This window comes from Serratia nevei (assembly GCF_024160145.1).
Classification (GTDB): Bacteria; Pseudomonadota; Gammaproteobacteria; order Enterobacterales; family Enterobacteriaceae; genus Serratia; species Serratia nevei_A.
Genome location: NZ_JAMYWQ010000020.1, coordinates 1 through 55,228 on the forward strand (window position 1 = coordinate 1; position 55,228 = coordinate 55,228).

The window sequence follows — 55,228 nt, forward strand, 5'->3', positions numbered from 1 at the left end:
GGTGTGGTGAAATTGATAATGCCAAGAGCCTGGGAAAGTTCCATTTTAAGGGTCCATGACGATGCCATGGACCCTTTGTACAGCAACCACAGGATCGGTCAATTGATCCTTAAACGATCGGCATTAGTCATCGTGACCGGCTTTTTTTATGCCATCACCCGATGAATCTGCAAATACTGCAGCAGCATGATGGTCTTGCCGTCTTTAATGCGGCCGTCGGCGATCATCGCCACCGCTTCGCTGAACGGCAGTTCGATCACTTCGATATCTTCATCTTCAATACCGCCGCCGGCCGCATGGCGCTCATCGTCATGGTATTCGGCAATAAAGAAGTGCACGATCTCGGTCACGCCGCCCGGCGACATGTAGGCCTCGAAGATTTTCTTGATCTCGCCCACCTGAAAACCGGTCTCCTCCACCGCTTCGCGGCGCGCGCACTGCTCCGGCGAATCAGCGTCCAGCAGGCCGGCGCAGGCCTCCAGCAGCATACCGCTCTCATTGCCGTTGACGTAGGTTGGCATGCGGAACTGATTGGTCAGCACCACCGTGCCCTTGGCACGGTTGTACAGCAAAATGGTGGCACCGTTGCCGCGATCGTAGACCTCACGCATCTGCTGCACCGAACCGCCGTTTTGGCGTTTCAGATCGAACGTGTACTTATTCAGCACATACCAGTTGTCCGACAGCAGCTCTTTCTTCACATTCTCAATTTTCGACGACATGACCCTTTTCCCATGAGTTGTAACCTGAAAATCATACCGCGATTGCGCCGCGCCGCGCAGACGATTTGCAACAAAAATCACACCGCACCCCGCCGGACAAGCCGGAACTTAACATTGCTTAAAATAATGGAAAATAAGTCGCGCTCAGGCGCATGACATTGCATAAAACCCAGTGCGATTCGCCCCCCAAAGACAAATCGCCGGAGGAAACCAGCCCGTCGCTGAACATCGGCGGGCATTTTGCTATTCGTTTGATTACACAACGACAATTGTTCCCGTTTTGTTGACAACTTGATACAAATCGCGGTGCATTTTAGTTGCAAAAGTTATAGTTTTGCTTTCGAATGAAAATGGCGAGGCGCATCGCCTAAGAGAAAAGGATCCGTGATTGCTTGTTAAACGTTCCGTAACCGGCAGCCTGGCCCGAGCGCTGTTCGGCATCGTGATACTGTCGGTGCTCGCTACCGGGTTGGCATTGACCACCGTTGCCGGCAGTCAGAGCGACGCCGAAGCGATCAACATCGCCGGCTCACTGCGCATGCAAAGCTACCGATTAGCCTTCGATCTCGACCAGCAGAGCGCAGAGCTGGAGTTGCACCTGCAGCAGTATCGGCAATCGTTGCAGGCACCGGCGCTGCAAAAGCTGGCGCGCTTTTACGTACCGGCCGAGGTACGCGACCACTATCTGACGCTGCAACAAACGTGGCAAACGATGGAGCGGCAGATCCGTGACGGCCAAGCGGCCGCCTACCGGGCGGAGGTTGCCGGTTACGTCAACCGCGTCGATCATTTCGTTTCCGCCCTGCAGCGCTACTCCGAGCTGAAATTGACCCTGGTGGCCGCTGTCAGCGTGCTGGGCTACGCCGCCATCATCGGCCTGGTGCTGTTCTGCATCCGCTTTATGCGCCGCCAGGTGGTGACGCCGCTGCAGCATTTGGTCGACGCCAGCCAGCGCGTGCAACAGCGCGACTTTCGCCCCGCGCCGCTGGATGTAACATTGCCTAACGAGCTCGGCGTGCTGTCGCAAACTTTCAGCGCCATGTCGGACGAACTGGCCCGGCTCTATCAATCGCTGGAGCGGAAAGTGCGGGAAAAGACCCAGCGCCTGCAGCAGGCCAACGACACGCTGGAAGTGCTGTATCGCTGCTCGCAGGCGCTGAGCGTGCGCCAGATCGATCAGCAGGCGTTCGAAAACGTGCTGCGTATCGTACGCCAAAGCGAACGGCTGCGCTGCATCCGGCTGAACGTGGCGGACGACCATGGCCAGTGGCAACTCGCTGAAGGAGAGCCTGCGCCGATGCAAGGCTGGAGCGCGCTGCCGATCGGCCAGGGCGATAAACCACTGGGCGAGTTGCGCTGGCAGCCCGAGGCGCACCCACCGCATCCGCATCTGATGCAAAGCCTGGCCAACATGCTGGGCCGCGGCGTCTACTTCAACCGGGCGCAAAAGCAGCACCAATACCTGCTGTTGATGGAAGAGCGTGCGACCATTGCCCGCGAACTGCACGATTCGCTGGCGCAGGCGCTGTCGTTCATGCGCATTCAGCTTACGCTGCTCAGGCGCACCGGCGACGATCCGGCGGCGCAGACGATTATCGATGATTTCGACCGCACGCTGGCCGACGCCTATCGCCAGCTGAGAGAGTTGCTGGCCACCTTCCGCCTCAATATTCAGGAGGCGGATCTGGGCGCCGCGCTGGAGCAGCTGTTGCAGCCATTAAAGGCGCTAACCGCCGCGCGGATTCAGTTACACTGTCGGCTTGCCTCGCAGGCGCTCAACGCCCAACAGCAGGTGCATGCGCTGCAGATCGTGCGCGAGGCGGTACTCAATGCCGTCAAGCACGCCGGGGCGAGCGAGATCGCGGTCTGTTGCGAGGTTAACGCCGCAGGCGACAACGTATTCAACATTACCGACGACGGTTGCGGCATCGCCTCTCTGGAGGAACCGGAAGGGCATTACGGCTTAACCATCATGAGCGAACGCGCGGCGCGATTGGGAGGAACGCTGCACATCCGGCGCAGAAGCGGCGGCGGTACGGCGGTCTGCCTGACATTCCCGCCCTGATCTCGCGGCTGTTCACCCTGCGTTACGGTTAGCGCCGGGCGAAAGGCCGCCCTGGTAGGCTTACAAGGCAGATTACCGCTATTTTTGAAGAGACAGTCCCACTGTGAAGCACGCCCTCGCTGGGCGCGTTTGAGTGGCTTTACTTGCTACAGGGAGCATATTTCATGGTGATGAAGCAATACCGAGTCATGATCGTTGACGATCATCCGTTGATGCGGCGCGGCATCAAACAACTGCTGGGACTGGATGCGCGATTTGACGTGGTGGCGGAAGCCGGCAACGGCGGCGAGGCGGTTGCGCTGGCGCTGCAGCACACCCCGGACGTGATTTTATTGGACCTGAACATGAAGGGCATGTCCGGGCTGGATACGCTGCTTGCCCTGCGCGACGAAGGCGTGGATGCACGCATCATCGTGCTGACCGTCTCCGACGCGCGCAGCGATCTGTATGCGCTGATCGACGCCGGCGCCGACGGCTATCTGCTCAAGGACAGCGAACCTGAGCAGCTGCTGGAACACATCAGCGCCGCCGCCGAAGGGCAGAACGTGATCAGCGACGCGATGGCCGACTACCTGTTGGCGCGCAGCGAACAGCGCGATCCCTTCGCCGCCTTGACCGAACGCGAACTGGACGTCTTGCAAGAGGTGGCGCGCGGCCTGTCCAACAAACAGGTGGCGGCGCAGCTGCATATCTCGGAAGAAACCGTGAAGGTGCACATCCGCAACATACTGCGCAAGCTGGACGTGCGTTCCCGCGTGGCGGCGACGGTAATGTACCTGGAGCACAAAAGCCAATAATCGCCAAGCCCCGGCCGGTGCGCCGGGGCAGATTACTCGATGGCGCTGAGCAGCACCTGATGATGCTGGTGCACCCAGCTCTTGTTGAACGGCCCCCAGCTTTCCAACTGATAGAAACCGTCGTTGTTGCGCACGCCCTGTTGTACGAACTGCAGTTCGACGCCCATGCCGGGCAACGCTTTCAGCACATCCTGCAACGTGCGGCGCGGCCAGCCGGTCAACGCCATCAACCGCGGCACATTGGGCCGTTCGCTGTGGCTGATCAGCCAACACAAATAAAGCCGACGGGCAAATACCGGGTTAATTCCCATGCCAAGCTCCTGCTGTAAGAGTCCAGTTTACTTTCCGGTTCCCCGCGGCGAAGAGACACGCAAGGCCTTTGATAGTAATAAACATGTTTTAATAACGCGCGCTTGCCGATACGGGCGGCCAGCGCCCTGCTGCGCTACCGTTATTTACACTATCTCCTTTTTTTCTCCACGCTTTCATCGACTATCCCGAGTAAAGTGCAGTAGCGCCGGGATCCTTCCCTGCCGCTGAAATGCATAATTCTGATGCGTTTTAAAGATAGAACAAGTCATAACGAGGTTCGCGCTGCATGGCCAATTTTTTTATTGATCGCCCGATTTTCGCCTGGGTGCTGGCAATCATTCTTTGCCTGACCGGGACGTTGGCGATTTTTTCGCTACCGGTAGAACAATACCCGAATTTGGCGCCGCCGAACGTGCGCATCAGCGCAACTTACCCGGGCGCTTCGGCGCAGACGCTGGAAAATACCGTCACCCAAATCATTGAGCAAAACATGACCGGCCTCGACAACATGATGTATATGTCGTCGCAGAGCACCAATACCGGCCAGGCGACGGTGACGCTGACGTTCGAAGCCGGCACCGATCCCAACGAAGCGATGCAGCAGGTGCAAAACCAGCTGCAGGCGGCGATCAAACGCCTGCCGCAGGCGGTGCAGAATCAGGGGGTCACGGTGTCGAAATCCGGCGACACCACGCTGATGATGGTGGCGTTCGTCTCCACCGACAACAGCATGGACAAGCAGGACATCGCCGACTACATCGTCTCCAACCTGCAGGATCCGCTCAGCCGCATCAACGGCGTCGGCAGCATGGACGTGTACGGTTCGCAATACGCCATGCGCATCTGGCTCGATCCCAACAAGCTCAACAGCTATCAGCTCACGACCCAGGACGTGGTCAAGGCCATTCAGTCGCAGAACGCCCAGGTGGCAGTCGGCCAGTTGGGCGGCACGCCGTCGGTCGATAAGCAGGCGTTGAACGCCACCATCAACGCCCAATCGCAGCTCCAGACGCCGGAACAGTTCCGCCAGATCACCCTGCGGGTCAATCAGGACGGCTCACTGGTGACGCTGGGCAACGTCGCCACCGTCGAACTGGGCGGCGAGAACTACAACTACCTCAGCCGCTACAACGGCATGCAGGCCGCGGGCATGAACATCAAGCTGGCCTCCGGCGCCAACGAACTGCAGACCGACCAGTTGGTAAAGGACAAGATCGCCGAGCTTTCGCAATATTTCCCGCACGGGCTGGAGGCCAAAGTAGCCTATGAAACCACCCCGTTCGTCAAAGCCTCGATCAAGGACGTGGTGAAAACGCTGCTGGAAGCCATCCTGCTGGTGTTCCTGGTGATGTACCTGTTCCTGCAAAACTTCCGCGCCACGCTGATCCCCACCATCGCTGTGCCGGTGGTGCTGATGGGCACCTTCGCCATTCTTTCCGCCTGCGGCTTCAGCATCAACACCCTCACCATGTTCGCCATGGTGCTGGCGATCGGCCTGCTGGTGGACGACGCCATCGTGGTGGTGGAAAACGTCGAACGCGTGATGAGCGAGGAAGGCTTGCCCCCCAGGGAAGCCACGCGCAAATCCATGGGGCAGATCCAGAGCGCGCTGGTCGGCATCGCTCTGGTGCTGTCGGCGGTGTTCGTGCCGATGGCGTTCTTCGGCGGCACCACCGGTGCCATCTATCGCCAATTCTCCATCACCATCGTCTCCGCCATGGTGCTGTCGGTGCTGGTGGCGATGATCCTGACCCCGGCCCTGTGCGCCACGCTGCTCAAACCGATCGCCAAGGGGCACCATCACGGCAAGCGCGGCTTCTTCGGCTGGTTCAACCGCATGTTCAACCGCAATGCCGAACGCTATCAGCGCGGCGTGGGGCGCATCCTGCACGCCAGCGGCCGCTATATGGCGATTTACCTGCTGTTGCTCGGCGGCATGGCGCTGCTGTTTATCAAGCTGCCGACCTCGTTCCTGCCGCAGGAAGACCGCGGCATCTTCACCGTGCAGGTGCAACTGCCGGCGGGCTCGACCCTGCAACAAACCTCTAAGGTGGTGGAGAAGGTCGAGCAATATTTCATGACTGAGGAAAAACAGGACGTGGTCTCGGTGTTCGCCATCATCGGCTCCGGCCCGGGCGGCAACGGCCAAAACGTGGCGCGCCTGTTCGTGCGATTGAAAGACTGGGATCTGCGCACCACGGGCGCCAACAGCTCGTTCGACATCATCGATCGCGCCACCCTGGCGTTCAACAAGATTAACGAAGCGCAGGTGATCGCCAGCAGCCCACCGGCAATCACCGGCCTCGGCAACTCGTCCGGCTTCGATATGGAACTGGAAGACCACGCCGGGCTCGGCCACGCCAAGCTGATGGCGGCGCGCGACCAGCTGCTGCAGCTGGCCGGGCAAAACCCGCTGCTGTCGCGCGTGCGCCACAACGGCCTGGACGACAGCCCGCAGCTGCAAATCGATATCGATCAGCGCAAGGCCCAGGCGCTGGGCGTGTCGATCGACGACATCAACAATACCCTCTCCACCGCCTGGGGCTCGACCTACGTCAACGACTTCGTCGACCGCGGCCGGGTGAAAAAAGTCTACGTGCAGGCTGCGGCGCCGTTCCGCATGTTGCCGGATGACATCAACAAATGGTACGTGCGCAACAGCGCGGGCGGCATGGTGCCATTCTCGGCCTTCGCCAGCTCGCACTGGGAGTACGGCTCGCCGCGGCTGGAACGCTATAACGGCAGCGCGGCGCTGGAGATCGTCGGCGAGGCGGCCAACGGCGTCAGCACCGGCACCGCCATGGCGGAAATGGAGAAACTGGTCAGCCAACTGCCGACCGGCTTTGGCCTGGAATGGACGGCGATGTCCTATCAGGAACGGCTGTCCGGCTCGCAGGCGCCGGCGCTGTACGCCATCTCGTTGCTGGTGGTGTTCCTGTGCCTGGCGGCGCTGTACGAAAGCTGGTCGATTCCGTTCTCGGTGATGCTGGTGGTGCCGCTGGGGGTGATCGGCGCGGTCGCCGCTACCTGGCTGCGCGGCCTGGAGAACGACGTCTATTTCCAGGTCGGCCTGTTGACCATCATTGGGCTGTCGGCGAAAAACGCCATTCTGATCGTCGAGTTCGCCAATGAGCTGAACCATAAAGGGCAGGATCTGATGTCCGCCACGCTCGATGCGTCACGCATGCGTCTGCGGCCGATCCTGATGACCTCGCTGGCGTTCATCTTCGGCGTGCTGCCGATGGCCACCAGCAGCGGTGCCGGTTCCGGCAGCCAACATGCGGTCGGCACCGGGGTCATGGGCGGCATGATCTCCGCCACCCTGCTGGCCATTTTCTTCGTGCCGCTGTTCTTCGTGCTGGTACGCCGCCGTTTCCCGGGTAAAGCGCATCCGGCAGGCAAGACGAAGGCCGCCGGGGAGTGATTGGCGGGCTATAAAAAAAGCAGCGTCGGGTGAACCGATGCTGCTTTTTTCGAACGATACTCTCGTTCCCAAGGTGTTTCAGTGACGTTCCAATGACTCAGCCTTGCCATCTGCTTCAACGCTGTGTCAGTTGCCCAACATCTCATCAATGAAGTCTTTCCAGTTTCCTAATTCACGATCAACCATAATACTTTACAACCTCAATTATTTGACGAAGCGGATTCTACGCCTGTTTTTTGACCATGTGAAGGGAAACGGGAACGATGCCAGGCCCGGAAACCGGGGTTAGCGCACATTTTCGTATTTATCCGATCAATATTCAGTGCAGCTATTCCCTTGTGATATCAATTTCTCCACGATAGCGTGTAAAAGGTATAAAAATACGCCAAGAGTGCCTAATGCGCGCCTTCTTGACTCGCCACAATGGAAACTGCAACCGCTATCAGCGCACCATTCGGCACGGTGCCGCCGATCTCAGTCTTATCGGTTAGAGGAAAACGATGGACATCATCACCGACTGGAACCGCCGCGCCATCGACTGGCAGCGGCTGTGCGAATTGCTGGAGGCGGCCGGACTGGGCAAGCGCGATCCGCACACCCTGCGGCGCGTTTACCAACACAGCCAGTTTTGCTATTGGGGATTTATCGGCGACGAGCTGATCGCCACCGCGCACGCCATCAGCGATCTGACCTCGGTCGCCTACCTGGCCGACGTGGCGATCGATCCGCGCTTTCAGGGACAGGGATTGGGGCGCCGGTTGATGGATCGGGTGATGCAAGACCTGGCGCCGCTCGGCAAGATTTTCATCTATTCCGTCCCGGAAAAGCAGGCCTTTTATAAAAAGTACGGCTTTCACGATTTGACCACCGGCATGGTGTATGCGGACGGCGCCTCCCTGCAGCGCCTGCAACAGGGAGGCTATGTGCGTTAAACGCGCTTCACAGGGTTTTGCTCATAAAGATGCGGCTAGTCCCCGGCGGCAAGCAAGGCACTTCACCCATGCGTTGCCAGCCATGCCGTTGATAAAAGTCCGGCGCCTGAAAGCTGATGGTGTACAACACGGCGGAAAGGCAACCGCGCCGGCGGCCTTCCTGTTCGAAACGGCGCAACAGTTCGCTGCCGAGACCCGCGCCGCGCAGCGCTTCCGGCAGATAAAAGAGATCGAGGAACAGCAGCCCCAGCGACGAGCGCCCGGTAATGCCCCCAACCACTTCCCCGCTGTCGGGATCTTTTACCACCACCGCCAGCGGCTGACGATCGCCGTAGCCGATATGTTCATCATTAAAACGGTCCAACCCATCGGCAATACAGGACGTTATTTCCGGTGTTACCCTATCGTAAATTTCGATATGGCATGCTTTCACGCTGGCACTCCACCTTAATCAACCACATTTATGTTATCGCCACAGTTTAAAACATCGTATTTTCTTTTTTTAGATTATTTTACGCTAATCTCAGCGCGAATCCACGCCCAGTTTATTAGTCTGACAAAAATAAATCTGCCAACCTTAAGAAAAACCAAGAAATATCTTAATCGTTAACCCATCAGGCTGCTATTCGCCAATAAATTATCAAAAAAACGATCAAAATTATTTTTTTGATAGCCCGCTCTTATGAAAATTCCTTTTAATAACCGACTTATTAATAGAGGATTTCTATTCTATTAATCTTTTCCCGCTTAAAATTTCGGCTTAAAAAAATTTTAACCCTTATAAATCATAGAATTATTAGATTAATTTAAAATTTCGCCCCACGACAACGCGCATTGGCCCGCGCCAAAGAACACGTTCAACGCGAAATCATTTTGATTGTTTCTTTTTTTATGCTTTAAGATATCCACCTTCACCGGGAAATAGAAGTTAAAGGACTACTATAAAATGGAAATTGATATTTTCAGCGAGTGCGCTTATACCGCCGCCGGCATTCGACACCTCATTAACCAGATCTGGGCGAAAAACCACGCACCGGCCGGTTTTAGCCGCAAAAGGATCTGCTTTATCGATGTCACCATCGTTAATTTTGAAGCGCGTTACCGCGATGAATATGCTAACCCCAATACCTACAAAATAATCATCATCACCGACTGCCTGCATGAAATGGTGATTATCGACAGTAAGACCATTATATTATCAAACCTTATCTCATTAAGCCGCTTCAGCCACTTGATCGGCGACTTATATCAGCGTTACAGCCACTATGCCGAGCCGCCGCAACTCTCCCGGCGCGAGTCACTTTTCCTCTCGGAGTGGTCAACGGGAAAATCCCTGTCCGATATCAGCAGCGCCATGAACATCAGGAGCAAGACCGCCACTCATTACAAGTCGCGGATAATGAAAAAACTTGGCGCCAGCCGAATAAAACCGCTATTGCACATTACCCGCGTACGGTGTTTAGCCGATCGTTTAAACATAAGAATAAATAAAGAGTAGTCCTCTCACTCTCAGATCCGCATGTGCGGGTTGGGCACTTGCGCCGACGCCTTTTCTCTCGCGCCGTCGGCGAAGGCAGCCGGTCAACCATGTGGTCAACCTCTCCCCCTGACGCCCAATCGCCCCTCGCACGCATCGTTGTCTGGATCTCGCCGCCGCTTTACTGGCATTATCTCTGCTATCGCCGGGCGGCGAGAGGGCCAAACATTGCGCCCGCCGCTCAGTATCGACTCGACGAGACAGGTAGCTTTACGCCATGGCAAACAAACCGCAACAGACAACGCTGACGATGTACGGCATCAAAAACTGCGACACCATCAAAAAAGCCCGCCGCTGGCTGGAAGATCAGGGCGTGGCCTACCATTTTCACGACTACCGCGCCGACGGTCTGAACGAGCAGCAGTTGCGCGGTTTCGTCGCGCAACTGGGTTGGGAGCCGCTGCTCAATACCCGCGGCACCACCTGGCGCAAGCTGGACGAAGCGCAACGCAACGCCTGCGATAACGCCGACGCCGCCATCGCGCTGATGCTGGCGCAGCCGGCGATCATCAAACGCCCGCTGCTGGACGACGGCAACGGCCACGCCCTGCTCGGTTTCAACGCCGACGCTTACCAGCGATTTATCGCCGAGGTCGCCGTATGACTTGCCCGGTTATCGAACTGGCCCAGCAGCTGATTAAACGCCCTTCCCTCAGCCCAAATGACGAAGGCTGCCAGCAGCTGATGATCGATCGCCTGCAGGCGATCGGTTTCACCGTCGAGGCGATGGACTTCGAAGACACCCAAAACTTCTGGGCCTGGCGCGGCGAAGGGCAAACCCTGGCGTTTGCCGGGCATACCGACGTGGTGCCGACCGGCGATGAAAAGCGTTGGGATAACCCGCCGTTTGAACCGGCGATCCGCGACGGCATGCTGTATGGCCGAGGGGCGGCGGACATGAAAGGCTCGCTGGCCGCGATGGTGGTGGCGGCGGAACGCTTTGTCGCCGCCAACCCGAATCACCGGGGCCGCCTGGCTTTTCTGATCACCTCCGATGAAGAGGCCAGCGCCACCCACGGCACGGTGAAGGTGGTCGAAACGCTGATGGCACGCAACGAGCGGCTGGATTACTGCCTGGTCGGCGAACCCTCCAGCACCGAACGCGTCGGTGACGTGGTGAAAAATGGCCGCCGCGGCTCGATCACCGCCAACCTGCACATCCACGGCGTACAGGGGCACGTCGCCTATCCGCATCTGGCCGACAACCCGGTGCATCGCGCCATGCCGGCGCTGAATGAACTGGTGGCGATCGAATGGGATCGCGGCAACGAGTTCTTCCCGCCGACCAGCATGCAGATCGCTAACGTGCAGGCCGGCACCGGCAGCAACAACGTGATCCCGGGCGATCTTTATGTGCAGTTCAACTTCCGTTTCAGCACCGAGCTGACCGATGCGCTGATCAAACAGCGCGTGGAAGAGCTGCTGGAACGCCACCAGCTGAATTACAGCATCGAGTGGCGCCTGTCCGGCCAGCCGTTCCTCACTTCGCGCGGCGCGCTGGTGGATGCGGTGGTTAACGCCGTCGAACACTATTCTGAAGTGACGCCGCAGTTGCTGACCACCGGCGGCACCTCCGACGGCCGCTTCATCGCGCAGATGGGCGCGCAGGTGGTGGAACTGGGGCCGGTCAACGCCACCATCCACAAGGTCAACGAATGTGTCAGCGCTGCGGATCTGCAGCTGCTGAGCCGCATGTATCAACGCATCATGGAGCAATTGGTCGCATGATCACCGCAGAAATGCTCACCGGCCGCTCAACCGCACACCTGGCGCCGCTGAGTGGCAATCATCGGCTGCAACCGCAGGCGGTCAACGCTTTCCTGGCGATGCAGCAGGCAGCGCAAGAGGCGGGATTCGATCTCCAGCCCGCCAGCACCTTCCGCGATTTTGACCGGCAACTGGCGATCTGGAATGGCAAATTCTGCGGTCAGCGGCCAGTATTAGATAAGGACAGTCAGCCGATCGACGTTGCAGCGCTGTCTGCCGCCGAGCGCTGCGAAGCGATTCTGCGCTGGTCGGCCCTGCCGGGCGCCAGCCGCCACCACTGGGGCAGCGATCTGGACGTATACGATCCCTCGCTGCTGCCGGAAGGGCAAAAGCTGCAGCTGGAGCCGTGGGAATATGAGGAAGGTGGTTACTTTGCGCCGCTCAATCGGTGGCTAACGGCGCATATGGCCGAGTTCGGCTTCTATCGCCCCTTTACCGAGGACTGTGGCGGCGTGGCGGTAGAACCGTGGCATCTGAGCTATCGCCCGCTGGCGCAAGAGGCCGAACATTTGCTGACCCCGGCGCTGTTGCTGGCGGCCTGGCAAGACAGGGAGATCGCCGGTGCCGAATGGCTCGAACGCCATCTGCCATCGATTTTTTCGCGGTTTATACGCAGTGAAGGAAAGGAGTAGCTATGCAATGGTTAGCTGATTACTGGTGGATTATTCTGCTGGTGCTGGTGGGGATGGTTGTCAGCGGCATCAAGGAACTGCGCCGCGTCGACGTGAAAAGCTACCTGGCCAACAAGCCGGAGATCCCGCCGCACCGCGATAACAACGCCCAGTGGGATGACGAAGACGACTGGCCGAAAAAGAAATGATATCAGGGCGCTCATCGGCGCCCTGAATTTTTAGCGAAAGGCGATCAGCTCGCCGCGCTTGCCGGACAACGCCTCGTCCCAGTAGCGCTGCGGCACATAATAATGCAGCCTTTCCAGCGCGGCGTTCATCATGCCCTGGTTGATCGCATGCCCGACGTTTTCCTCCACGTCCAGCGTGAAATCGGCGCCGCCGGCCCGTAACGCTTCCGCCGCCGCGTGAGCGTGCTGCACCGCGATCACCGCGTCCTCTTCACCGTGGATCAAATGCACCACGCTGTCGCCGAAAGCCTGCTCAGGCAGCTCGGCGAAACGTCCGCTGAACGCGACCACGCGCCCGGCCAGCCGGGTTTCCGCTTTTAGCGCCTCAAGCGCCATGATCGCCCCCTGCGAGAACCCCACCAGCGCCGTGCCGGCATAGCCCACGCCGCTCAGTTGCTGCCAATGGCGCACCACCGCCACAAACTGCGGCATTACGTCTGCAATGCGGGCCGCGCGGTTCTCTTCGGTCACGTCCTGCACCGAAAACCACTGGCGCCCGGCGCCGTTGCCAAAAGCTTCGGGGCCACCGATGCTCACCACCTGCGCCTGAGGAAAGTCTTTGGCAAAGTAGCTGCCGATCTCCCCCATCGCCACCGGGTTGTCGCCGACACCGTGAAACAGCAAGATCAGCTGCGCCGCCGGGGTCGCCGGGCTTTGGACAACGAAATGCTCATGTTTCATCGATGACTCCTTGATAGTAATCAAACCTGGTGCGGCGACAGTCGCCGCCACACCGCTGACCGTGACTATACGCCGTTGAGAAATCGGGAAAATCGGGTTTTATTGAGCGAGTTATTCAATTTATTGCAACGACTGCGACCAGTCGCGCCAGTAGCGGCAGTGTGGCGCATTCAGCTGTTCCAGCGCCTGCGCGGTTTCGTGCCGCCAGTGGCGCAACAAGGCTTTTTGGCCGCTGACGCCCGCCTGCTGCGCGCAGGCCGCCGGGGATTGCCGCCGTTGCAGATGGCCGCGCAGCGCGGGCAGCGGCAGATTGCTGGCTAACAGCAACCGCTGCAATGCCCCCAGGCTGGCCTCCAGCGGCCGATGGGCGAAAGCGAACCCGGCCAGCTCGCGCCAGTCCTCTTCACCCAGCGGCGTGTCACCGTCGTCGCCCGGCATCGCCAGCGCGAGATCGATACGCTGCCGCAGCCAGGGCCAGTCGCGCGCCAGATGCTTGTGCGCCGCGTGCCGCAGCGCCTCTCCTTGCTCGCTCAGGGGCAAGATAGCCATCGCGGTATAGCAGCCGCTGCTGGCCTCCGGCTTGCTGCCGATACGCACCAGCTCGAAGCCGCAGGATTGCCAAAAGCGCCACAGCGGCTCGGTATAGCCGAAACTGACCGACAGAAAATCCAGCCCCTGCGCCTGGTGGCGTTGCCGCTCGACCAGTTGGCGCGCGATGCCCTGCCGCCGCAACGCCGGCAGCGTCGCGATGCGGGTAATGCGCCGCGAGCGCAACGTCGGCGCCCACCACTGGCCACCATGCGCCGCCAGCGACTGCGCCACCAGATTACCGCGCGGCCGGCGGCGACCGGCCCATACCTCGTGCGCCAACTCAGCGCTCAAGCCGCCTTCGTCCACCAACCACACCGCACCGACCACCTCCTGCCCGGCCTGCGCCAGCCCGAAATGCATGCCGGGCGCATCCATCAGCCTGCGCAAATCCAGCGGCGAGGTGCGGTAATGCGCGCTGCTCAGCAGGGCATAAAAACGCGCCAGCCGCTGCGGTTCAGCGCACAGCTCGCGCTGTTCCGCCTGGCCGTAATCGATCGCCTGGCCGTCCGCCGGCCAGGCGGGCAGCTCGTTGAACAGCAACGCATTGTCCGTTACCCGTTCCAACGCATCGCCCTGCGCCCAACGCACCGGCTGTTGCAGGCTCAACGCCTGATAGGACGGCAGCCCGGCGCAAAACTTCAGCAGAAAACCGCGGCCGGTGCCTTCGTATCCCTGCACCGTGGTGGTCAGCAGCACGCGCGGGAAATAGCCGATCAGCTGCTGCAACAGCGGCGCGGGGATCGCCGCCGCTTCATCCACCAGCAGCCAGCCCACGGCGCTGACGTCGCCCTCCCGGCACTGCGCCAGCAAGGCGTCGGGTGCCCAAAACGGCGCGCGCCCCTGCGCCCACTCCCCGGCCACCGCCGTGGCGGCGCGGCTCGGCCCGGTGATCCAGCAGGTCAGCGACGACTGCGCCACCAGCATGCCGGCCAGCGTCGATTTGCCGCGGCCGCGGGCGGCGGTCAGCACCCACACGCCGGATTCGGCCTGCAGCAGTGCCGTCAGGATCGCCTGTTGTTCTTCGGTCGGCCGGCCATCCGGCGGTTGCCAGCCCTGGCGCGCCGGCAGCGCGGCCAGTCTCAGGGGCGCATCCTGCCGCCAGATCGTCACTTCGCTATCGGCGGCCAGATGATGCTGCAAATGATGGATGAAATGCGGGGTGGTGATCGGCTGCGGGCAATCGCTCCAGCGCAGGCTGTCGCCGTCCGGCTGCTGAGGCCATTGCCGCCAGGGCGGCGTCAGCAGCAGCAGCCAACTGCCGGCGCGCAGTGCGCCGCACAGCGCCGCCAACGCCTCCACGTCCAGCGACTGACCGGCGTCGAACACCGCGTGCAGCCGCTCCTGCCCCAGCAATTGGCGCACCGCGCCGCTCGCCAACGCCGCCTGGCCGGGCGGCGGGTTTTCTCCCACCCACGGCCAGTCGCCCGGCAGCGTTGCCACCAGCCGCTGCGCCTGTTCGCGGCACCAGTCGGGCTCGCCGCTGAGCACCAGCAGGCGCCGGATGCCCTGCCGCCGCATGAGTTGTTGCGCTGCCTGTAACATAAGGCTGTATCTCAATCCGAAAAAATGCCGGAGTCAGACTCCGGCACTTGAGGCGTTAACGGGATGCGAAAGTGTTGCAGGTATTGGGATCGCCACTGTCGAAGCCCTGTTTAAACCAGGTGTAACGCTGCTGCGAGGTGCCGTGCGTGAAGCTGTCCGGCACGACGCGGCCCTGGCTCTGCTGCTGCAACCGATCGTCGCCAATCGCCTGCGCGGCGTTCAGCGCCGCCTGCAGGTCACCTTCTTCCAGCATCTGCTGTTTCTCGGCGTATTTACCCCACACGCCGGCAAAGCAGTCCGCCTGCAGCTCCATTTTCACCGACAGGCGATTCACTTCCGCCTGGCTGGCACCCTGCTGCATCTGGCGCACTTTCTGCTCGATGCCCAGCAGATTCTGCACGTGGTGGCCGACTTCGTGCGCCACCACATAGGCCTGAGCGAAATCGCCGCCGGCGCCCAGCTTGGTTTTCATGTCCTGATAGAAAGACAGATCGATATACACCGTTCTGTCTCCCGGGCAGTAGAACGGCCCCATCGCCGCCTGACCGGTGCCACAGCTGGTGCGCGTCACGCCGCGATACATCACCAGCTTCGGCGGTTGATAGGTTTTGCCCATGCGCTGGAAAATCTCTTTCCAGTTATCCTCGGTCGAGGCCAGCACCACCGAGGTGAACTTGGCCAGCTCATCGTCTTTCGGACTGATGCTGGCGCTCTGCTGTTGGCCCTGCGGTGCGACGTTGCCGCCGTTCAGCAGCGGCGACAGATCGATGCCGTAATAGCCGGCCACCAGCACCACCACCAGGATGACGATGCCGCCCTTGCCGCCCACCGGCACGCGGAAACCGCCGCCGCCGCCCAAACCTGAAGACTGCCCGCGACGATCCTCAACATTGTCACTTTCCCGACGCCCTTGCCAACGCATAAATATACTCCAGATATTTCCCCTGCTCGTTGAAGTTGCGCCGCGATCGTAAGCGCAAAGGCAGCTTCAAGCCTGAGTGGGATAGGTTTTAGTCATCTCGCACCCATCATTATAAATGGTCTGCCGCAGAGGAAATGTAGAAATTTTCTGGAAAAACGCAGAATAGCGGGACGATCCGGCCGGATCGCCCCGAATGGCGGTGCCAATGCTTAGTCGAGCTTCACGCCGATGCGGCGCGCCACTTCTTCATAGGCTTCGATCAGGCCGCCCAGGCTTTGACGGAAACGGTCTTTGTCCATCTTGTCCAGGGTATTCTTGTCCCACAGGCGGCTGCCGTCCGGCGAGAACTCATCGCCCAGCACCACTTCGCCGTTGAACAGGCCGAATTCCAGCTTGAAGTCGACCAGGATCAGGCCGGCATCGTCGAACAGCTGGGTCAGCACGTCGTTGGCACGGTAGCTCAGCTCGCGCATGCGCGCCAGATGTTCCTTGCTCACCCAGCCGAAGGTTTCGCAGTAGGATTCGTTGACCATCGGATCGTGCATGGCGTCGTTTTTGAGGAACAAATCGAACAGCGGCGGGTTCAGCACCAGACCTTCTTCGATGCCCAGACGCTTCACCAGCGAACCGGCGGCGCGGTTGCGGATCACGCACTCCACCGGCACCATGTCCAGTTTCTTCACCAGCACTTCGTTGTCGGACAGCAGACGCTCCATCTGGGTCGGGATGCCGGCTTCTTCCAGCTTGCTCATGATGAAATGGTTGAACTTGTTGTTCACCATGCCTTTGCGATCGAACTGCTCAATGCGCTGACCATCCAGTGCTGACGTATCGTTGCGGAATTCCAACACCAACAGATCGGGATTCTCGGTGGTGTAAACGGTTTTTGCCTTCCCGCGATACAGCTCAGCTAGCTTTTGCATCTTACTTACTCCAGTGATGTATCCCCGTTGTCTCCCGAGCGCAGCCCGAAATTAGGGGGTATAGAATTGACCTAATGAATTCTTTGGCGTGCCGGGCTCTATTGTGCCAAACCTGCGACGCAAACGATACCGTATCGACAAAACAAAAAGGGGCCGAGGCCCCTTTTTGATTATTTAACGCTGGTTTTACTGAAGGCAGACTGGAATGCCGCCACCAGTGCGTCGTTTTTCGACTGGGTCAGCGGTTTGCCTTTCGGATCGATAAATTGCAGGCTGGTACGGTTGTTGAGATCGCCGACCTGCAGTTTGTAATCGCCTTCCGCCAGTTCAGGATCCTTGACGCCCAACGCATCCCAATCGCTGCTGCTCAGGGACTTGTAGGTCACGGCGACGGTGCCCTGCGGACGGCTGCGGTCACCCACTTTCATCCCCAGTTTTTCGAGCGCCGCCGGCAGACGATCCCACACCACGGTGTACGGGCCGCGTACCACCAGCATCGGCAGGCCGGTATCATCGGCACCGCTCTGCACATCCAGCGCGCCAAAGCGGCTGGCCGTCTGGCTGCTTGCCAGGTTGTCCTGCTTGTCCAGGCCTTCGATCAGGGTGTTGATCATCATGCCATTGTAGCGCTGGATCTCAGACTGGTCGGTCACCTGCTCGGTCTTGCCTTGCTGCTGCAGGCCAACGCTTTTCACCACCAGCGCCTGCTGGTAGCCCTGTTGCTGCACGCTGATCTGATAACGGCCTTCGTACTGGTTGTCTTCGTCCAGACGGTTCCACTTCACCCAGTCGGTGGTCAGGGTCTGACCGGCGTCCTGGCGGGAAGCAATCGCGATGTTCTTCGCCTGCAGCAGGCTGACCACGCGCGACCACAGGTTCTGGTTCTGCGGGCTGTTTTCCAGCAGCAGCGTGCCGCTGTCGCCGGCGTATTGCGCGCGTGAGCCGCTCAGCAACGCCAACGGCTGCACCGGCGGACGAATGTCCAGTTGCTTGCCGACGTTGCCTTGCAGCGTCGTGGCGGGCACGTCATAGTTGCCGCTCTGCACCGGCAGGATCATGCCGGACGGCGCGTTCAGCGCCTTGAGCGGAGCCGCGTCGAGGTAGGCCTCGTCGCCGCTGACCTGGCGCTTGTAGCGCTGATCGCTGCTGCAGGCCGCCAGCATCATCACCAAGGAGATGCCCACTACTTTTGCTACCGTCGACTTTTGCAATGAATAAGCCATCAAATTTCCCTTAGAGTTACAGCAAACCGACGCTTTTCAGCGCGCGCTCCACCACCGGGCGGGCGGTTTCGCTCAGCGGCGTCATCGGCAGACGCAGCGTATCGGTCGCCATCAATCCCAACGCCTTACAGGCCCACTTCACCGGAATTGGGTTTGCTTCTACAAATAGATCCTGATGCAACGGCATCAAGCGCTGATTTAAGCGGCGCGCTTCGGCAAATTTGCCCTGCGCCGCCAGCGCGCAAAGTTCCGCCATCTCGCGCGCAGCCACGTTGGCCGTCACGGAAATCACTCCTTTGCCGCCCAGTTGCATGAAGTCCAGCCCGCTGGCGTCGTCGCCGCTCAGCAAAATGAAGTCTTCATCGTCAACCAGCACTTGGATCTGACTAACGCGACTTAAGTTCCCCGTCGCTTCTTTTACAGCAACAATATTCTTGATTTTCGCCAGCCGCGCGATGGTCGGCGGCAGCATGTCGCAGCCGGTGCGCGAAGGCACGTTGTACAGGATCTGCGGCAGTTCGGTACTCTCGGCGATCGCCTTGAAGTGCTGGTACAGCCCTTCCTGCGTCGGCTTATTGTAGTACGGCGTCACCGTCAGGCAGCCCACCACGCCGGTATTGGCGAAGCGGGTAGTGAGCGCGATGGCTTCGGCGGTGGCGTTGGCGCCGGTGCCGGCGATCACCGGGATGCGGCCGTCGGCCAGCTCCAGCGTCTGCAGCACCACGTCAACGTGCTCGTCATGGGCAAGCGTTGCGGACTCGCCGGTGGTCCCTACGGAAACGATCGCCGCGGTGCCACTGGCCACATGATAATCGATCAATTTTTTTAGGCTCGCGCGATCGACAGCACCTTTGTCGTCCATCGGCGTCACCAGTGCAACAATACTTCCCGTAAACATTGGCCGTCCCCTCCACAAACAAGTCACTCATGGTACTTTTGCTGCCTATCCAAAAGCAAGCGCACAACCGCGTTGTAAGCGCTTGGCAGGCGGTTTTTTTTATGTTTACCATGGTAACCCCATTGAGCACGACAGGAAGCGCCATTTTGCCTCAGTCAGACGAACACTATCTCGTGATTACCGCGCTCGGCGCCGACCGCCCCGGAATCGTCAATACCATCACCCGCCACGTCAGCAGTTGCGGATGCAATATCGAAGATAGCCGTCTGGCCATGCTGGGGGAGGAGTTCACGTTCATCATGCTGCTGTCCGGCAGCTGGAACGCCATCACCCTGATCGAATCCACCCTGCCGCAAAAAGGCGCGGAGCTGGAGCTGCTGATCGTGATGAAGCGCACAAACTCGCATGAAAGGCCGCCGATGCCGGCCACCGTGTGGGTGCAGGTGGACGTGAAGGACTCACCGCACATCATCGAACGTTTTACCGATCTGTTCGACACCAGCCAGATGAATATCGCCGAACTGGTCTCGCGCACGCAGCCGGCGGACGGCGACCTGCCACCGCAGCTGTATATCCAAATCACCGCCCACAGCTCCGGCGATCGTGGCGCCTCAAATATTGAGCAAGCCTTCCATCGCCTATGTACAGAATTGAACGCGCAAGGCAGTATTAGCGTGGTGAACTATCCACAGCATGACGAGAAAGATGGAGAGTAGTGATGAGCCCATTGAAAGCCGGTGACACAGCGCCGAAATTTAGTTTGCCTGACCAGGACGGTGAGGAAATTAATTTGGCCGACTTCCAGGGACAGCGAGTATTGGTTTATTTTTATCCGAAGGCGATGACGCCGGGCTGCACCGTGCAGGCCTGCGGCCTGCGGGACAACATGGACGAATTGAAAAAGGTCGGCGTCGAAGTGCTGGGCATCAGCACCGACAAACCGGAAAAGCTGTCGCGCTTCGCCGAAAAGGAGCTGCTCAACTTCACGCTGTTGTCTGATGAAGATCATCAGGTGTCGCAACAGTTTGGCGTGTGGGGCGAGAAAACCTTCATGGGCAAGACCTATGACGGCATTCACCGCATCAGCTTCCTGATCGACGCCAAAGGCAAGATTGAAAAAGTGTTTGATGATTTCAAAACCACCAATCACCACGATATCGTTCTGAGCTACCTGCAGCAGTAATTCTCACGAAGCGCAGCGGCCCGCTGCGCTTCGTTTCTTCCCGATCAGCCAGCCTGGTCTTCCACCTCTACCCGCAGTTCATCCGGCCAGGCGTGGATCACCGCTTTCACCAACGTCGCCAGCGGTATGGCGAAAAACACGCCCCAAAAGCCCCACATGCCGCCGAACACGATCACCGACAGGATAATCACCAGCGGGTGCAGATTGACCGCCTCGGAAAACAAAATGGGCACCAGCAGGTTGCCGTCCAGCCCCTGCACCACCAGATAGGCGACGATCAGCGTCCAGAAATCGGCGCCGACGCCCCACTGGAACAGCGCCACCACCACCACCGGTATGGTGACCAACACCGCGCCGATGTAGGGGATCAACACCGAGAAGCCCACCAGCACCGCCAGCAGCAGCGAGTAGCGCATGTCCAGCACGGCGAACACCAGGTAGGTCGCCACGCCGACAATCACCATCTCCAGCACCTTGCCGCGGATGTAGTTGGTGATCTGCTGATTCATCTCGTTCCAGACCTGCCCCGCCAGGCCGCGATTGCGCGGCAGCACGCGGCGCACCGCGTTCAGCAGCTGCTCTTTGTCCTTCAACAGGAAGAACATCATCATCGGCACCAGGATCAGGTAGATAGCCAGCGTCAGCAGCCCAACCAGCGACGCCAGCGAGAATTTCACCACCGACTCGCCCATGCCGGACAGCCGGCTGCGCAGGTTTTCCGCCATCATGTCGATAATGCCGGCGTCCACCAGCGCCGGATAACGCTTCGGCAACGTCGCGGCAAAGTTATAGAACTGGTTGAGCATGCCCGGCAGATCGCTCATCAGATTGATGCCCTGCTGCCAGGCGGTCGGCGCGACGACGAACACCAGCAGCATGGCAATGCCCGCGAACACCAGCAGCATGAGGCTCGCCGCCCAGGTGCGCGAACAGCCGATGCGCTGCAAGCGCGCGGTCGGCCACTCCAGCAGATACGCCAGCACGATGGCGACCAGCAGCGGGGTCAAAATGCCGTGCAAGAAATAGAGAATGAGGAAGCCGGCGACCAGGATCACCAGCAGCGCGACAGCCTGCGGATCGGTGAAACGGCGGCGGTACCACTGTAATAACATCTCCAGCATCAGAGCGGGCTCCTCGAGATTTGACGGGCGGGCATGGCGATTCCTGTGATGGGCCAGACTAAAGCATAGATAGAACGGGCGCACGCGGGGTGCACAGCACTCAGAGTACCCAAAGTTCGCCATACATCAACAGCGATTTGGCTGATTTTATCGCGCCGGGGGGCGATCGGCGCAAAAATCCGCAGGCGCCGTTGCCGGCTCGGCGATCGGCCCCGTTCAGGGCCGTAGAAGATTACAGCGAGGTGCAGATGGAGAATGGCGAGCAGATCGCCAGTGCGAACAGCAATACACAGCCGATCGCGATCGCCGCTGCCAGATCATTTTTCATCGTTCTGTCCCTTGATGCTTAACGTGATTATCGCCACGAACTCTGCCGGTTCTTTCGTTGACGGCCTTTTCCGATGCACACCATGAAAAACCCCCGCCTAAGCGGGGGAGAAAACATTCTGGTGCATCAAGTATTACAAGGAGGCCATGAGGGATTGCTAACCCTAAATGACTATTTCAAGCTAGGATTATTCCCATAGCATGGCAAGCGATCGTGACGAGGTTATCCGCACTTTGAGATAAACCTCATAAAAAAATCCCGCACGGCAGCGGGATGAAGGGATGATAACGTCATGAATTTTTTATGCTGACAATGAGGCGGTATTGTCGTCATTTGGCGACAATACCGCGCCGTCACGGCGGCCACAAGGGAAATCTGAGCGTCGTTAGGAAATCAGAATTTCCCCAATGCGCGCGATCGTGCGCCAGTGAGCATCAACGAAAAGAAATGGGATTTTCGTCAGACAGCGGCCGGACAAAAACCGGTAGCATGGTCGCCATAATCCCAAATGCCGTAGGGGGAAAAGATGAACAACAAGCCGTTTGAATTTGATGAAGCGATCTGCCTGGCGATTGGGCGCGGCGTCTGCGAAGTCGTCAAGATAGGGGACGAAATCAACGTCCTTTCTCTGCTGGAAGCGATCGAGGGCTTCATCGAGCGGCAGGCGCTCAGCGAGAACGAAGTGGCGGCGGCGGACGACGCGCTGGATCTGATTACCGGTTTGGTTCGCCGCCAGTGCTGAAGCCCGTTACGGCGTACAACCGATAAGCCGTTTCTCCGCCCTCACGCCGGGCATCATTTGCCGTAAACCGTCGATCAGTTCATCGCCCGCCGCGTGCAGCGCCGCCAACGGCATTGCCGGCAGGCTCTCCAGAATGAACCACATCCGTTCGGCCTCGGCGCTCAGCCGGGTTCTGACGCCCTGACGCCAGTTCCAGCGGCGGCAGGTCACGCCGCGATCGTCGCGCCACACCACTTCTCCCGCCTCCGGCGATTCATGGATCACCGCCCCGTCCTTGACGGTATCAAACAGTTCGCTGCCATCGGCGACAATCAGCCGCGGTTCGCCAGCATATGCCGCGATATTCTCGCCCCCCACCGGCACCGCATAACGAATGCTGACGGCGTTGTAGAGATCGACCACCGGATCGATGCCGGGCATCGCACCATCGCGCAACGCGCGCTTGCGTAAAGCCTCTGCGGAACAGGGCGTCCGCTTGGGTTTGGCGCTAAATTGCATAAAGACATCGCGCCAGGCCGAGAGATGCGCCTCTGCCCAGGGCACGTCTTCCTCGCCGAGGGCACGACAGGCTTGTGCCAATGCCAACTCCCCCCCCCCCCGGATTCGTTATGGGAGCCGCGGCCACGCTAATGCTTAACGCCCGGAAACCGGGCGCCAACGCAGCGACGGCCGGCTCGGCCCGCTTACTGGCGGGCGCCCGTGGCCAGAACATGATAGAACTGTGGCGGTGGGAAATGGCGCCGGGGGAAACTTATGTCTCGGCCGGCCATCCGGCGGGCACTTTTGAGCTGCTGCACGTTGAACGAGGCGTCCTGAGCATTACCGTCGAACAGACCGAACTCAAGATCACGCCGGGCTGTTCAGCCGTCGCCAGAACGGACGCCCCGCATCGTTACGCCAACGAGGATGAAGACACGCTGATTTTCACCATGACGGTCGCCGAACTGCACGCCTGAACGGCGGCCCAGACCTTAACGCTTGCACAGGAGAAGAGCCTTCATGACAATCCCTGCCCCACTGGAGTGGCGGCGTGCTGACTATCTCGTCAGCACCGAGCCCGCCCTGCTGGATCTTGACGCCATTCATGCGTTTCTGACCCGTTCGTCATGGGCGGAAGGCATTGATAAAGAGACCGTTCGCCAGTCCCTCGCCCACAGTCTGTGCTTTGGTTTGTATCACGGCACCAGACAAATCGGTTTCGCCCGGCTGGTCACCGATTACGCCACCTTCGGCTATCTGTGCGACGTTTACGTGCTGGAGGCGCATCAAAAAGGCGGGTTGGGCCTGTGGCTGGCGGAATGTTGCCAGGCCCATCCGCTGATGGCGACGCTGCGGCGAATCATGCTGGTTACCAGCACCGCCCCCTGGCTCTACGAAAAAGTGGGCTATACCGCCATCAATCATCCCGATTTTGTCTGGCAGATCGCCCGGCCGGACATCTACCGACGTTAATTTTTCAGCAAGGCCGCCCCAGTTCACACTCTTCCCCCGCGATATTGGCAATCGCGGCGGTTAGGGCCCATGCTGGCGACAAATTTTACCGTTTGCCCCTTTCAAGGAGAATCTATGCCCGTTTCAGCCCGTAACCAATTAGCCGGTACCGTATCCGCCGTCGCCAAAGGCGCCGTCAATGACGAAGTGGAGATCACCCTGCAGGGCGGTGAAAAACTGGTGGCCATCGTCACGGTACAGAGCCAGCAGTCGCTGGGGTTAACCGTCGGCAAAGAGGCCGTCGCGCTGATTAAAGCGCCGTGGGTGATCCTGGCGACGGAGGATTGCGGTTTGCGTTTTTCCGCCCGCAACCAGTTTGCCGGGGAAGTGATTGCGGTTGAGCACGGCGCGGTCAACAGCACCGTACACCTCAAAGCGGATGCCGGTTTTGTGCTGACGTCGGTGATCACCAATGAAAGCCTGCAGGAGATGGCGCTGAAGAATGGTTCGCGCGCCCTCGCCCTGATCAAGGCCTCATCGGTGCTGCTCGCCGTCAAAGCCTGATCCCGCCAGGCCCGCACAAGCGGGCCTTTCAAGGCGCTATTTCAGCGCCTGTTCGGCCAGCAGCCCGAGGGCGATGACGATCATCGCCGCGCCGGAGATGCGCCCCACCACCTTCGCAGCCTGCGGGCGCGTGCGCAGCACCGACTGCGAACCGAATCCCACCAGCAGATACACCAGGCCGCAGCTGATCAAATGCACAACGCCCAACGCCAGCATCTGCATCGGCACCGACCATGCCGCCCGGGCGTCGGTAAACTGCGGCAGCAACGCCAGAAACAGCAGAAACACCTTGGGATTCAAGCCGCTGACGCACACGCCCTTGCCGGCCCAGCGCAGCCAGGAATCGGAACGCTGGCCCTCGCCGGCGCCGGGCACCGGCGGGTGCAGCAGCATGTTGACACCGATCCACAATAGGTAAGCCGCCCCCAGCAAGGTGAGCGCCGTCAGCGCCAGCGGGTTGCCGACCAGCAGCGCGCCGACGCCCGCCACCACAATCGCAATCATCAGCAGGTGGCCAAGCAGCAAACCGGCGACGGCGGGCACCACCACCCGGCCGCGAATGCCCGCCGAGATCACATAGGCCCAATCCATACCCGGCGTGATCACCAACAAAATCGACACCACCCAAAAAGCGGCGAACAGAGCCAGCGTCATGCCGAAGCCCCTTCAGACGCAGCGCGCCACACCGAACAGAGAACCATTGCGTTTTCCTCGTGAAAGAAGAACGGCCCCCGCCTGCGTGGCGGCCGCCAAAACCATTCAACAGATGGCCAGAATATCCTCAAGGCGTTAAAATGTGCTTTCAATTACTTGCCTGAAACCGGCATAAGCGGGGAAATTTTTCCAAATGGATAAGATTGATCGCAAGATTCTTGCTGAACTGCAGGCCGACGGGCGTTTGTCGGTGACCGAGCTGGCCGAGCGGATCGGGTTGAGCGTCTCCCCCTGCCACCGCCGGGTACGCGCATTAGAAGAGTCCGGCGTGATCCGGGGTTACCGCGCCCAGCTCGATCCCGGCAGCCTGGGCTATAACTTTTCCGCCCTGGTGTTCGTCACCATGCGCGAAGGCGATCGCCGCGCCGTTGAAACCTTCGAAAACGCCATGACGGACATTCCACAGGTGGTGCAGGCGCAGCGGCTGTTCGGCGATCCCGACTACCTGTTGCACGTGATCGCCCGCGATCTGCCCGCTTTCCAACAGCTTTACGACGAGAAACTCTCCGCCCTGCCGGGCGTGCAGCGCCTGAGCTCCACCCTGGTGATGAAAACCGTGGTGCCGGAGCGCTCGTTCCTGCCGCTGGGCCAATGACGACGGGAGCGTTGCCGCTCCCGCTTGTACTTTTAAGGCACGATCACATAATCCGGATTGGCGACGGCGAACAGCGCCTCGCGATCCGCCGCCGGTGGGTAAATCCACTGCGTGTTGATCTCCTGCTTAATCTTTTTGCCTTCCTGACGGGTAAAGCGCACCTGGCGCTGCCAGCCTTCGGTATACAGCGCACCCCACGGCCCCAGATCCAGGCAGGTCACATACTTCGGCTGGCTGTACGGGTGCGTCGGCAACCCCGCCAGCTCCGCCGCCGCATTGTGGCCGGCGACGCGGCCAAGGCTCATCGCATGCTGGCAGGTCATCAGGTTGTGGTTGCCGAGATCGTCGGTCGCCGCCTTCACCGTATCACCGGTCACGAAAATCCCCGCCGCCGCCGGCGCGCGCAGGAAGGCGTCGCCGATCACCCGGCCGCTGCCGTCGCGCTCGCCGGGGATCTGCTCGGTCAGCGGATGCGCCCGCACACCCGCTGCCAGGATCACCGTGTTGGCGGCGATGCGCTCACCGCTCGACAGCATCACCCCTTCGGCGTCGATGGCCGAGACGCGCAGGCCGGCCCGCGCTTCCACGCCGCACTCCGCCAGCGCCTGGCGTATCACCGCCCCCGGTTCCTCTCCCATCCCAGCGCCCACTTCCGCCGCGGTATCGACGATCACCACGCGCACATTCTCGTCTTCGCCCAGCGCATCCCGCAGCCGCTGCGGCATCTCCGCCGCGCTCTCCAGGCCGGTCAGCCCTGCCCCCACCACCACGGCGGTGTTGCGCGCTGGCGTTGAGGGTTTGGCCGCCAGCGCCTTGATATGCGCATCCAAACGCTGCGCGCTTGCCAGCGTATCGACGTTGAAGCCGTATTCGGCAAAGCCCGGCACCGCAGGCACGGAAAGCCGGCTGCCGGTGGCCCACACCAGGCGATCGTAGGCCAACTCACGAGGTTCCCCCTCCGCCGGCACCACCGTGAGCGTCTTGCCGACGGCATTGATGCGCTCGACCGTCCCGGCCAGGTGCCGCACGCCGACGGCGGCGAGCTGCGCGGAAATGTCCGGGTTCATGTTTTCCAACACCGCTTCATACAGGCGCGGCCGGATGGTAACCGTTGGCGTCGGCGAAACCATGAGCACCTCGATATCGTCATGCTTGCCGGCGAGGGTAATGGCACGCATGGCGGACACGGCGGCCCAAAAACCGGCAAAACCGGAACCGGCAATCACTATTTTCTGCGTCATGGGATAACTCCTTCATACAGGGTTAATCGGGCGATAAGGCTGCCCGCAGTTTTTCGGATGAACGGTGCCGTTCCGCTCCCGTAACAGGGTGCAGAAGGCCCGCCCGCCCCTTCCGAAGAGGCGGGAGAAAGTGTGTTTGGCGTTAAGGAAAAGTGGGGCTTAGGTCTTGGCGCGCGCCGTTTTGCCGCTGCGTGCGGTGCGTTCCGTCATGCGCTCGTCGAGCCAGAGGTTGACCTCGCCGAAGAAGCCCTGCGGCGCTTTGCGGCCAAAGCGGGCCGCGACGGCGCCGAGGGTCTGCGCCGCCAGCGCGTCGCGCATCGCCTTCTCCGCCTGCAGCATCACCGCATGGATAGCGCATTTGCCGGAGACCGCCCAATCCGGCGGGGAGTCATCGAACACCGCGCAGCGCCCGCGCACCTCCTGGCAATCGAACAGCGGCTTGTGCCCTTCGATGGCGTCGATGATCGCCAAAAAGCTGATTTCGTCCGCCGGGCGCGCCAACCGGTAGCCGCCGCGTACCCCCTCGCTGGCGGCGACGATGCCCGCTTTTTCCAGCTTGGGGAAAATCTTGGCCAGGAAGCTGGGGGAGATGCCCTGCAGCTCGGCGAGTTCGCGGCTGCTGAGCGCGCGCTGGTTATCGCCGACCAGCCACAGCAGGCAGTGGATGCCATATTCAACGCTGGTTGTGATGTACGCCATATGTCTGTTTCCGACCGTCAATGAACCTTCAATAACGCAGACTATATGAGTCTGCGTTTATCTTGTCAACAAAACACGGATCAACTTTGTCCGTGTTTTGTTGGAAATGTGCACCGCAACCGATGCAGAAAGCGCCCTTCAAAATGAAAAATAAAACTTTTTTGCCCGATTCGCGCCCGGCTAACGTTTCCTTGTCGCCTGCGGCTGACTATGATGTGATGGGTGCCGCCGCCGCGGTTTGTGAGCCGCCGCACTTTCACGCGGATTGCGCCTTGGGAATAAAGAACTCTTGTCTGCTGCTGACGTCTTAGAAATGATTATTTAAGGGAAACGCCTGACTATGACCAACCGGTTAACCAAAACCGCGTTAGCGGTGCTGCTGCTCGGCACGCTGAACGCCACCGCCCTGGCGCCAGCACAGGCGGAAAGCCAGGACCAGTTGCCGGACATGGGCACCTCCGCCGGCGGCACCCTGAGCATCGGACAAGAGCTGGCGATGGGCGATTTCTACGTGCGCCAACTGCGCGCCAGCGCCCCGCTAATCAACGATCCGCTGCTGAGCCAGTACATCAACCAGCTGGGCAACCGGCTGGTGGCCAGCGCCTATTCGGTGCGCACGCCGTTCCATTTCTATCTGGTGCGCAACGACGAGATCAACGCCTTCGCCTTCTTCGGCGGCAATGTGGTACTGCACTCCGCGCTGCTGCGCGTCAGCGACAACGAAAGCCAGCTGGCTTCGGTGCTGGCGCACGAAATCTCGCACGTCACCCAGCGCCACCTGGCACGCGCAATGGAGGACCAACAGCGCAACGCCCCGCTGACCTGGGTGGGCGCGCTCGGCTCCATCCTGCTGGCGATGGCCAACCCGACCATGGGCATGGCGGCGCTGAGCGGCACCCTGGCCGGCACCCAGCAGGGCATGATCAGTTTTACCCAGTCGAACGAACAGGAAGCCGACCGTATCGGCATTCAGGTGCTGCAACGCGCCGGTTTCGATCCCGAAGCGATGCCCGACTTCCTGCAAAAACTGGCGGATCAATCGCGCTACGCTTCCAAACCGCCGGAAATGCTGCTGACGCACCCGTTGCCGGACAGCCGCCTCTCCGACGCGCGCAACCGCGCCAATCAGATGCCGAAGCACATCGTGCAGTCTTCGCAGGATTACCTGATGGCCAAGGTGCGCGCACTGGGCATGTACAGTTCGGAAGGCTATGGCCTGAACGAAGAGCTGCTCGGCTCGCTCAGCAAGGGCAACGTGCGCGAACAGGCGGCCGCCAAATACGGCCGCGCCATCTTGTTCTATGAAGCGAAAAAATACGACGACGCGCGCAACATCATTCAGCCGATGCTGGCGCAGGATACGAAAAACGTCTGGCTGATCGACCTGATGACCGATATCGATCTCGGCCAGAAACGCGCGCCGCAGGCCATCGCCCGTCTGCAGGCGGCCAACGCCGCCCAGAACAACAACCCGGTGCTGCAGCTCAACCTGGCCAACGCCTATGTCGAAGGCAACCAGCCGGCGCAGGCGTCGAAAATATTAAACCGCTACACCTTTGCCCATCCGGACGATCCGAACGGCTGGGATCTGCTGGCGCAGGCCAGCGCCGCCCAGGGGCTGCGCGATGAAGAGCTGTCGGCCCGCGCCGAGAGCCTGGCGCTGACCGGCCGGCTCGATCAGGCCATCGGCCTGCTCAGCAATGCCAGCTCGCTGCAAAAACTCGGCAGCCTGAAACAGGCGCGCTACGATGCGCGCATCGACCAGCTGCGCCAACTGCAACAGCGCTTCCGCCAATACCAGCGCAGCTGATTCAACAAGGAATGAACGCCATGAAAAACGTCACGATTTATCACAACCCGCGCTGCTCCAAAAGCCGTGAAACCCTGGCGCTGCTGGAGCAGCACGGGGTCGATCCCAGGGTGGTGCTGTACCTTGATACGCCCCCTTCGGTTGATGAGCTGAAAAAACTGTTGAAAGAATTAGGCTTCACCTCGGCGCGCGATCTGATGCGCAAAAAAGAAGATCTGTACAAGGAATTGAAGCTGGCGGACGACAGCCTGAGCGAAGAACAGCTGCTGGCGGCGATGTCGACCAACCCGAAACTGATCGAACGCCCGATCGTGGTGAAAGGCAGCAAGGCGCGTATCGGCCGGCCGCCGGAGCAGGTGCTGGAGATTTTGTAAATTCGAACCCGGGCGCGGACTGTCGCGCCCTTTCTTTTGCGGTAGCCGCTACAGCCCCAGGATCTCTTTGACGAACGGAATGGTCAGCTTGCGCTGGGCGGTGATTGAGGCGCGATCGAGCTGATCGAGGGTCATAAACAGCGTGCGCATCTCGCGATCCAGCCGTTTCAACAGGAAACGGCCTACGTCTTCCGGCAGCTCGAAGCCGCGCAGTTTGCCGCGCAGCTGCAGCGCCAGCAATTTCTCTTCGTCCGACAGCGGCTGCAGCTTGTAGATCTGCCCCCAGTCCAGGCGCGAAGCCAAATCCGGTAAACGCAGGTTCAGCTGACGCGGCGGACGATCCCCGGTGATGAACAAGCGGGTGCGGCCGGTTTCCAGGATGCGGTTGTAGAGGTTGAAGATCGCCATCTCCCACTCTTCGTCGCCGGCGATGCATTCAATATTGTCGATGCACACCAGCGCCAGCTGCTCCATGCCGTCCAGCACTTCAGGCACGAAGTAAGCGCGTTTGTCGAGCGGCACATAACCCACCGCTTCCCCCTTCTGCGAAAGCTCGGCGCAGGCCGCATGCAGCAAATGACTGCGCCCGCCGCCTTCGCGCGACCAAAAATAGATATAGCTGCCATGTTCCTGGCGGACGGCGGATTGGATCGCGGCTAATAGGGATGGGTTCTCGCCCGGATAAAAACTGGCGAAAGTTTCATCATCGGGAAGATAAAGTGGCAGTGAAAGCTGTGCCGGCGTATTCAGAGAAGCACCTCAACCAAAACTGGCAGAAAAACGCGGGCAGTTTAACACAGAAAACGGGCGCTGTTGAACCGGCAGGATCTTATGCGGCAATAGTGAGCAATGGCTAAGCGCCGTTTAATCGATTGCGGTTCCCCTCACACACAAGAATTATCCGATATATTGCCCTAACCTCCTGCCTGAGCAGGCGAAATTTGTCATTTAAGCCAAATCTGACCTAGTATAGGTAGGCTAAATGCAATCACCATCAACAAGGTTTCTGCAAGGATATAGACGATGAAAGTATGGAATAAAGTACTGTTGGCCTCCTTTATCGGGTTGTTGGTTGCCGGCTGTGATGACTCGTCCAAAGTTGACGCCAAGCTGGATAAAGCCAAAGACAGCGCCGAGCAGATGAAAGACGCCGCGCAGCAAAAAGCGGACGCTCTGACGGACAAAGCGAAAGCGACGGCGGATGAAATCAAAAAAGAGGCCGCCACGCAGGCAGACCAGCTGAAGGACAAGGCCTCGGCAATTAAAGATGAAGCTGCCAAACAGGCGGATGCCATCACCAACGACGCCAAGGCCCAGGCTGCCGCAATCAAAGATGACGCCGGCAAGCAGAGCCAGCAACTGGTGGATCAGGCCAAGGCCATCAAAAACGACGCCATCAACGGTGCCAACGATCTGACCGAGCAGGCCAAGGCGAAAACCGAAGCCCTCAAGAACAGCGCCGAGAACAAAGCGCAAGAGTTGAAACAAGAGACCGATGCGGCGGTGAACGGCAATACTCAGCCGGCCACCCAGCAGTAAGCCCTACCCAGCCACCAAGAGAGGAGCAGTAAATGGGAATTATTTCCTGGATTATCTTCGGCCTGATCGCCGGTATTTTGGCTAAGTGGATCATGCCCGGCAAAGACGGCGGCGGCTTTATCATGACCGTTGTGCTGGGGATCGTCGGCGCCGTGGTCGGCGGCTATATCAGCACCTTCTTCGGCTACGGCAAGGTTGACGGCTTCAACTTCGGCAGCTTCGTGGTGGCCGTTATCGGCGCCATCGTGGTGCTGTTCGTGTACCGCAAAATTCGCAGCTGAGGCGAATACCCTCAGTCAAAAGGGCAGCCCCTGGGCTGCCCTTTTCGTTACTTCTGCTCCGCCGATTCGTCCGGCGCATCAAGCACCTCTTCTTCCTTGCGGAACAGGCTGATGACCTTGAACAGCAGGCTCAGGCCAATACCGACGATGGTGGCCAGCGCCATGCCTTTCAGCTCCGCCGCGCCGATATGCACCTTGGCGCCGCTCACGCCGATGATCAGGATCACCGAGGTCAAAATCAGGTTTTGCGCCTTGTTGTAATCCACTTTGGATTCGATCAGCACGCGAATGCCCGAGGCACCGATCACACCGTACAGCAGCAGCGAAACGCCGCCCATCACCGGCACCGGCACCGCCTGGATCGCCGCCGCCAGCTTGCCGATGCAGGACAGCAAGATAGCCAGCACCGCCGCACCGCCGATCACCCAGGTACTGTAGACCTTGGTGATGGCCATCACGCCGATGTTCTCGCCGTAGGTGGTGTTCGGCGTAGAGCCGAAGAAGCCGGAGAACACCGTCGAGATGCCGTTGGCGAACATCGAGCGGTGCAGCCCCGGATCGCGGATCAGGTCTTTTTTCACAATGTTGGCAGTGACCACCAGGTGGCCGACGTGCTCGGCGATCACCACCAGCGCCGCCGGCAGAATGGTAAAGATGGCGAACCACTCAAAGCGCGGGGTGTAGAAGGTCGGCAGCGCGAACCAGTGTGCCTCGCGGATCGGGGTCAAATCCACCACGCCCATGAAGAACGACAGCGCGTAGCCCACCAGCACGCCGATCAGGATCGGGATAATTGCCAGGAAACCGCGGAACAGCACCGAACCGAGCACCGTGACCGCCAGCGTCACCAGCGAAATGGTGATGGTGGTGGAGTCAGCGCTGGTGCCCTCCGCCGGCAGCAGCCCCGCCATGTTGGCCGCCACGCCCGCCAACTCCAGGCCGATGACGGCGACGATCGCCCCCATCGCCGCCGGCGGGAACATCACGTCCAGCCAGCCGGTGCCGGCCTTTTTCACGATCAGCGCCACCAGGCAGAACAGCACGCCGCACATGATAAAACCGCCCAACGCCACTTCGTAACCGAGCGGTAACAGCAGCAGCACCGGCGAGATAAACGCGAAGCTGGAACCGAGGTAGGCCGGGATCTTGCCTTTACAGATGAACAGATACAGCAGCGTGCCGATGCCGTTGAACAGCAGCACGGTCGCCGGGTTGATCTTGAACAGGATAGGCACCAGCACGGTGGCGCCGAACATGGCGAACAGGTGCTGGAAGCTGAGCGGAATGGTCTGGAGCAGCGGCGGGCGCTCGCTGACGCCGATGGCGCGACGGGTCATGTGTGCTTTTCCTCGGTTTATTGGTTTTATAGGTTTTAGTCAAAAAAAAGCCGACTCGTTAAGTCGGCTCAAATGTTTACTTGGTACCAAATATCTTGTCGCCCGCATCACCCAGGCCAGGCACGATGTAGCCCTTGTCGTTCAGACACTGATCGATGGAGGCGGTGTACAGCTCAACGTCCGGGTGCGCTTTCTCCAGCGCGGCGATGCCTTCCGGCGCCGCCACCAGCACCAGCACCTTGATGCTGTGGCAGCCGGCTTTCTTCAGCAGATCGATAGTGGCGATCATCGAACCGCCGGTGGCCAGCATCGGGTCGACGACCAGCGCCATGCGCTCTTCGATGTTGGAAACCAGCTTCTGGAAGTACGGCACCGGCTCCAGGGTTTCTTCGTCGCGGTATACCCCCACCACGCTGATGCGCGCGCTCGGCACGTGCTCCAGCACCCCTTCCATCATGCCCAGGCCTGCGCGCAGGATAGGCACCACGGTAATCTTTTTCCCTTTGATCTGTTCCACTTCAACTGGCCCGCACCAGCCTTCGATGGTGACTTTTTCCGTCTCCAGATCGGCGGTCGCTTCATAGGTCAGTAAACTACCCACTTCTGAGGCCAGCTCACGGAAGCGTTTGGTGCTGATGTCATTTTCGCGCATCAGGCCAAGCTTGTGTTTTACCAGCGGGTGTTTCACCTCAACGATCTTCATCATTTTTCTCCTATTAAGGTGGTTGCGGCCAAAAAAATCGCGGGATTATACCTCCTTTTTTTCGTCGCGCCACCCACAATAGCCCGATCGGGATCAACAAAAGTTTGAATATCAGTATAGATGACGAAAAAGCGGAGCCGGTTCACAAGCCGCTCGCAAACGTTTGCCTGCGCTGTTAGAATTGCCGCGCCTTATTCCGGAATCAACATCGGAAGCACAGTTTTCAAACCGCAAACCGTCGTGGGGAATCGCGCAGTGACCGACAAAACCTCTCTCAGCTATAAAGACGCAGGTGTCGATATCGATGCAGGCAACGCATTGGTAGACCGCATCAAAGGTGTAGTTAAACAGACCCGTCGCCCGGAAGTGATGGGCGGTCTGGGCGGGTTTGGCGCCCTGTGTGCGTTGCCGCAGAAATACCGCGAGCCGGTGCTGGTTTCCGGTACCGACGGCGTGGGCACCAAGCTGCGTCTGGCGATGGATCTGAAACGCCACGACACCATCGGTATCGATCTGGTGGCGATGTGCGTTAACGATCTGGTGGTTCAGGGCGCCGAGCCGCTGTTCTTCCTCGACTACTACGCCACCGGCAAGCTGGACGTAGACACTGCGGCCAGCGTGATCACCGGCATCGCCGAAGGCTGCAAACAGTCCGGCTGTGCGCTGGTGGGCGGCGAAACCGCTGAAATGCCAGGCATGTACCACGGCGAAGACTACGACGTGGCCGGCTTCTGCGTCGGCGTGGTCGAAAAATCCGAGATCATCGACGGCAGCAAAGTGCAGCCCGGCGACGCGCTGATCGCCCTGGGCGCTTCCGGCCCGCACTCCAACGGCTACTCGCTGGTGCGCAAGATCCTGGAAGTGAGCAACACCGATCCGACCGCCACCCAGCTGGAAGGCAAGCCGCTGGCCGACCATCTGTTGGCGCCGACCAAAATTTACGTGAAGTCCGTGCTGGCGCTGATCGAGAAGGCGGACGTACACGCCATCGCTCACCTCACCGGCGGCGGCTTCTGGGAAAACATTCCGCGCGTGCTGCCGGAAGGCATGCAGGCAGTGATCGACGAAGCCAGCTGGCAGTGGCCGGCGGTGTTCACCTGGCTGCAGCAGGCCGGTAACGTCAGCCGTCATGAAATGTACCGCACCTTCAACTGCGGCGTAGGCATGGTCATCGCCCTGCCTGAAGCCGAAGTGGAAGCGGCCATCGCGCTGCTGAGCGCGGCAGGTGAAAAAGCGTGGAAAATCGGTAAACTGACCGCCTCTTCCGACGAACAACAAGTGGTCATCAACTGATGAAAAAGATCGTGGTGTTGGTCTCCGGCCAGGGGAGCAATCTCCAGGCGCTGATTGACGCCTGCCAGCAGGGCCGCATCGCCGCCGAGATCGTGGCGGTGTTCAGCAACAAGGCGCAGGCTTACGGCCTGCAGCGTGCAGAGGCGGCGGGCATCGCCGCCCAGGCGCTGGATGCCAAGGCTTACGCCGATCGCGCGGCGTTCGACGCCGCGTTGGCAGACGCCATCGACCAGTACCAGCCCGATCTGGTGGTGCTGGCCGGCTACATGCGCATCCTCAGCCCGCAGTTCGTACAGCGCTATGCCGGCCGCCTGCTGAACATCCACCCTTCCCTGCTGCCGAAATACCCGGGGCTGCATACCCACCGTCAGGCCATCGACAACGGCGACAGCGAACACGGCACCTCGGTGCATTTCGTGACCGAACAGCTCGACGGCGGCCCGGTGATTTTGCAGGCCAAGGTGCCGATTTTCCCCGGCGACGAAGAGGATGACGTGGTTGAACGGGTGCAAGCCCAGGAACACACCCTTTATCCGCTGGTGGTGAGCTGGTTCGTCGACGGCCGCCTGGCGATGCGCGATGGCGCCGCCTGGCTGGACGGCGAACGCCTGCCGGCACAGGGTCACGCCGCCGACTGAACCTTGCCTAAACGGCGCCCACGCGGCGCCGTTTTTTTTCGCCGCCCGCGGCGATGGTTCCAAAGGGCTCGCAGCGCCGTGGCCAAACTATCCGCTGTCAGGACCAATGCCGTCATGAGCGTGCTCCGCCATTTCGCATCAATACCCCCGCCAGAAACCGAACGCATCACGGACGCCAAGCCAAGAATGCCCCCTCGCAATAATATCCAACAGAAAGTAAAACCACCATAATGATTTCTCAAATTAACAATATTCGGTGAAATTTTTCAAAAATAATATATTTATCTCTTATACATAGTTTTGAATTCAATATATTAACGACAACCCCATGATTATTGTGACCTGCATTGCAATAATAGAAAATACCTCGCAAATTGTAATGATGTGTTGCCGTTCTATTAAAAACATGTAAGAGTATGTCTAACACGATGATTTAATGTTACACACATAGGATTCATTTCATATTTCGCAAGCACCGGTCATACATTGGCGCCTTCAATTTAAAATAATTCAATATGAAAGAATTGAATATCGACGCTTCTTGCCTCGATATAATTAGCGCGATATGAAAATTATTTTTCAGATAAATGTTTAGTGGGGAGCCCCCATTAATATGAATTCGTTTGAATCTATTTCAACGATATGCAGCAGCAGCTCGAATCATGTTATAGCTAACTCATCAACAACTGATTAATAAGGATATTTATGCTTAATCATACCTCTCTGACTCGCCAACCCCACCGTTTCGATATTGTTCTCGACTCGCCTTCCATGCCCTCTGACGGCATTGATTTATTAGTCGAAGAACTGCCTGAAACGCTGCACTTTGCCAGCGATTGCGCCTCTACCGGCAGCAGCGTCAGCACCGCCTCTACGGCGGGCTGCGGCTGCATTGCAACGGCGAGCTGCATCGGCACAATGGGCAGCGTTACCAGTAGCGGCAGCTAAATCATCACCCACAACCGGTACAAGATCCTGTGCCAGTTAGTTATCTGAAACTCTACTCACTGGCTTTAAACAATGAGCACGTACACTGACGCCACTTTAGAATTCGACAGCAGTCATAAGCCAACCCTGGATATGTCCTGGGATCGCCAACGGCCGCTATTAGACGTCGAGTCACTGAATAAATTTTATGGTGACACGCAAGTTCTTCATGATATCTCGCTGCAAATCAAGCCGGGAGAAATCATTGGATTGGTCGGGCCTAACGGTGCCGGCAAAACGACGCTCATGGAAACCTTGTACGGAGGACAGCCCTTTGAGAGCGGCTTGGTGCGGTTATTTGGCGAAGACGTTCGACAAGGGCTTAATCACGTCATCAAGCAACAGTTAGGCGTCGTTCCGCAATCCTTTAGTTTGCCTTCGCTGCTGCGCGTTGAAGAGATCATTTCGCTCTATCAGGTACTTTATACGGATGCGCTGTCGGTTAAGCAGTTATTGGACATTGTTGCGCTAAAAGCGCAGCGTAAAATGCGTTTCTCACGGCTTTCAGGGGGCCAAAAAAGACGTTTGGCGTTGGCGCTGGCCTTAGCCGGCAAACCCAAGCTTCTTTTGCTGGATGAACCCACCAGCGATCTTGACCCACAAAGCCGACGCTATATTTGGCGGCACATCATTGCGAATTCTCGTCAATCCGGAACAGGCGTATTGATTGCCACTCACCAAATGGATGAGGCGGAAAATTTATGCGACCGGGTGATGATCATTAACCACGGCCGATTGCTGGAGAATGCCAGCCCACAACAGCTTATTGAACGTTATTGTCCTGGGCATCATATCCGGTTCTCGGTGCCGTTGACGGCGGTTGACGAGTTCCTTGCGCTCTTCCCCGAGGCGACGCAGGAAAGCGATGAACACGATCAAACCTTCCGTCGCCTACATATTCCCACCCAAGAATTGGCGCAGGTGTTACCGCAAGTGATTGCGTTATCACAACGATTGGGTTGTGAACCGGAGCAAATGCAGGTAAGCAAAAACACCCTCGAGGATGTGTTCATTCATCTGACAGGCGAAGCATTAAGGGATTAACATGAGCCATAGCTGATGCGCCGCGCGATAAATGCGGCGTGAATAGCGCGATAAATGATGGCAGTTTGATTTTCAACATACAAAACAGAATTACAAAAAAGGGGCGTTATCGCCCCTTTCGCATACCTCTCTGATGGGTTACTTCAACGGCATGAAAATGTCGGACATGACTTCGACGTGATCGCCGGGAACCGGATACTCGACTTTCATCGCATCGTCCGTGTTATAGACGACAACAACAAACGGCGAGCTGTATGTGACCGTGACGCTAACCCATTCCCCTCCATTATCATCATTGCGTTTATACAGCCCGACCCAGCCAGCCGGTGGTGATGAAATGCTGTCCCAATTACTGCTCATGCTTCCCCCTTACGTGTTAGGTGCGTGTGTCTCTAAAATCGGATAATTGACCTTGGCGCTTGAGTTCCCTTGCCAACGCTGCCCAATGTATGTGCCAATATCGACAGTGCCGCCCTCAATGCGCGGCGCACCGCCAGTGACGCGCAGCGACATGAATGTCCTATTCTCAGTCTCAGCATCACCGCGCAAAATGACGGGGTTGTTGATGCCCAGAGTTGGGTGCTGGTTTACAACAACTGCCCCCAGGGCTGGCTTAGCTCCTGGGGTGACTTCAACACCGACCGCGATAATATTGTCCTGATGAATTTCCTTGATGGTGGCATCTGCACTGATGAGCAGTGCAGTACGCGTGTGTGTCGCATCGCCAGCAGAGGAGATATAGATTCCATCGATATAACACCGGCTCAGGATGCGCGCGACATAAAGCCCAGCGACATATGTGCTGTTGAAATTACCGATAGTGACTTTCCCGATGCGAATGCCAGGCATAGCGACATAGATTTCATCGTTTTTATTCACGTTCTCGAATGCTGATACATTGCCGATAGAGCAGTTTTTCTGCGTGCCGGATGCGACCAGCGTAAACTGGCCGTAGGGGCTTTTCTTCTGCAGCGTGACGTTGCCGATGTGGCAACCTTCGGATTTATCGTGCATCTGGACGCCATTGTGGTAATAGTCCGCTTTTACCTCGCCAATACGGTTGTTTTTGCCTGACATATAAACCACCCACGCGCCGCCTGCGGGTAAATGCGTACGGCTTTCATCAACGAATGAACCACTATCAACGCTGTGAACATAATTGTTCTCGCCGTTCATAATGATGCCGCCGCTGCCGTGCTTTTTGCAGCGAATATTACCGAATATGTTGCCGACAGCATTATCGCCATCTTGTGCGAACGCCAGCGGCGACCCCCCCGGAGTATTATCGCCATCTGGGTGCCCCAGCGGTAATACGCCAGACTCCTCGAATGATATATCGCCAAAAACCCCCTCGTAGGATTTACACAGCACTGAGTCACCGCCCGTAACGCCACCGACAATGGCTCCGCCACGGTTATTCTTTCCAAAAATCACCAGAGCATTATCACGACAGTCCGTCGTGTAATTATCGAAATACGTGCTATCTCCCAGCATCACGACAGAATCACAAAACCCCGTAAAATGGCAGCCGATGACGCTGCCATTGAACGTTCGAGCGAATGATGAACGCATCACATCACCGTATTTACTCATCCGGGTCGCCGCATTCCACGCGGTGATATTTTTAAACTCAGTGTTATAAATACCTAGTGGGTTATACAGTGACGGGTTTTCCGTATTACTCGCATCAGTCAAAAACGCATGGTCATTGTGGTCAAAATAAATCTTGCAGCCGTTCCCCTCGACGGTGACTTTCGCATCTGAATATTTACGGACAACGGATGAGGTCACGCGATATTTTTTCTGTGGGTGGCAGATGACGTGAACATTCATCGCCAGCGCGTTGCGCCAGGCGACGGTATCATCAGTAACGCCGTCGCCTTTTGCACCGTGGGCCTCCGGCGTTGTATGCATGACGAGTTGGGTTAGATGGTCGAGGTATGCGCCGACCGTGGTCTCATGAAAACCAGACAGATAAGCCCCGTTAGGGCCGCTTAGCGTCGTGAAAACCTCGTCTTTAATACGCACACCCATTTCATCGACATATTTCTTGCTGGCGATAACGATAGAATCATCAACAACCAGTTCGAGAATGGCCGCATTATCAATATCCAGAATAGCCTGGATAATGATTTGTTTGCCTGTTCCTGACGTCAGCAGCGATTTATAGGTGTCATCAATACTGCCTACGGCAATCAGCACGTTATTGCTGTTAAACACCCCCCATTCGCGAATATACCAGCCACCGACATTGGTCGGCACAATGCCCTCAATAACCACCTGTGCCGCGTTATGTTCATTGAGGAATATGTCGTTAATTGTTCCTCGCCATTGTTCACCGACTAATGCAGTCTGGTCTTCTGTCGGTTCATATTGCTGACCGCCACCGTCACCGACAGCCAACGTAAACTCTATTCCCACAACCGGCGTCCCAGTCGCAATTGCCTGGGCAAAATATTCCGCACCCGCTGTAGTTAAGATTGAGTGATGTTGAGTTTCCATAGCAATTATTCTCTGTTGCGCGGCTTAGGATAGGCAGTAATAAATTCACCGCTTATCGACCCGGTGTTATAAATCATATCTGTCTGCGTGCTGACTTCAGCTTCAATCTGAGCGATATTCGCCACCCGCCCAAATCGACCCAGGGCATCATCTGCAGAGCGAGACGAATCCAGCATCAGTGCGGCGTTTGTTTCCAATCCAGCCAGAGAGGTGCTGGTGTTTATCAGCGCCATTGCTGAAATAGGTTCGAACTCGAGTTTATAGAGCTCGAGCAACACCGGCACACCGTTCTCTGCCAGGTTTATGCCCTCATAACGTAATGCCAGCTGCTCTGGTTTTCTCGTATACAGCGCGGTGTTTGTATTTCCCGCGTAGGTATAAAAAACGGTAACGACGGGAATTCTAGGCGTTGTTAAAAAATCAATTGCACCGAAAACTTTATCAACGACATAGTCAACGCCGTCTTTCAGACCCTCAATCGTCATACGGCGAATGTTCGGATGTCGAACAGAATAACGCCCTCCTGCGACGACATTCGTTAATTGTTCCGTCTCTCGCCCCGACTCTGCTGAAATGATATTTCCCAGCAGTATGACGGCTAAATTTTCCGGGCTATGCTCATGCCAAATGGCGGAGACAGAGCCAGATTGTTCGATTATGTGGTACTGCGAAATTGCAAGTTGGCCACCGCAGGACTGCTTCCTGAATTTTCTGTCAACGACCAGCGAAACAGTGAGGCTGGAGACATCACCAACCCAACGCCAATTCAGCGATGAGCCATCATTGATGCGGCGTGCGAGATAAACTTTGCCCTGGCCATAATAGTACGTTTCATTCATTTGGCGGTACTCCGCTCGCCCGTTTTAGACGATATTTTGCCCTCGTTCAAAACGACGGGTTCGATAATCGGCGGGACGTAATATCCGCGAGGTAATGTCGCCTGGTAGCTGTAGAGCGATTCTATGCCGTCACGTTTACTGTGGAGTGTCAGAATATGCACAGCGCCACGGATAATAATGCCGCCATTGACATACGGTAACTCAATATCGGGCTGTGTCGTTTCATTCGCCCACACGATCTCTCCGGTCTCCTGATTGGTCAGTGTTACCACATACAGAACGCCAGGCTCAGGGCCGATACTGCTTTCAGTGCAATCAACCAGGCGGTCAGCCTGCAGAACGCGGTCGCGATGAGAGAACGTGAGAGTATAGCTCGATGATTTGCTGACATGCCCCGGATACGGTTCGCCATTGATGCGAATATTCCCCGGCAAATAGGGCCGAGCCTGACGCTGTTGCAGCGTGATGGATTCAATCGGCGCCTGGTCTGGGGGCAGCGTCTCGCTACTGGTTCGCGTAAGCAGTTTGACCTGCGCTGTTTCGCCGCCGAGATATTCGACGCCATCAGACTCCAGTGCATCGCGGTAAAACCAAATGCGGGCACCGGCCGCGTGCTCAATAGGTAAAGTATCGGCACAACCGCGACCAACGACAATCTGGCCAGTGGCTGAATCGACCTGGTCAACACGCACTATTTCGTCACCGATGAGAACGCCATCACCCGGAACCGGCATTAATAACGCTGAAATTGACAGATTAACGTCCAGTGCATCGACGCTGGCCAGTAAATTGCCAGCCGGAGTCCAGTCTCCCTGGCCGCGCGAGGTAAAATCTGCACCCGCAGCGCGACTCTGAATTTGATAGTTGATAGAGAGAGACGTTGGTGCGGTGGCCATAATGCCCACATAGCCCGATTCGGGCTTGATGTATGCCAGTACCGATTCTGACAACGTGTTGGCCAGTACCGCGTAGGGCAACTCAATCAGCTGCGTATCAGTGACCGGTTGTGCGCTCATATCAGGCGGTACCCATCCGCCAGGCTGCTCCCCGGAGCTGTACAATGTGGATGCCAGGCCGAACACATCCTGCACCACGGTGATTTTCAGAGTACCATCGTCGCCTTCGCTGATCTGGCCAACACGCAGCACCATATTCGCGATATTGCGGTCGGGCAGGCTCACACGGAATACGCCGCCTGGCTTCAAAATGCCGCCACGCCGGTCAAAATTGATTACCAGACGCGTTAAGCCCGACGTGCCCATTTCCAGGTTGCGCTGCGCCACGCGAGCACCCAGCTCATGGGTCGGAATTGCGCGGTACTCGACCGTGCTGCTGATAAGCCCCACGGCCTGAATCGACCCCAGATTTTGCGCCTTGACCTCGCCATCGCTGTTGGTAACCGGATCGTGATAGGTCACGACTACTTCATTCGGTGCCGTGTCTGCGCTGCTGCTGTCATCGTCCTGTACGCTGATGATGCCGTTGTCATACGTGAACAGCGGCAGGTCGTCGACCACATAATCGTCGCGCAACAGCTTCAGCGCCATCTTGCCGGTCTCGAGGTCGCCATATTGCACAGCACCGATGTGATCGAGCACCTGCTGTACAAACGTGTCCAGGCTGTCCTGGCGGTTATAACGGAAACAGAGGCCAAACTTCTCGTCGTAGAGACGGTCAGCAGCAATACGGTAACTGTCGAGGTCCAGATCATCGGCCAGCGACAAACCGCGTCCCCAATCCCGATTCGTTGCGCATTCGACCAAAATATGCGCCGGGTTCATCGCGTGAATACGGCGCAGATTCGCGATCTGCTCCGGGGAGAGCGTCGACTCGTCATCGAGCTGGCCAACTGTGTTCTCCAGCAGGATCAGCATTTTCTCCGGATACCAGGCAGCGTTGTTATCCCAACCAGCGGTCGTGCGCCGCACGCGAAACGACCACGGTTTCGGGCTGGCGCTGTAGCAACTGACCAACCCAGAAAAAAATGTCGTCACCACGCCGCGAAAGCCCGGCACCAACCCTGTCAACAGATTCAGCAGTGACGGGGGCGGTACCTGGTCCGGGCCGCCCATGAGCACATCGAGCGTGCCCTGGATGCCACCTTCGCCCCCCGTATCCTCCCCGCCAAACAGGTTAGGCTGGTCGATATAGATGGAGGTATTTCCCGAAAGTTGCCCCTCAGTGCCTGCGAAAACGGTCTTTTTATCGGCGCTGATTGCGACGATCTCGTTAACCGGGCCACGTCCCAACCCGGAGTGAATATCCCATGAGTATCGGTAGCCGACAGTGACTTTTTTTGACCCTTTACCGCCGCCACCCATTTATTGATCCTCCTCGTTTTTTTCCGCCAGGCGGACGATGTTGATTGCCAGCGCATCCCCGGTTGCCAGGAATTTTTCAGAGTCGATGCCACCTTCGCGGAGAAACGCCTCTAGATCCAGCTGGTAGCGAGCGAAGAAGGTCCTCAGGCCCCATGCGCAGCCGCCACCGGCGCGGATATGTTCCATCGTGATTTTCATAATGCGCTCCTATTTTTTGATGGCGTCATAGCGGTAGTTGCCGTAACCGAGCACGAACCAATCATCGGTCCAGCAGTCGCCGAAAAATACACACTGTGGCGTGCCTTCGGTCGGTTGCGGCAACTGCCAACTTTCTTCCGTCGCCGCTTCCGGCGTGTTGTTTTTCGGCCGAGGGGCCAGTGCCTGGTTAACCAGGTATGACGCGACGATGACCGCGACATATTTGGCGATGGCGAACCACACGATGACCTCCTAGAACAATTTGATGATTTGATACGGGGATTTACCCGGCATGTGCGGCATGCCCCCGTAGTTCAGGTGATTGCCGAATTTGCTGTCGCACTGGGCAATCGTGCGGTTGCAGCCCGGATACAGCGTCACCACCTGGCCAACGGCAAAACCGGCTGAGCCGCCGAACAGGTTCATCTGCTTGCCGTTTTGCGCCCGCAGGCCGCGCAGCTCAGTGACGCCATCCACGGCCCACTCGACATAGCCGCCGGAGAACCAATCGGACGCCGTGCCTTCGGGCAGATTGACCGTGATACTGACGCCATCCATCGCAATCACGACCAGCCCGCCGACACCGAACGCCAGCGGATCAACTTTGCAGTTGTGGTCATACAGCGCGTATGGGCAGGCGCGGCCGTAAGTCAGGCGTAGGCCGACGCGGGAAAACGTGCTGGCCAAGCTGGAGGTCATCAGTTTGGTGCGTTCGATAGCCTCACGCTTGGCCTCGGTCACCGTACCCACCCAGACCGTGCGAAACTCAGCTGCAGCATCTTCCGCATGTAGCCGATAAACGCGGATGCGTACCGGGCTGGAGGGCGGAACACCACGGAACAGCATGGCGACGGCGTTATTGGCAGGCACGGTGATATCCATGCCGTCGCCGTTCCCGGCGCTGAGTCCGCTGTCGCTGATGGCCACGGCCTGCCAGTCGACATTTGCGAAATGAATGTCGCGATCGGCGTTGGTGTAGCGGTAATGCACCGCACCGCCGCGAATAAACTCGTACAGGGTCAGCGGCTGGCCATTGGCAACCGAATATTCGTACTCACTCCAGCTCATCACGAACTCCTATAAATGAGGTGGCCACGCTGGCGAAACCGTCAGCGTCAGTGGTGTGCTGCCAGGCCACTGAATCGTTGTTTTGCCTGGCGAACGTCATAAACGACACGCTGGCGATTTGGCGCTGCGGGACGGTGACCGACTCGCCATCCAGTGCCAGCAGTTCTGCCTGGCCGCTGATGGCCACGCCAGTCAGTCGCCGGTACAGCGTGCGGCCATCGGCCAGCAAGATGCGCAGATCACGCCGCCCAGGTACGACGCCCATCTCGCTGAGCCCGCAGCGGATCACCGGCAGTGTGTTTCCGGCCAGCGCGCCCGCCGGGGTCAGATCGTCATTCTGGCTCGGCACCCACAACGCGCGCTGTCGGCCGCGCAGGTAGTACATCAGCTGGCGCAGCGCGAATTGCTCGCTGCGGCCCATCAGCGACCATGTGTGGCGCTGCAGATAGAATGGGCGGCGCGCAGTGTCCAACCTGGCCGGGATACCGCTGCCGTTATCCAGCTCGATCATCAGGCGCTGATATGCGCCGGTCAGGTTTTCGGACCAGTCTGCCTCCGGTTCCAGCACCGGATGGCCACGGTAAAGCGCAAGACGGGTTGCTGCCGAGAATGGGTTATGTTCGGCGATGCGAAAACGCACCTGGGCGCTGGCCAGGCCACCGGTGATGCGGGTGAACGCAGGAGGGGCAGTCAGCACTGCAGGGCGCACGGGGTACACCGCTGTACCTGCCTGCCAGCCCGCTGCCAGCGGCTGGGACAGGGTCAGCGAATCAGCACCGATCGCGCTGACGGTTACCAGCGCGGCAGGTGACGCGATAGCCTCGGCATTTTTCAGCAACACCGTTCCACCCACTGAAAAATCGCGGCCGCGCGTATCGACTAGCAGCTCAGAGGCTCCGGCGGTGACCGAAGCCTGCAACTCGGCCACATCCGGGAAGACCGGCATTGCCCAGGCACTGCCGCCAGCCTGCCACACTGCGTTCTCCAGCCACTGGCGGTCGACGTCACCCGCCAGGATGCCGAACTCAAACATACGGCGCGGCGACAACCGGCGAGAAATACGCTGCTCGGCACCGCTCGGCGACTGCAATACGTCGGTTTTCCACTCGAGCGTCTCGGTGATACCGCCGGTCCAGTCGGGCTCCATCAGCCAGGGAAATAATGCCGCCATTATTTCACCCCCAGCATTTGCTTGAGAGTTGGAACGTTGGCGCGCAGCACAGTCATGACGCTACGTTCACCCTCTACCGTCCCGATCCCCTTGGTGAAGGCATCGACGGCATCGAGTACCAGCGTCTGCTGCAGTGGTTGCAGCATGGCCGGTCCGGCAGATGGGCTCGCTAACGAGGTATCCGGTACCGAACTCGGTGCACTGGCGACGGGGGCGGGTAACCCGGCCAATCCGCCGGTCGCATGCCGGGCGCGTGGCAAATACCCCTCCAGCGCCGCCATGCCGTGGCGGTTAAAGAGATGCAGAAAATCCAGCGCACCGGGTTGTTGTACGACTGCAGCGCGGGTGACGAACTCGTAATCGGACAGCATCGCGGGGATTGAGTCGCTGGTTGTGGTACCAGGGCCGCGAATGTGGCCACCGTCTGCAGCAAACAAACTGCCCAGCACGCCGCCCATCCCGCCAGACGAACCGACCAGGCTTGAAGTGGCCATCTGCGCCAGCTGCTGCGCGGCGATTTGCGCCATGCTGTTGATGATTGTCAGCGCCAGGTTCTTCACTGCATCGCTCAGGCTCATGGTGCCTTTGGCCAACCCCATCAGCGAGCTCTCGATACCGCTCTGCAGGCCGTCACGAAATGCGATCGTCAGCTCATTACCTGCCTGGTTGAGCTTATCCAGCTGCAGTTCGAGCTGGCGGATCATGTCGCGGACTTTCTCACCGGCTTCGCCTGGCGCGTTAGCCATCTCTTTCAGTTGCGGCAGATAGCCCTTGACCTTGTCGCCGACCTCCTGATGCAGTTCGACCAGGCGCTGGCGCCCCTGGATTTCATTCAGCAGGCCGCCCTGGACTTGCGCCTGGATACTGGTTTCCTGCTGGGCCTGGTAGGCGAACAGATCATCCAGTTGCTTCTTCAGATCATCGACGCGGATTTTGGTCTCGGCCACCGGCAACAGCTGGTCCAGCAGGCTGAGTCCCTTCGTGTTGCCGCTGGCTTCAAACTCGCGGCGCATATCGGCGAATCGGGATTGGGTCTCCAGCAAGCTGGCCCCGGCCGTATCGCCGGTGTCGCGCATGTACTGCAGCTGAAGCTGCAGGTTCTGGTTTTTGAATTCCTGGGCGGTGATGGCCGCGTTCGCTGCCTCGGCCTGTTTGCGCTGTTCGGCAGTCAGATTGCGTGTCGCGATTTCCTGGGCGCGCGTAGCGGCAGCTCCCTCGACACGCTTGGAAGCCTGCTTCTCCAGCTGTTCGACAAAGCGCTGGTTTTCGTTAAAGGATTTTTTCGCTTCTGCAGCATCTGACTTGGCTGACTTATTGGCAGCCGCCTGAGCATCAATTTGCTTGGCGAGAGCGCGAGCCTTATCTTGCTCGGCCTTGCTGGCATCTTTCAGCGAACCATTGCTGATGTCGGCCTCAACGCGCGCCAGCTGGGTGAGCGCCTTTTTCTGGTTCAGCGTCTGCTGCAGCTGCTTGTTGTACTGCTCAGCTTTCTTACCGGACTGATCAAGAGCTTTAACGTCGGTATCCCACTGGCCACCGGAAAAATTTTTGCCATCGGTTGAGGTAACACCCAGGTCTTGCAATTTGTCTCGACCACCTACTGCCGCCCACATATGCGTATAGCGTTTTTTCAGCAAGTCCAGTGCATCAGCTTCTTTCTCTACAGCTGTGCGGTTGTTCGCCCAGGTCTTTTCAAGCTCTTTAGACGCGGCATTACTCTTGTCTTCAATTTGTTGACGCTTAGTCGCTTCTGCCGCAATTTTTTGTTGTGCTGCTGCTTCCGCCTCTAAAGCCGCGAGTCGGGCCTTTTTATCTCGCGCCCATTCGGAATACCCGCTTCCACGTAAAGCAATATCAATATCGTCACCAGAATTTGCCAGCTCAGCTTTGATAGCTTTAATTTCTTTGGCTCTAGCTACTGCTGGATCGTCAAGGTTGAGCGCTGTACTAGTGCCACTTTTGAGTTCTTGCCAGGCACTAGCTGCCGCATTTTTTACATCATCCCACCCACGAGCAACCCAATTCAGTTGCGTTTTAATCTCACCCAGGCGCTCAATCGCCGCTTTTTTGTATGCTTGAGATGCCAGCTCAATGGCGTCCTCTTTGCGCCCCTGGTCTTCCAGGGAGCGGATGCGCTGGTAGGTTTCGGAGTCCAACCAGTGATACTGCTCGCTGCTGTTGACCGCCCAGTCTGAGACGCTGTCGGTCATCTTGACGAACTGCGCAACCACCTGTTCGGCAGAGTCGCCGGTCAACTGCGCCATCGCCGAGGCGGCCCGCGAAACGGTGTCCAACGTCTCGCCGGTAAATTTGCCGCTGCTGACCAGGCCATTCAGGATGTCACGCACCTGGCTGTAGTTGCTACCGAGCTGGCCACCGGCCTGCGTCATCATCTCCAACTGACCTGCGGTCACCCCTGCGTAGTTACCGGTCAGCTGAATGCTGTGATTGAATTCGTCCTGGTCGCGTAGCACGCTGGCTACCACCACACCAGCCCCGGCCACAGCGGCGATTGTGCCGCCGATCGCCAACGTGGTCGCACTGAACAGCGGCGGCAACATGCCGGTGCGGTTCCCCAGAGACAGGAGATTATTACTGGCATCGCGCCAGTTCCCATTCACCAACTGATGAGCGAGAACTCGAAGCTCTCGGCCAGCTGCCCTGGAATTTAACGAGAGTTTTTCAGTGCCGTCGGAGATGAGATCTATCGCTTCACGCTGTGAGCCCAGCTTGCCCAGGTAATCGTTGAACGTACCGTCGTCAATGAGCCCGGCCTTGCGGGACTTGCGCAGTTGCGCTTCCTGGGCGTCGAGTTTGCCCAATGCTTTTGCCGTCGGATCAATGCTGCCGAGCAGGCTGTCGAGGTCTTTCTTCAACTTCTCGACTTCTTTACCATGCGCTTCCGCCGCCTTGGCTGCTGCTTCCTGAGCCTGAGCGGCTTTCTGCTCCTGCTGATACAGCGCATGGCCGCGCGCGCTTTGCGCGTTCTGCGCGGCGGTCACTTCCTCGGCGCTGCGGGCAGCACGTTGAGCCATGAGGACCGAGTTCTGCAGCTCGGTGTTGAGTGATTGCTGGGCTGAGGCATTGTTGCGGGTGGCGTCCGCCGCTGCGCCCTGGGCATCGGTAGTGGCCTGCCATTGTTGATTGCTCGCCTGTGCTGTCGTACCGGCCGTTTTAATGTCGCCGGTCAATGACTCCACTGCCTGCTTGGCTTCGTTGAGGTCAGCGGTGATGCGCAGGGCGAGGTTGAGAGATGAGTTTCCGGCAGCCATAACAGCACCCTATATAAAGAAGGAAATTGCCCCGATCACTTCAGGGCATTGATACGTGATGTCGCGCTCTGCCCGCCGACGAAACCGGCGTTGGCGTCCAGTATTCGGGCGATGCTGTCCTGCGCCTGCAAGGCCAGCGCCTCCCGGTAGTAGAGCGTCAGCTGGCGGGCGGTGTAGTATCCGAGCCTGTCTGGGTTATGGCCTGCCCGGATGAGCGTGGCGAAGATGCGGCCGAAAGTGACGGTTTCTCCCTGACTGCGCGCAGCGTGATTTGACGGACGGCAGCGCTCATAAAAAAACGCCGATTCACCGTCCACCACCAGTCCATCAGCGCAGTGCCGTCACTGCCCGGCAACGTAGCGACCCATTCGACCGGCTGGTCGATACAGCAGGCGATCAACTTCGGCAACGCGTCGGCATGCGTGGCCAGCACATCCTGCACCGCCTCGAATGAGGGCCATTCGCTTTGCATGACGTCCGCCAGGCTGGCCACCACCGGCTTCAACTCCTCATTCATCGTCAGCGAATCCACCAGGGTGAACTCGCGAACGGTGAGGCGTTGACCCGCGATAGTGATATCGCGGGTGGACAGCAACACGGACAGGTCATCATCCTGTGGGGTTGCGGCCTGTTGCGGTTCGCGGCTCATTCCACCGGCTCCGCAACATCAATAACACGACCAAATTTACCGATGGTCGGGTCGTTCGGTTGCACATTGTCGAACAACACGTTGGCGGTGGTTTCCAGCCCGGCCAGCGAGGTGTCGCCCTGGATCAGTGCCAGCGTTGAGACCGGGTCGAACGACAGCTTGTACAGCTCCAGAATTTTTGCCGCGCCGCCCTCGGCCAGGTTGATGCCCTCGAAACGCAGCGCATAGTTTTCGGGGTGCGAAGTGAACAGCGTGGTGTTCACGCCCCCGGCATATTTGTAGTTAATGGACGGTGCCGCAGTCTGGTCCTTCAGGAATGTCACTGCGCCGTAGGTGTAGTCCAGCTCGTAATCAGTACCCTCGACGAGCTCATCAATTACCGCATCACTGATGCGTTGATGAGCCAGAGCAAAACGCTCACCGGCTTTGATACCGGAAGGCAGCGGTTCCGCCGTGACACTGCCACCAGGGATAACCACGCGGTCGCCGTACAGCACCAGGGCGAGATTTTCCGCCGACAGCTCATGCCAGGTGCTGGTCACTGTGCCATCTTTGCTGGTTGGGAAACTGCGGGCCGTGGTGCGTTGGCCGGAGTAGGACTCCTTGTGCGACAACTTCTCCACGGTCAGCGCGAGCGCCAGCGCGGAGACGTCGCCAATCCAGCGATATGCGCCTGGACGACCATTCGGTAAACGGCGAGCGAGGAATACCTTGCCCTGACCGTAGTAATAGGTTTCAAGTTGTCCCATTATCTGCCTCCACTTTGCTATTGCGACGGCCGTTCTGGTTGTCGCTGTTCACGACGGGCAGAACAGCCTCGATGATTTTTTGTGCCTTCAGCCATCTGGCTTCGGACTCGGTCACGGTGATGGTTTCACCGGCTGCAACAGCCTTACCCGCGTGGGTATGCTGCTGCAGGAGTTTTACTTCTGGCATCGTCTGCCCCCGATCACATGTTGAACCTGGAACGTGTCCATCCAGAGCAGCGTTCCGCCATCAAAATCCAGAACATCGCCGCGTAGCCACTGCAGTCCCGTGGTACTGGCGAGCGTTGGACGCCAGCCGATCAACTGGTCGCGCACCTGCCCAATGAGGGGATTGACCTCATGGGTCAACCCCTCGGCTCCCAGACCGTAGTTGCGTACCGCGATCGCAATCCCGATCACCGCTTCGGCCACCTGAGCGCGGCCGCCGTTGCCGGGAACGCCGCGCTCAGGCCCCATCAGTACATAGGCACCGGGCATCGCAAAACCCGACAGGTCGGTGACTTTGCTGTACTCCACAATGGTGCCAATTTGACTGAAGGGCTGCGGGTCGAGCGCCTGCAGCCGCGCGACAACCAGGTTGATATCGAACGGTGCGCTGCTCATTTGCCGTAGTCCCGCAGCGAGTCCATGCTGAAGGTGCGGCCCGGCCCGGTAATTTGAGGTGGGCCACCGGCAGCGGGCAGTGAATCACCCAGCCCCAGGCTGAACTTACCGGCCGCGACTTGCTCCAACAGCTTCAGCGCATCGCGGTAGTCGCGCACAATCGGATCGGTTCTCTCGTCGGAAACGCGATGCGAATGCAGTTTGTACCGGGTGATAGCGCGCGCCCAGCCGGTCAGGATCGACGGCACGTTGGCCAGCGGCAGTTTGTAACCGCGCTTGCGCAGGTAACCGTCGATCAACCCCTGCGTTTCCTCCACGGCATCACCGATTTTTTCTACTGCTGCCAGGGCAACCTCGACCTCGGCCGGTGGCCAGGATGAGGTTTCCTCACCGCGCAGCAGCGCATCCAGAATTTCCGGGCGCGCCAGCGGCTTGCCCATCGATGCTGTTGACTGAGACAGTTCAACAGCACCGGGGCGCTCAGCCAGCTCGGACAGTGGGACATACCAGGTCACGGCCATAACTCGTTTCCTCACCCCGCGACAGCGTTCTGGAAGAAGTAGCCGCAATCCGGGGCGACGATCAGCTCGCGAACACGTTCGCCTACACGCACACGTTGCCCGCCGGTCAACCCCATATCCGGATCGGGAATGGAGCCCGACACACGGCTGCCGAATTGAGCTGTCATGCCGAAGGTCACGCCACCCTGGGTGTCGGCAAGCTTGTTGCGGTAGATAAATGACGCGTGGTTTGCCCAGGCACGCACCAGAACAGGCCTCTGACCTGGGCGAGAGATATTGACGAAAGCGCTGCCGACCAGGATGTCTTCCAGCTCCAACAAATCACGCAGGAACTGTAGCGGCACCAGGCCGTCTTCACCCATCGTGCCGTTGTACGCCTTTACTACAGACGGGTTCTGACGCAACGCGGTGGCGGTAACCCGGCCCAGTACGGCGACGTTCGGGCGCATGATCATCTTGTCGAGCGCGGTGGTGATTTTCTTGATCGGTTTGCTCTTGTCGTTGCTCCACTGGTCGTCACCGCTCAGGGTTTCTTTGTTGCCGCTGGCATAGTTCGCTGCACTGAATACCTCGCGGCTGGTGCGTACTTCACGATCGAGCAGGATCAGGTCCGAGGTACGCTCAGCAGCACGCCCCAACGGATCGTAATTCGCCGGCGCATTATCGATATCGGACTGTGGTACCGGTGCGTCCAGGCCATAATCATTGGTCGATGAGGTTTTTTCTTCAGCGTTAAACTCAACCTGATTGGGTTGAGAGGTACGGCCCACATTGGTGTTCGGCACGGTGAAACCCTGGCCGAGGTCATACTCCCACCATTTAAATTCAGCCTTGCCGACCGGCACACGCGGCAGAACTTCGTCGGCGATCATGCTGGTGTTGCGATACGCGATGGCGATGGCCGTCAGGTGCGGGTCAATCGGAAACGGTGCTTTTGACATACTGTCACTCTCCAAAAAAGGGATAGAGCCGGTGTGACCCGGCGAAAAATCTTCGGGCTAAGCCGGGTTAACCGCCCGCAGCGGCCGCCGCCAGTTGACCTGGCGCAATCCACACCGAGCCGAGGTCGTCCTCTGCACCGGCGTATTCGGCAAAGCCGATATAAAACTCGCCTGCAGCTGCAGGAACGGCACGGCCTTCGTCATCTGCTGTCAGCGGTTGTCCGGCAGTAATGTCAGCGCCATATTTGACCGGAGCCAGACCGTAGCGGATCACGTCAGCGGCTTCACCGATGGTGCTGCCGATAATGGTGGTGACCCCGATGATGAGTTTGCTGCCGTCGGCAGCAGGCACGATTTCATCGTCAACGGTGCCGTGCGTGACGAGCTGGCGAGGCAATACAACCGCTTCCACTTTGTGCGCCGTCGTCAGGACTGGGATATTCATTGCTTCGCTCCTTTCTTAACGTGATTGACTGCATCGGTGATGGAAACGGTGCGCCCCAGCTTGGCCTGCTCGGCAACGTAGACGTTGGCGGCGTCCGCCACGGCACTGGCGTCGGCAAAGTCCAGAACGTCGCCTTCTTCGTTGGATTTTTCGCTGAAGTCGAGCACCTTTGGCTTTTCGTTCAGCACATCGCGCAGCAACTCTTCCGGCGTTTTGTTCACCGTAGTGTCACCATCTGCAAACGACAGCGGCGTGCTGTCCAGGCTAAGCAGAACCTCAACCACGCCCGTTTTTTGGCGCGGCAGAATGGAACCGGCTTTCACCAGACCATCGGCATAGCTGACGATCGCTTCTCGACGTGCCTTCGCCTCGCGCTCCTTCGCAGCGGCTTCTTCTTTCCGTAATTTGGCTTCACGCTCTGCCAGTTCTGTCTCGCGCTTGGCGAACGCCTCCGCCGTAACGGTGTTTTTCTTGTTCGGGTCCACATCGAGCTCCTCGGCATATGCCAGTGGTGAAATGGTTGAGTTGTTTTCAGCATCGGCAGCATTGGCTGCCAGTTCTTCCAGAGAACGAATACGCCACTGCGGCATCAGCAGGTCGGCACGTTCGGCACCGTCTTTTTCAACGATGTAGTCACGCACGCCGCGCAGCAGATCAACCAGCAGTTCGGTTTCCCAGGGAATGGCGAATTCCAGCGGCGCATCGTCGGCACCTTCAGCGAACTCAGTGAACTCGGCATCCGGCAAACCTTTTACGCCCGGTGGAACGGCACCCAGGAAACCCACGTGGCGCGGATAGAAATGGCCAGGTTTCGGGTTGCCGGGTGAGTTGGGTTGGTAGAACGACAAGGAGCGCTTTTTATAGCTGCCCGCGTTGAAGGCCTCGGCAAAGGCCGGGTTGACCTGGTGAGGTTCGGCATACAAAAAACCATCACGAAACTCAAACCGTTTGGCCCACCCGTAGGAGGGGGCAGTCAGTTTCGGATGGCCGATCACAAAGGGGGATTCCGACAGACTTGGATCATAGCTATTGGCCATATCGATACAGTCTTCGGTTGTGAACGTCATCGTGCGCCCATCCATCGCGGTATGGGTACCTGGTGCAAAAACGGCAATGGTGGCGGTCGAGGTTTTGGTAGTCATCGTTATCATCCGTAGACGGGAAAGAACGTTACGGAGTGATTTTGGGGGAATGGCGCGCGGGGGTAATCTGCCCTCGGACAGATAATTATGAGTTGGAAATGACTATTGGGGGTTAGCGCGGGGGAGGAACTGCGCCGATAGCCGTATTAGAACGTATTATAATACGGCTCGGCAACCGAATTGGGACCATCATGCCGGATAACAGCGCAGAGGCCGTTACAGCGCGTTTGCGGCGGTCATGGTTTTAGTGACCGCTGCAGGTAATCCCGGGCCAGTTCGACCAGGCGTTCGCCTTGTTCGGCAGACACCCCCAGCCAGGGGCGCGCCGGTATCGTCACCTGGTGGGCCGGAATGGTATGCCACTGCGCGAAGTTGGATGTCGACCTGCGGACAAAGCGGTTGTCGATCTCGCCGTTTTTCTTCTGCCGGTAATAGGCCTGTTGGCTTCGGGCTGCTATCTCGATCGTCGCACCGAACTGGTGAACGGCCCCATAGATGCGGTCGGTACCGAACAGCAATTCATTGGCGTTTATCTGCCAACGCAGCGTATTACGCAAATGCCCATCCAGCGTCAGCACCTTGTCTTGATTGCGGCGCTTGCGCTTTTGATAGCGGGCAGACAGGGACTGCCACGGAGTGCCGTCGGGCGACTCCTGCGCGCGGAAGCGCTGCTGGTGAAACTCCAGCAGCTTCTCGCCCATATCCGCCAGCAAAGGTGCAGGGGCTGCCAGCGCCGCCTGGGTGCGCAGCAGCGTATTGAGCGCATCCTGATAGTCGAAAGTCAGCGTTGCTCCGGCCATCATTCATCTCCTCGCGAGTACAGGCGCACGCCCTGGCGAAAGGCCTGCAGGGCTTCTGCCGTCAATTCGGTGCTGGCGGCCCAGCCGTCTGTACCGGTTTCGAATACCGCCGCCACCGGTTCAGCCTTGCCAGTTAGGGTAAAGCGTGCCAGATAGCGACGGCGTACAAC

General features: G+C 58.7%; 60 protein-coding genes and 2 pseudogenes (1 of these 62 cut by a window edge). 25 read left to right on the plus strand and 37 right to left on the minus strand.

Going from position 1 to position 55,228, the window contains the following annotated elements:
* Positions 1-146 precede the first annotated feature (146 nt).
* Complete coding sequence (nudK, locus tag M6G53_RS14750; RefSeq protein WP_253332534.1) at positions 147-722, minus strand: GDP-mannose pyrophosphatase NudK; 576 nt, start codon at positions 720-722, stop codon at positions 147-149.
* A 388-nt stretch (positions 723-1,110) separates the two neighbouring features.
* Here nudK and narQ point away from each other — a divergent pair, with 388 nt between their 5' ends.
* Together narQ and M6G53_RS14760 are read left to right on the plus strand one after the other, a co-directional pair.
* The gene (gene narQ, locus M6G53_RS14755) at positions 1,111-2,787 is read left to right on the plus strand and encodes a nitrate/nitrite two-component system sensor histidine kinase NarQ (protein WP_253332536.1); all 1,677 of its coding nucleotides are present in this window, start codon (positions 1,111-1,113) and stop codon (positions 2,785-2,787) included.
* A 164-nt stretch (positions 2,788-2,951) separates the two neighbouring features.
* Positions 2,952-3,584 carry a response regulator gene (locus tag M6G53_RS14760; protein ID WP_253332538.1) on the plus strand — a complete coding sequence of 211 codons (633 nt, stop codon included), beginning with the start codon at positions 2,952-2,954 and terminating at the stop codon, positions 3,582-3,584.
* 32 nt (positions 3,585-3,616) lie between these two features.
* Here M6G53_RS14760 and M6G53_RS14765 read toward each other — a convergent pair whose 3' ends face one another.
* Positions 3,617-3,895 carry a winged helix-turn-helix domain-containing protein gene (locus M6G53_RS14765; protein WP_253332540.1) on the minus strand — a complete coding sequence of 93 codons (279 nt, stop codon included), beginning with the start codon at positions 3,893-3,895 and terminating at the stop codon, positions 3,617-3,619.
* Between the two features lie 287 nt (positions 3,896-4,182).
* Here M6G53_RS14765 and acrD point away from each other — a divergent pair, with 287 nt between their 5' ends.
* Positions 4,183-7,320: a multidrug efflux RND transporter permease AcrD gene (gene acrD, locus M6G53_RS14770; RefSeq protein WP_253332542.1), complete on the plus strand. Its 3,138-nt coding sequence runs from the start codon at positions 4,183-4,185 to the stop codon at positions 7,318-7,320.
* Positions 7,321-7,446: 126 nt separating this feature from the next.
* On the opposite strand, the gene ypfM is transcribed toward acrD, so the two are convergent.
* On the minus strand, positions 7,447-7,506 hold the full coding sequence (ypfM, locus tag M6G53_RS25510; RefSeq protein ID WP_100396732.1) for a protein YpfM: 60 nt from the start codon (positions 7,504-7,506) through the stop codon (positions 7,447-7,449).
* A 314-nt stretch (positions 7,507-7,820) separates the two neighbouring features.
* Between ypfM and M6G53_RS14775 the strand changes: the two genes are divergently transcribed.
* A complete protein-coding gene (locus M6G53_RS14775) occupies positions 7,821-8,252 on the plus strand; it encodes a GNAT family N-acetyltransferase (protein ID WP_253332544.1) in 432 nt (143 codons plus the stop codon).
* Between the two features lie 7 nt (positions 8,253-8,259).
* Here the strand turns inward: M6G53_RS14775 and M6G53_RS14780 are convergent, their stop codons facing one another.
* The gene (locus M6G53_RS14780) at positions 8,260-8,685 is read right to left on the minus strand and encodes a GNAT family N-acetyltransferase (protein WP_253332546.1); all 426 of its coding nucleotides are present in this window, start codon (positions 8,683-8,685) and stop codon (positions 8,260-8,262) included.
* Positions 8,686-9,198: 513 nt separating this feature from the next.
* Here M6G53_RS14780 and M6G53_RS14785 point away from each other — a divergent pair.
* From M6G53_RS14785 to M6G53_RS14805, 5 genes are all read left to right on the plus strand, one after another.
* Positions 9,199-9,750, plus strand: a complete 552-nt coding sequence (locus tag M6G53_RS14785; protein ID WP_253332548.1) for a helix-turn-helix transcriptional regulator — start codon at positions 9,199-9,201, stop codon at positions 9,748-9,750.
* A 256-nt stretch (positions 9,751-10,006) separates the two neighbouring features.
* Positions 10,007-10,393, plus strand: coding sequence for an ArsC family reductase (locus tag M6G53_RS14790; RefSeq protein WP_253332550.1), 387 nt, complete (start codon positions 10,007-10,009; stop codon positions 10,391-10,393).
* Positions 10,390-11,517: a succinyl-diaminopimelate desuccinylase gene (gene dapE / locus M6G53_RS14795; protein ID WP_253332552.1), complete on the plus strand. Its 1,128-nt coding sequence runs from the start codon at positions 10,390-10,392 to the stop codon at positions 11,515-11,517. Before M6G53_RS14790 ends, dapE begins: the two co-directional genes overlap by 4 nt.
* Positions 11,514-12,188: a M15 family metallopeptidase gene (locus tag M6G53_RS14800; RefSeq protein WP_253332554.1), complete on the plus strand. Its 675-nt coding sequence runs from the start codon at positions 11,514-11,516 to the stop codon at positions 12,186-12,188. The genes dapE and M6G53_RS14800 overlap by 4 nt, the downstream gene beginning before the upstream one ends.
* A 2-nt stretch (positions 12,189-12,190) precedes the next feature.
* Complete coding sequence (locus M6G53_RS14805) at positions 12,191-12,376, plus strand: YpfN family protein (RefSeq protein WP_004941720.1); 186 nt, start codon at positions 12,191-12,193, stop codon at positions 12,374-12,376.
* Between the two features lie 30 nt (positions 12,377-12,406).
* On the opposite strand, the gene ypfH is transcribed toward M6G53_RS14805, so the two are convergent.
* The 6 genes from ypfH to dapA form a co-directional block, all read right to left on the minus strand.
* Positions 12,407-13,096 carry an esterase gene (gene ypfH, locus M6G53_RS14810; RefSeq protein WP_253332556.1) on the minus strand — a complete coding sequence of 230 codons (690 nt, stop codon included), beginning with the start codon at positions 13,094-13,096 and terminating at the stop codon, positions 12,407-12,409.
* 120 nt (positions 13,097-13,216) lie between these two features.
* Positions 13,217-15,229, minus strand: a complete 2,013-nt coding sequence (locus M6G53_RS14815; RefSeq protein WP_253332559.1) for a tRNA(Met) cytidine acetyltransferase TmcA — start codon at positions 15,227-15,229, stop codon at positions 13,217-13,219.
* A gap of 55 nt (positions 15,230-15,284) precedes the next feature.
* Complete coding sequence (gene ypfJ / locus M6G53_RS14820; protein ID WP_253332560.1) at positions 15,285-16,151, minus strand: KPN_02809 family neutral zinc metallopeptidase; 867 nt, start codon at positions 16,149-16,151, stop codon at positions 15,285-15,287.
* Between the two features lie 209 nt (positions 16,152-16,360).
* Positions 16,361-17,074 (minus strand): phosphoribosylaminoimidazolesuccinocarboxamide synthase, encoded by a 714-nt coding sequence (gene purC, locus M6G53_RS14825; protein ID WP_004941708.1) that lies wholly within the window; start codon positions 17,072-17,074, stop codon positions 16,361-16,363.
* 170 nt (positions 17,075-17,244) lie between these two features.
* On the minus strand, positions 17,245-18,297 hold the full coding sequence (gene bamC, locus M6G53_RS14830) for an outer membrane protein assembly factor BamC (protein ID WP_019453890.1): 1,053 nt from the start codon (positions 18,295-18,297) through the stop codon (positions 17,245-17,247).
* 16 nt (positions 18,298-18,313) lie between these two features.
* Entirely contained in the window at positions 18,314-19,195 is an 882-nt protein-coding gene (gene dapA / locus M6G53_RS14835) for a 4-hydroxy-tetrahydrodipicolinate synthase (protein ID WP_033644005.1), read from the minus strand.
* A 110-nt stretch (positions 19,196-19,305) separates the two neighbouring features.
* Between dapA and M6G53_RS14840 the strand changes: the two genes are divergently transcribed.
* Positions 19,306-19,911 carry a glycine cleavage system transcriptional repressor gene (locus M6G53_RS14840; protein WP_436286525.1) on the plus strand — a complete coding sequence of 202 codons (606 nt, stop codon included), beginning with the start codon at positions 19,306-19,308 and terminating at the stop codon, positions 19,909-19,911.
* Positions 19,912-19,913: 2 nt separating this feature from the next.
* Entirely contained in the window at positions 19,914-20,378 is a 465-nt protein-coding gene (gene bcp, locus M6G53_RS14845) for a thioredoxin-dependent thiol peroxidase (RefSeq protein ID WP_064291279.1), read from the plus strand.
* A gap of 44 nt (positions 20,379-20,422) precedes the next feature.
* Here bcp and M6G53_RS14850 read toward each other — a convergent pair whose 3' ends face one another.
* Positions 20,423-21,499, minus strand: coding sequence for an AI-2E family transporter (locus tag M6G53_RS14850; RefSeq protein ID WP_253332564.1), 1,077 nt, complete (start codon positions 21,497-21,499; stop codon positions 20,423-20,425).
* Positions 21,500-22,353: 854 nt separating this feature from the next.
* On the opposite strand from M6G53_RS14850, the gene M6G53_RS14855 reads away from it, so the two are divergent.
* Positions 22,354-22,569: a hypothetical protein gene (locus M6G53_RS14855; RefSeq protein WP_253332566.1), complete on the plus strand. Its 216-nt coding sequence runs from the start codon at positions 22,354-22,356 to the stop codon at positions 22,567-22,569.
* A gap of 6 nt (positions 22,570-22,575) precedes the next feature.
* Here M6G53_RS14855 and M6G53_RS14860 read toward each other — a convergent pair.
* Positions 22,576-23,281 (minus strand): annotated as a pseudogene (locus tag M6G53_RS14860) (B3/B4 domain-containing protein).
* Here M6G53_RS14860 and M6G53_RS14865 point away from each other — a divergent pair.
* From M6G53_RS14865 to M6G53_RS14875, 3 genes and pseudogenes are all read left to right on the plus strand, one after another.
* Positions 23,241-23,525 (plus strand): annotated as a pseudogene (locus M6G53_RS14865) (cupin domain-containing protein); the annotation flags it as partial. The pseudogenes M6G53_RS14860 and M6G53_RS14865 sit on opposite strands and share 41 nt — an antisense overlap.
* Before the next feature lie 43 nt (positions 23,526-23,568).
* Positions 23,569-24,021, plus strand: a complete 453-nt coding sequence (locus tag M6G53_RS14870) for a GNAT family N-acetyltransferase (protein ID WP_253332568.1) — start codon at positions 23,569-23,571, stop codon at positions 24,019-24,021.
* Between the two features lie 114 nt (positions 24,022-24,135).
* Positions 24,136-24,564 (plus strand): TOBE domain-containing protein, encoded by a 429-nt coding sequence (locus tag M6G53_RS14875; RefSeq protein ID WP_253332570.1) that lies wholly within the window; start codon positions 24,136-24,138, stop codon positions 24,562-24,564.
* A gap of 36 nt (positions 24,565-24,600) precedes the next feature.
* Here the strand turns inward: M6G53_RS14875 and M6G53_RS14880 are convergent, their stop codons facing one another.
* Entirely contained in the window at positions 24,601-25,218 is a 618-nt protein-coding gene (locus M6G53_RS14880; RefSeq protein ID WP_253332572.1) for a LysE family translocator, read from the minus strand.
* 193 nt (positions 25,219-25,411) lie between these two features.
* Here M6G53_RS14880 and M6G53_RS14885 point away from each other — a divergent pair, with 193 nt between their 5' ends.
* A complete protein-coding gene (locus tag M6G53_RS14885; protein WP_253332575.1) occupies positions 25,412-25,873 on the plus strand; it encodes an Lrp/AsnC family transcriptional regulator in 462 nt (153 codons plus the stop codon).
* Positions 25,874-25,905: 32 nt separating this feature from the next.
* On the opposite strand, the gene M6G53_RS14890 is transcribed toward M6G53_RS14885, so the two are convergent.
* Both M6G53_RS14890 and M6G53_RS14895 read right to left on the minus strand, forming a co-directional pair.
* Positions 25,906-27,114: an NAD(P)/FAD-dependent oxidoreductase gene (locus M6G53_RS14890; protein ID WP_253332577.1), complete on the minus strand. Its 1,209-nt coding sequence runs from the start codon at positions 27,112-27,114 to the stop codon at positions 25,906-25,908.
* A gap of 159 nt (positions 27,115-27,273) precedes the next feature.
* A complete protein-coding gene (locus tag M6G53_RS14895; protein ID WP_025303838.1) occupies positions 27,274-27,813 on the minus strand; it encodes an RrF2 family transcriptional regulator in 540 nt (179 codons plus the stop codon).
* A 340-nt stretch (positions 27,814-28,153) separates the two neighbouring features.
* Between M6G53_RS14895 and bepA the strand changes: the two genes are divergently transcribed.
* Both bepA and arsC read left to right on the plus strand, forming a co-directional pair.
* A complete protein-coding gene (gene bepA, locus M6G53_RS14900; RefSeq protein WP_253332579.1) occupies positions 28,154-29,623 on the plus strand; it encodes a beta-barrel assembly-enhancing protease in 1,470 nt (489 codons plus the stop codon).
* Between the two features lie 20 nt (positions 29,624-29,643).
* Positions 29,644-29,997, plus strand: coding sequence for an arsenate reductase (glutaredoxin) (gene arsC / locus M6G53_RS14905; RefSeq protein ID WP_253332581.1), 354 nt, complete (start codon positions 29,644-29,646; stop codon positions 29,995-29,997).
* Positions 29,998-30,045: 48 nt separating this feature from the next.
* Here arsC and hda read toward each other — a convergent pair whose 3' ends face one another.
* On the minus strand, positions 30,046-30,747 hold the full coding sequence (hda, locus tag M6G53_RS14910) for a DnaA inactivator Hda (RefSeq protein WP_025159568.1): 702 nt from the start codon (positions 30,745-30,747) through the stop codon (positions 30,046-30,048).
* Between hda and M6G53_RS14915 the strand changes: the two genes are divergently transcribed.
* The 3 genes from M6G53_RS14915 to M6G53_RS14925 all read left to right on the plus strand — a co-directional run bounded on the left by M6G53_RS14915 (position 30,663) and on the right by M6G53_RS14925 (position 31,817).
* Positions 30,663-30,854 carry a hypothetical protein gene (locus M6G53_RS14915; protein ID WP_253332583.1) on the plus strand — a complete coding sequence of 64 codons (192 nt, stop codon included), beginning with the start codon at positions 30,663-30,665 and terminating at the stop codon, positions 30,852-30,854. The two genes, hda and M6G53_RS14915, sit on opposite strands and share 85 nt — an antisense overlap.
* Before the next feature lie 166 nt (positions 30,855-31,020).
* Positions 31,021-31,536: an E3 ubiquitin--protein ligase gene (locus M6G53_RS14920; RefSeq protein ID WP_253332585.1), complete on the plus strand. Its 516-nt coding sequence runs from the start codon at positions 31,021-31,023 to the stop codon at positions 31,534-31,536.
* A 32-nt stretch (positions 31,537-31,568) separates the two neighbouring features.
* The gene (locus M6G53_RS14925; protein WP_253332588.1) at positions 31,569-31,817 is read left to right on the plus strand and encodes a GlsB/YeaQ/YmgE family stress response membrane protein; all 249 of its coding nucleotides are present in this window, start codon (positions 31,569-31,571) and stop codon (positions 31,815-31,817) included.
* 47 nt (positions 31,818-31,864) lie between these two features.
* On the opposite strand, the gene uraA is transcribed toward M6G53_RS14925, so the two are convergent.
* Complete coding sequence (uraA, locus tag M6G53_RS14930; RefSeq protein WP_016926727.1) at positions 31,865-33,154, minus strand: uracil permease; 1,290 nt, start codon at positions 33,152-33,154, stop codon at positions 31,865-31,867.
* 76 nt (positions 33,155-33,230) lie between these two features.
* The gene (gene upp / locus M6G53_RS14935; protein WP_038873707.1) at positions 33,231-33,857 is read right to left on the minus strand and encodes a uracil phosphoribosyltransferase; all 627 of its coding nucleotides are present in this window, start codon (positions 33,855-33,857) and stop codon (positions 33,231-33,233) included.
* 255 nt (positions 33,858-34,112) lie between these two features.
* On the opposite strand from upp, the gene purM reads away from it, so the two are divergent.
* The 4 genes from purM (at position 34,113) to M6G53_RS14955 (ending at position 37,819) form a co-directional block, all read left to right on the plus strand.
* Entirely contained in the window at positions 34,113-35,150 is a 1,038-nt protein-coding gene (gene purM, locus M6G53_RS14940; RefSeq protein ID WP_253332590.1) for a phosphoribosylformylglycinamidine cyclo-ligase, read from the plus strand.
* Positions 35,150-35,788: a phosphoribosylglycinamide formyltransferase gene (gene purN / locus M6G53_RS14945; RefSeq protein ID WP_253332592.1), complete on the plus strand. Its 639-nt coding sequence runs from the start codon at positions 35,150-35,152 to the stop codon at positions 35,786-35,788. Before purM ends, purN begins: the two co-directional genes overlap by 1 nt.
* Before the next feature lie 705 nt (positions 35,789-36,493).
* Positions 36,494-36,736: a hypothetical protein gene (locus M6G53_RS14950; RefSeq protein WP_197790649.1), complete on the plus strand. Its 243-nt coding sequence runs from the start codon at positions 36,494-36,496 to the stop codon at positions 36,734-36,736.
* Positions 36,737-36,808: 72 nt separating this feature from the next.
* Positions 36,809-37,819: an ABC transporter ATP-binding protein gene (locus M6G53_RS14955; RefSeq protein ID WP_253332594.1), complete on the plus strand. Its 1,011-nt coding sequence runs from the start codon at positions 36,809-36,811 to the stop codon at positions 37,817-37,819.
* A gap of 138 nt (positions 37,820-37,957) precedes the next feature.
* On the opposite strand, the gene M6G53_RS14960 is transcribed toward M6G53_RS14955, so the two are convergent.
* From M6G53_RS14960 to M6G53_RS15050, 19 genes are all read right to left on the minus strand, one after another.
* The gene (locus M6G53_RS14960) at positions 37,958-38,179 is read right to left on the minus strand and encodes a hypothetical protein (RefSeq protein WP_253332596.1); all 222 of its coding nucleotides are present in this window, start codon (positions 38,177-38,179) and stop codon (positions 37,958-37,960) included.
* A gap of 9 nt (positions 38,180-38,188) precedes the next feature.
* Positions 38,189-40,321, minus strand: a complete 2,133-nt coding sequence (locus M6G53_RS14965; protein ID WP_253332598.1) for a phage tail protein — start codon at positions 40,319-40,321, stop codon at positions 38,189-38,191.
* A gap of 5 nt (positions 40,322-40,326) precedes the next feature.
* Positions 40,327-41,160: a phage tail tube protein gene (locus tag M6G53_RS14970; RefSeq protein WP_253332600.1), complete on the minus strand. Its 834-nt coding sequence runs from the start codon at positions 41,158-41,160 to the stop codon at positions 40,327-40,329.
* Positions 41,157-43,481 (minus strand): hypothetical protein, encoded by a 2,325-nt coding sequence (locus tag M6G53_RS14975; RefSeq protein ID WP_253332602.1) that lies wholly within the window; start codon positions 43,479-43,481, stop codon positions 41,157-41,159. Before M6G53_RS14975 ends, M6G53_RS14970 begins: the two co-directional genes overlap by 4 nt.
* Positions 43,482-43,679: a hypothetical protein gene (locus tag M6G53_RS14980; RefSeq protein WP_164144237.1), complete on the minus strand. Its 198-nt coding sequence runs from the start codon at positions 43,677-43,679 to the stop codon at positions 43,482-43,484.
* Between the two features lie 9 nt (positions 43,680-43,688).
* A complete protein-coding gene (locus M6G53_RS14985; RefSeq protein ID WP_041033394.1) occupies positions 43,689-43,922 on the minus strand; it encodes a hypothetical protein in 234 nt (77 codons plus the stop codon).
* Positions 43,923-43,931: 9 nt separating this feature from the next.
* A complete protein-coding gene (locus tag M6G53_RS14990) occupies positions 43,932-44,747 on the minus strand; it encodes a phage/gene transfer agent baseplate hub protein (RefSeq protein WP_253332604.1) in 816 nt (271 codons plus the stop codon).
* Complete coding sequence (locus M6G53_RS14995) at positions 44,734-45,918, minus strand: hypothetical protein (RefSeq protein ID WP_253332606.1); 1,185 nt, start codon at positions 45,916-45,918, stop codon at positions 44,734-44,736. The genes M6G53_RS14990 and M6G53_RS14995 overlap by 14 nt, the downstream gene beginning before the upstream one ends.
* Entirely contained in the window at positions 45,918-49,190 is a 3,273-nt protein-coding gene (locus tag M6G53_RS15000) for a phage tail length tape measure family protein (RefSeq protein WP_253332608.1), read from the minus strand. The genes M6G53_RS14995 and M6G53_RS15000 overlap by 1 nt, the downstream gene beginning before the upstream one ends.
* A gap of 157 nt (positions 49,191-49,347) precedes the next feature.
* Positions 49,348-49,839, minus strand: coding sequence for a DUF6631 family protein (locus M6G53_RS15005; RefSeq protein WP_115234008.1), 492 nt, complete (start codon positions 49,837-49,839; stop codon positions 49,348-49,350).
* Positions 49,836-50,588 carry a phage tail tube protein gene (locus M6G53_RS15010; protein WP_253332609.1) on the minus strand — a complete coding sequence of 251 codons (753 nt, stop codon included), beginning with the start codon at positions 50,586-50,588 and terminating at the stop codon, positions 49,836-49,838. Before M6G53_RS15010 ends, M6G53_RS15005 begins: the two co-directional genes overlap by 4 nt.
* Entirely contained in the window at positions 50,575-50,775 is a 201-nt protein-coding gene (locus tag M6G53_RS15015) for a DUF7210 family protein (protein ID WP_253332611.1), read from the minus strand. Before M6G53_RS15015 ends, M6G53_RS15010 begins: the two co-directional genes overlap by 14 nt.
* Positions 50,763-51,209: a phage tail terminator protein gene (locus M6G53_RS15020; protein ID WP_253332613.1), complete on the minus strand. Its 447-nt coding sequence runs from the start codon at positions 51,207-51,209 to the stop codon at positions 50,763-50,765. The genes M6G53_RS15015 and M6G53_RS15020 overlap by 13 nt, the downstream gene beginning before the upstream one ends.
* Positions 51,206-51,730, minus strand: a complete 525-nt coding sequence (locus tag M6G53_RS15025; RefSeq protein ID WP_253332615.1) for a gp436 family protein — start codon at positions 51,728-51,730, stop codon at positions 51,206-51,208. The genes M6G53_RS15020 and M6G53_RS15025 overlap by 4 nt, the downstream gene beginning before the upstream one ends.
* An 11-nt stretch (positions 51,731-51,741) precedes the next feature.
* Complete coding sequence (locus tag M6G53_RS15030) at positions 51,742-52,671, minus strand: major capsid protein (RefSeq protein WP_253332617.1); 930 nt, start codon at positions 52,669-52,671, stop codon at positions 51,742-51,744.
* Positions 52,672-52,738: 67 nt separating this feature from the next.
* Positions 52,739-53,116, minus strand: coding sequence for a capsid cement protein (locus M6G53_RS15035; RefSeq protein ID WP_253332619.1), 378 nt, complete (start codon positions 53,114-53,116; stop codon positions 52,739-52,741).
* Positions 53,113-54,258, minus strand: coding sequence for a hypothetical protein (locus M6G53_RS15040; RefSeq protein ID WP_253332622.1), 1,146 nt, complete (start codon positions 54,256-54,258; stop codon positions 53,113-53,115). Before M6G53_RS15040 ends, M6G53_RS15035 begins: the two co-directional genes overlap by 4 nt.
* Before the next feature lie 236 nt (positions 54,259-54,494).
* Positions 54,495-55,061, minus strand: coding sequence for a phage virion morphogenesis protein (locus M6G53_RS15045; RefSeq protein ID WP_253332624.1), 567 nt, complete (start codon positions 55,059-55,061; stop codon positions 54,495-54,497).
* On the minus strand, positions 55,058-55,228 hold the end of the coding sequence (locus M6G53_RS15050) for a PBECR2 nuclease fold domain-containing protein (protein ID WP_253332626.1). 1,047 nt of this gene lie beyond the right edge of the window; the window shows 171 of its 1,218 coding nt (coding positions 1,048-1,218); its start codon lies beyond the right edge, outside the window; the stop codon is at positions 55,058-55,060. The genes M6G53_RS15045 and M6G53_RS15050 overlap by 4 nt, the downstream gene beginning before the upstream one ends.

What these genes read in the sequence shown, in the direction of transcription:
- nudK (WP_253332534.1), bottom strand. Translation starts at nt 722, where the DNA reads ATGTCGTCGAAAATTGAGAATGTGAAGAAAGAGCTGCTGTCGGACAAC.
- M6G53_RS14760 (WP_253332538.1), top strand. Translation starts at nt 2,952, where the DNA reads ATGGTGATGAAGCAATACCGAGTCATGATCGTTGACGATCATCCGTTG.
- M6G53_RS14765 (WP_253332540.1), bottom strand. Translation starts at nt 3,895, where the DNA reads ATGGGAATTAACCCGGTATTTGCCCGTCGGCTTTATTTGTGTTGGCTG.
- acrD (WP_253332542.1), top strand. Translation starts at nt 4,183, where the DNA reads ATGGCCAATTTTTTTATTGATCGCCCGATTTTCGCCTGGGTGCTGGCA.
- M6G53_RS14775 (WP_253332544.1), top strand. Translation starts at nt 7,821, where the DNA reads ATGGACATCATCACCGACTGGAACCGCCGCGCCATCGACTGGCAGCGG.
- M6G53_RS14785 (WP_253332548.1), top strand. Translation starts at nt 9,199, where the DNA reads ATGGAAATTGATATTTTCAGCGAGTGCGCTTATACCGCCGCCGGCATT.
- M6G53_RS14790 (WP_253332550.1), top strand. Translation starts at nt 10,007, where the DNA reads ATGGCAAACAAACCGCAACAGACAACGCTGACGATGTACGGCATCAAA.
- dapE (WP_253332552.1), top strand. Translation starts at nt 10,390, where the DNA reads ATGACTTGCCCGGTTATCGAACTGGCCCAGCAGCTGATTAAACGCCCT.
- M6G53_RS14800 (WP_253332554.1), top strand. Translation starts at nt 11,514, where the DNA reads ATGATCACCGCAGAAATGCTCACCGGCCGCTCAACCGCACACCTGGCG.
- M6G53_RS14805 (WP_004941720.1), top strand. Translation starts at nt 12,191, where the DNA reads ATGCAATGGTTAGCTGATTACTGGTGGATTATTCTGCTGGTGCTGGTG.
- ypfH (WP_253332556.1), bottom strand. Translation starts at nt 13,096, where the DNA reads ATGAAACATGAGCATTTCGTTGTCCAAAGCCCGGCGACCCCGGCGGCG.
- M6G53_RS14815 (WP_253332559.1), bottom strand. Translation starts at nt 15,229, where the DNA reads ATGTTACAGGCAGCGCAACAACTCATGCGGCGGCAGGGCATCCGGCGC.
- ypfJ (WP_253332560.1), bottom strand. Translation starts at nt 16,151, where the DNA reads ATGCGTTGGCAAGGGCGTCGGGAAAGTGACAATGTTGAGGATCGTCGC.
- purC (WP_004941708.1), bottom strand. Translation starts at nt 17,074, where the DNA reads ATGCAAAAGCTAGCTGAGCTGTATCGCGGGAAGGCAAAAACCGTTTAC.
- bamC (WP_019453890.1), bottom strand. Translation starts at nt 18,297, where the DNA reads ATGGCTTATTCATTGCAAAAGTCGACGGTAGCAAAAGTAGTGGGCATC.
- dapA (WP_033644005.1), bottom strand. Translation starts at nt 19,195, where the DNA reads ATGTTTACGGGAAGTATTGTTGCACTGGTGACGCCGATGGACGACAAA.
- M6G53_RS14840 (WP_436286525.1), top strand. Translation starts at nt 19,306, where the DNA reads ATGGTAACCCCATTGAGCACGACAGGAAGCGCCATTTTGCCTCAGTCA.
- bcp (WP_064291279.1), top strand. Translation starts at nt 19,914, where the DNA reads ATGAGCCCATTGAAAGCCGGTGACACAGCGCCGAAATTTAGTTTGCCT.
- M6G53_RS14850 (WP_253332564.1), bottom strand. Translation starts at nt 21,499, where the DNA reads ATGCTGGAGATGTTATTACAGTGGTACCGCCGCCGTTTCACCGATCCG.
- M6G53_RS14855 (WP_253332566.1), top strand. Translation starts at nt 22,354, where the DNA reads ATGAACAACAAGCCGTTTGAATTTGATGAAGCGATCTGCCTGGCGATT.
- M6G53_RS14870 (WP_253332568.1), top strand. Translation starts at nt 23,569, where the DNA reads ATGACAATCCCTGCCCCACTGGAGTGGCGGCGTGCTGACTATCTCGTC.
- M6G53_RS14875 (WP_253332570.1), top strand. Translation starts at nt 24,136, where the DNA reads ATGCCCGTTTCAGCCCGTAACCAATTAGCCGGTACCGTATCCGCCGTC.
- M6G53_RS14880 (WP_253332572.1), bottom strand. Translation starts at nt 25,218, where the DNA reads ATGACGCTGGCTCTGTTCGCCGCTTTTTGGGTGGTGTCGATTTTGTTG.
- M6G53_RS14885 (WP_253332575.1), top strand. Translation starts at nt 25,412, where the DNA reads ATGGATAAGATTGATCGCAAGATTCTTGCTGAACTGCAGGCCGACGGG.
- M6G53_RS14890 (WP_253332577.1), bottom strand. Translation starts at nt 27,114, where the DNA reads ATGACGCAGAAAATAGTGATTGCCGGTTCCGGTTTTGCCGGTTTTTGG.
- M6G53_RS14895 (WP_025303838.1), bottom strand. Translation starts at nt 27,813, where the DNA reads ATGGCGTACATCACAACCAGCGTTGAATATGGCATCCACTGCCTGCTG.
- bepA (WP_253332579.1), top strand. Translation starts at nt 28,154, where the DNA reads ATGACCAACCGGTTAACCAAAACCGCGTTAGCGGTGCTGCTGCTCGGC.
- arsC (WP_253332581.1), top strand. Translation starts at nt 29,644, where the DNA reads ATGAAAAACGTCACGATTTATCACAACCCGCGCTGCTCCAAAAGCCGT.
- M6G53_RS14915 (WP_253332583.1), top strand. Translation starts at nt 30,663, where the DNA reads ATGGGTTCTCGCCCGGATAAAAACTGGCGAAAGTTTCATCATCGGGAA.
- M6G53_RS14920 (WP_253332585.1), top strand. Translation starts at nt 31,021, where the DNA reads ATGAAAGTATGGAATAAAGTACTGTTGGCCTCCTTTATCGGGTTGTTG.
- M6G53_RS14925 (WP_253332588.1), top strand. Translation starts at nt 31,569, where the DNA reads ATGGGAATTATTTCCTGGATTATCTTCGGCCTGATCGCCGGTATTTTG.
- uraA (WP_016926727.1), bottom strand. Translation starts at nt 33,154, where the DNA reads ATGACCCGTCGCGCCATCGGCGTCAGCGAGCGCCCGCCGCTGCTCCAG.
- upp (WP_038873707.1), bottom strand. Translation starts at nt 33,857, where the DNA reads ATGAAGATCGTTGAGGTGAAACACCCGCTGGTAAAACACAAGCTTGGC.
- purN (WP_253332592.1), top strand. Translation starts at nt 35,150, where the DNA reads ATGAAAAAGATCGTGGTGTTGGTCTCCGGCCAGGGGAGCAATCTCCAG.
- M6G53_RS14950 (WP_197790649.1), top strand. Translation starts at nt 36,494, where the DNA reads ATGCTTAATCATACCTCTCTGACTCGCCAACCCCACCGTTTCGATATT.
- M6G53_RS14955 (WP_253332594.1), top strand. Translation starts at nt 36,809, where the DNA reads ATGAGCACGTACACTGACGCCACTTTAGAATTCGACAGCAGTCATAAG.
- M6G53_RS14960 (WP_253332596.1), bottom strand. Translation starts at nt 38,179, where the DNA reads ATGAGCAGTAATTGGGACAGCATTTCATCACCACCGGCTGGCTGGGTC.
- M6G53_RS14965 (WP_253332598.1), bottom strand. Translation starts at nt 40,321, where the DNA reads ATGGAAACTCAACATCACTCAATCTTAACTACAGCGGGTGCGGAATAT.
- M6G53_RS14970 (WP_253332600.1), bottom strand. Translation starts at nt 41,160, where the DNA reads ATGAATGAAACGTACTATTATGGCCAGGGCAAAGTTTATCTCGCACGC.
- M6G53_RS14975 (WP_253332602.1), bottom strand. Translation starts at nt 43,481, where the DNA reads ATGGGTGGCGGCGGTAAAGGGTCAAAAAAAGTCACTGTCGGCTACCGA.
- M6G53_RS14980 (WP_164144237.1), bottom strand. Translation starts at nt 43,679, where the DNA reads ATGAAAATCACGATGGAACATATCCGCGCCGGTGGCGGCTGCGCATGG.
- M6G53_RS14990 (WP_253332604.1), bottom strand. Translation starts at nt 44,747, where the DNA reads ATGAGCTGGAGTGAGTACGAATATTCGGTTGCCAATGGCCAGCCGCTG.
- M6G53_RS14995 (WP_253332606.1), bottom strand. Translation starts at nt 45,918, where the DNA reads ATGGCGGCATTATTTCCCTGGCTGATGGAGCCCGACTGGACCGGCGGT.
- M6G53_RS15000 (WP_253332608.1), bottom strand. Translation starts at nt 49,190, where the DNA reads ATGGCTGCCGGAAACTCATCTCTCAACCTCGCCCTGCGCATCACCGCT.
- M6G53_RS15005 (WP_115234008.1), bottom strand. Translation starts at nt 49,839, where the DNA reads ATGAGCCGCGAACCGCAACAGGCCGCAACCCCACAGGATGATGACCTG.
- M6G53_RS15010 (WP_253332609.1), bottom strand. Translation starts at nt 50,588, where the DNA reads ATGGGACAACTTGAAACCTATTACTACGGTCAGGGCAAGGTATTCCTC.
- M6G53_RS15015 (WP_253332611.1), bottom strand. Translation starts at nt 50,775, where the DNA reads ATGCCAGAAGTAAAACTCCTGCAGCAGCATACCCACGCGGGTAAGGCT.
- M6G53_RS15020 (WP_253332613.1), bottom strand. Translation starts at nt 51,209, where the DNA reads ATGAGCAGCGCACCGTTCGATATCAACCTGGTTGTCGCGCGGCTGCAG.
- M6G53_RS15025 (WP_253332615.1), bottom strand. Translation starts at nt 51,730, where the DNA reads ATGGCCGTGACCTGGTATGTCCCACTGTCCGAGCTGGCTGAGCGCCCC.
- M6G53_RS15030 (WP_253332617.1), bottom strand. Translation starts at nt 52,671, where the DNA reads ATGTCAAAAGCACCGTTTCCGATTGACCCGCACCTGACGGCCATCGCC.
- M6G53_RS15035 (WP_253332619.1), bottom strand. Translation starts at nt 53,116, where the DNA reads ATGAATATCCCAGTCCTGACGACGGCGCACAAAGTGGAAGCGGTTGTA.
- M6G53_RS15040 (WP_253332622.1), bottom strand. Translation starts at nt 54,258, where the DNA reads ATGACTACCAAAACCTCGACCGCCACCATTGCCGTTTTTGCACCAGGT.
- M6G53_RS15045 (WP_253332624.1), bottom strand. Translation starts at nt 55,061, where the DNA reads ATGATGGCCGGAGCAACGCTGACTTTCGACTATCAGGATGCGCTCAAT.